We start from the raw sequence: 57387 nt of genomic DNA, 5'->3' as shown, positions 1-57387 counted from the left end.
TCCTGCTTCACTCCTCTCTCGTTATGATCGTTCCCAGGGTACCTGACCGAAATCACTTGATGGTCGGCAGGGGTCCGGTGAGGTTGAAAAATCCGGGTTTGTCCAGTTTGGACATGTCTGCTGCCGGTTTGCCCTTGTAGGGGTCAATGGATCCCTCTGCCGTGGTCCGGATGGGGAATTTGAATTTTTTGGTATTGCCGTTGCGGAACTGGATCGACCAGATGATGGAGTCGGAACCCCGCATCGGGATGACCGCGCCGCCCATGGGGACGATATCGGCGTAGGCGCGCACTTCGATGGCTTGTTGGGGGCAGATTTTCACGCAGGAGTAGCACTCCCAGCACTGCTCCGGTTCCTGGTTGAAGGCTTTCATCCGGGCCTTGTCCAGTTTCATCAGGTTGTTGGGGCAGATGTACATACAGGCCGTCTTGTCCTGGCCTTTGCAGCCGTCGCACTTCTCCATCTTTACAAAACTTGGCATTGCATCGCCTCCTCGGATTTAATGATTGTGATTGAATGAATGATCCTTTAGCCGGTTGCTGCACGGTGTAGTTTGACTTCCACTTTTTCGCCATCTTTCAGGCTGGCGTAGTACCGTTCCAACACTTTCAGCACCTCGGGGCGGCTGAATTCGGGGGGCACGGTTTCTCCCTCTGAAAGCATCTTGCGCAACTTGGTACCGGAGAGCAACTGCCGATCTTCCTTGCCGTGCGGGCAGGTCTTCATCGAGGCCATGCCGTGACATTTGTAGCAGTAGAAGGTCCAGTCGATCTTCAGGGGGCGGGTTTGCAGCTCCTCTTCCGAGACCTGGTCGAAGATGTACTGGGCGTCGAAGGGGCCGTAATAGTCGCCCACGCCGGCGTGGTCGCGGCCCACGATCAGGTGGGAGCAGCCGTAATTCTGCCGGAAGACGGCGTGCAGGAGGGCTTCCTTCGGGCCGGCGTAGCGCATTTCCATGGGATAGCCGGCCTGGATGGCGGTATCGGCCACGAAATATTTTTCCACGAGCAGGTCGATGGCTTCGGCGCGGACTTCAGCCGGGATATCACCGGCTTTCAGTTTGCCCAGGATCTGGTGGATCAGGACGCCATCCAGGGTTTCGATGGCAATCTTGGCCAGATATTCATGGGAGCGGTGCATGGGGTTGCGGGTTTGGAAGGCGGCCACGCGGCTCCATTTTTTCTGGTCGAACATGGCGCGGGTTTCAGCCGGTGTCTTGTAGATATTCGGGTATTTCTTGGGAAATTCCCCTTCCGACAGGACTTGCACCGGGCCGGCCAAGTTGATGGCACCCTGGTTCATCACTTTTTGCACACCCGGGTGTTCCATGTCATCGGTTTGGAACACGCTGCGGCATTCATGCTGCTTGTCGTAGGCGTATTTTTCCTGGATCTTCATCAGACCCATGATTTCGTTGGATTCGTCGTCCACCAGGGTGATTTCCTGGCCGACATTCAGCGCATCAGCCTGGGTTTCGTTGACGGACAGGGTGATCGGGATGGGCCAGAAGAGGCCGTTGGCCATGCGGGTGGTGTCGCAGACGCTTTGCCAGTCGGTTTTCCCCATGAAGCCATCCAGGGGGGTGAAGGCTCCGATTCCCAGCATGATCAGGTCGCAGGTTTCGCGGGATGTCATGCGGACTTGTTTCAGGGTTTCAGCTTTGCGTTTGCCCTCGGCCAGGGCGGCTCCGGTCAACAGCAACGGTTTCAGGGGACCTCCGCCATGGGGGGGTACCAGTCTGGACATGTAATATTCCTCCTCCGCTAAAAGAATCAGGCCAACACCGGCCTGTTATGATCATGCAGCGCCGCAATCAGGCTGGCGATGGCGCGTCCACGGTGGCTCATGGCGTCCTTGTCGGTGGCGGGCATTTGGGCGAAGGTTTGTTCCCTGCCCTCTGGGATGAACACCGGATCGTAGCCAAAACCGTTTTCTCCTTGTGGTGCCGGAGCGATACGCCCTTCCACCCGTCCTTCAAAGGTGCGGGTGCGCCCGGATGGGTCCGCCATGGCCAGAACGCAGACAAAACGCGCCGTGCGTGCCGATGCCGGACATTTTTCCAACTCCACCAACAATTTTTCCAGGTTTTGCCGGTCCGTGGCATCCGGTCCTGCGTAGCGGGCCGAGTGGACTCCGGGTCGTTTGCCCAGGGCATCCACTTCCAGTCCCGAGTCGTCCGCCAGTGCGGGCAGGCCGGTAAACCGTGCTGTCTGAAGCGCCTTCTTGACGGCGTTTTCCGTAAACGTCGTCCCATCCTCTACCACTTCCGGTGCATCGGGATATTCTCGCAGGTCGAGCAGCGTCAACGAAGTTTCTTTCAGCACCCGCTGAAACTCTTCGACCTTTTTCCGGTTGCGCGTGGCCAGGATGGCTTTCAAATCCTTATGATCCAAGGGCGTTGGCTGAATATTAGAAAATAGCCATCTTCTAAACTTGCGGGACATGGTGCCTTGTCGGCACCCTCCCTGTCAAGACACCATAATACCAAAAAATTTTTTGTTCAAATGAATTTTTAATAAATTTTTTTTATCCTTAAGAAATGTTGCTCCATGACGGTTCCCTGTTCGTTAAGTACGCTTTCCGGCCAGGGTCAGGCGGGGTTTGTGTTGCGCCGTTGCATGCAGACCTTGAACTGGTTGCCATCGCGGTCGTCCGTGAAAGTGATGGCCGGGTAGGCGCGCAAAGCCCGCGTGATGCCGGTGCCGATACCCTGGTAGGGCAACAGGTGGCTGGCGTGGGAGGCGAGGACCGGATTGCTCTGGTTGGTAATGCCGTGCTGAATGTGTTCGATCCGCAGATGGTTGGGCAGGTGACCCGGGCTGATGATTTCCACCCGGTCGGAGTAGATGAAAACCCGGATGGGGGCCGCGATGAAATAATCCCGGTGGACCAGGGCATTGACCAGCATTTCTTCGAGGACGAGGCGCGGAATTTCCGGGCGTCCCTTGGAGTTGATCCCCTGGCCATCCTGGATGTGGCGCAGATTGCGGAGGACAAAGGCCACGGCCTGGCGGAACAGATCCGGAAAGGCCCCAAAAATATCCTGGCAATCCATATAGGTATCCAGGTCGATTTCAGTGCCTGGGTAGGTCATGCCCTTGATCATGAACTGGGGTCTCCAGCGTTGTGGATCCTGGCCGAACAGGAGCAGACCGGCCAGATTGAGTGTGCCGTTTTGGGCGAGATTGAGATTGTTCAGGAGTTGGGACAGGGGCAGTTCTGACTGCATCAGCTCTTTTTCGTAGCGTTTCTGGAAATAGGCCTGGAATGATTTGGTATCAAAATCAGCCAGCGTGGTGCCGTCCACGGGAACGACATCGGCATGCACCATACCCTCATCCGCCATTTCGGCGGCCAGGGATGTGTCATTTTTGACATCGGCCTTGAACTGGTGCCGGCTGTCTTCACCCAGGGCCAGACGTTCAAACAATTCCGCAGGGGTCATGGGGGCATCCACCAGAAATACTCTGTTGAGGGATGGTGGATTTTACCACATGGCCCTTTTTTGCCAACCAGCCCCCAATGCCTCCTGGGTTTCATGATGCCGGGCATCAGAAATCAACCTCGCCGGAAGCTTTCATCTGATCCCAGACACTCGGAGGGATTTTCTCGTTGGGATGGTATATTTTTACCCCGGTCATGTCTTCTCTCCTTCATCTCTACCTCGATCAAGCCATCCTTTCCTTCTCGGACAGACACTATGATGAATTCCTTGCCGGGAGGATACAACACTTCCCGTTGGGATGGGTAACGTGAAAACGGTTCAATGTATTTTCCGGTCAAGGTCTGGTCCGCCAGTGCCTTCCTTTGGCACCTTCGCTTGCCGGCGGGGACATATTGCTGAAAGTTTTTTGCCGGAAATGGGGAAATGATTTAACGGAATATATATTTATTAATTGAAATCAAGAACGTTGCAAGCTGATGTTATTTCCTGCTTACAATATAAAACATTTTCTTATCAACAAAAAGCCGTTCATGTGCCGGAAAGGAGAGAAAAATATTGATAAAAAATTGAGGGTGGTATAGTGAATAAAAACAAAATATTCATGTGTCGCTGATATTCTCAAGAGACGAAACATGGTCCCCTGGCAGATCAGCGATAAACCTTTCCTCGATGGGCAATCTTGAATACAAGAATCAATAAAATCTCGTTTTTCATGGTATAAAGGATTCGATAATTTCCCACACGTAGCCGATATCCGCCTCCTGCCAAGGCCTTGACATTGGATGCCGAAAAAGGATTATTTTTCAGACGAAACAAGGCTGCGGCTACACGCTCCCTTGTCTTCTTGTCCAGGGCATCGAGTTCTTTTTGTGCAGAAGAATCAATAATGACACGCCAACTCATTCGTTACGACCCAGGGACCGGGTTCGAGCATACTCTTCAAGAGAAATCCCTGGACACCCTTGTTTTTCCCAAAGTTCCAGCCGTTCCTGGATCAAACGGGCATCCTCGGTGTCATCGGCCAAATCCTGCTGCGCTTCCATCTCCTCCAGGTAGTTGTTCAGGGCATCCGTGATCAACTCATCCAGGGATTTTCCGGTTTGTTCCGATATGATCAAAAACTCTTTTTCCAAATCCTGCGACAACTCGAATGTACTCACCTGCGCCTCCAGATATGCTCGTTACTGCGTTGCTTTGTGGTTCGACCGTCTGGACAGCCAGCCTTGATCCCATGGTGTGCAGCAGTGCGTCCAGGTTGCAAATGACTGGGTTGTTTTGTTCAGGCTCCATATCACATGAAAGGAACCAGGTTCTGGTCAGCCAATTTTTTCAGGTGGCCTGAATTGTTCTGAGCCTCGGCGACATTTTTCAAGGCATTCAGGAAAAGTTGCTGGTCACCCTCTGCCAATGCTGCGTTGAGATATTCCGCCGCTTCGGAAACCTCTTGCAGAGACTCCAATAATCCTTCCCGATACTCACGACTCCGGACCATTTTTTCGGCTCCCATAATCAGCCCAGTATTGTTTAGCCAACGCGATCTTTCTTCTGCCGCTTGCTCTCCTGCCAGAGGCTCTCCAGACGCTCCAAAGGGACATCGTGGACGGACAATCCTTCTTCACGCAGGCGTTGTTCAATATAACGAAAGCGATTTTGAAACTTCAAGGTGGAACGCCGCAAGGCTTTTTCCGGATTGATTTTCAGATGGCGGGCGTAATTGGCCAGGGTGAAGAGAACATCGCCGATTTCCTCTTCGATGGCAGAAGGGTCGGCATCCATGCGTGCCTGTTCCAGCTCGGCCAGTTCCTCATGCACCTTGGCCAGCACCGGGGCCGGCTCCGGCCAGTCAAAACCAATCCGGGCCATTTTTTGCTGGACCTTGTAGGCAAGATGCAATGCCGGCAAGGCGTTGGGAAGACCATCGAACACCGACGGGATGGTTGCGGAATCGACCTGTTTTTCCTGGCGCTTGATCGTCTCCCAGTTGTGGCGCAAACGCTCCACCCCCTCCAGGGCCACTTGTTCAGCCACCTCCTGACGTTGGGGACCAAACACATGCGGATGCCGCCGCCGCATTTTTTTGGTGACCTCTTGAATGACATCCGTCAAAGTGAAGTGACCCTCTTCCTGTGCAATCTGACTGTAGAGGATCACATGAAACAACAGATCTCCCAACTCTTGCCGCAATTGCTCGGGCTGGTTGGTCTCGATGGCTTCTACCACCTCGTAAGCCTCCTCGATGGTGTGCGGGGTGAGCGAGGCCAGAGTCTGCACCCGGTCCCAGGGGCACCCCTCCGGAGACCGCAATCGCGCCACAAGGGCAATCAAATCGAGCAGGGCAGCATCCGGGGTCGGGTCGGTCGGCATGGCGTGAATCCTTTGCAGGTCAGGAGTCAAATTTTCCCCCCCTGGCAAAAACTGCCACCATTTCGACGGCAACCAGAGAGGCAGGGGCCTCCAGAACAGGGAGGATGTCAGCAAAACCGGCAATATTCTCCTGGTGGCATGCGGGTTGCTTTGGTTTCCGGGCAGGATTCCAACAACAGGAGATGCCTCGATGGATAGTGGTCTCTACGCAGCGGTCAACGGGGCGCGTCGTATCGGTTTGCGGCTGGAAGTGTTGGCCAATAACCTCGCCAACGTCAATACCACCGGTTTCAAAGGCGACCGGGCCTCGTTCGAATCGTACATGACCAAACCAGGTCCGGAGCAGTTTCCCCTGCCCACGGACTCCTTCATGGGGTTGCGCGGTCCCGGAGATATTCCATTTCCGTTCAGCAACCCGGCAGCCAACGCCTATCGCATGACCTACCCCATGGCCATCAACACGACCACGGACATGACCCAGGGGAGCATGAAGGATACCGGCAATCCCCTTGATGTGGCCATCGAAGGCGATGGATTTTTTGTGCTGAATACCCCGAATGGGCGACGCTATACCCGGGATGGCTCCTTTGTGATCAACGCCAACCGGGAACTGGTGACCAAGGATGGCTTCCAGGTATTGGGAAGCGGCGGTGCCCCGATTGTCATCGAATCCGATGGCCAGATCAATATTGCCAAGGATGGATCCATGAGCGATGCCAACGGCCCCATCGCCCAGTTGGAGCGCGTCAAAATTCCCACCAACATGCTGACCAAGGCCGGCAAGAATATCTATTCGGCACCCCAGGATCAGGAAACGCCCATCGAAGAAGTGGGCGAGGGGGGATTCCACCAGGGCTTTCTGGAAGGCTCCAACACCGAATCAATCCGGGAAATGACCCAGATGATCGATTCGCACCGGGCCTTCGAAAGCTACATGAAAATGATTCAAACCATGGATTCCCTGGATGAACAAGCCAATGTCCAGATTGGCAGATTGCGGTAAGGTAACGTCAGGGTTTTCCCCAGGAGAAGCAGAACATGATACGCGCACTTTGGACATCAGCGACAGGCATGCAGGCGCAACAGCTCAACATTGACGTGATCGCCAACAATCTGGCCAACGTCAATACCACCGGCTTCAAACATTCCCGTACCGAGTTTCAGGACCTGCTCTACCAGAACATGCGCGCCGCCGGCAGCGAAACCTCCGGTGCCGGGACAAAATTGCCGGTCGGGATCCAACTGGGTCATGGCACACGCGCCTCGGCGGTCAGCAAGGATTTCAGCCAGGGCAACCCGGTCCAAACCAGCGATGATCCCATGAATGTGGAAATGATGGTCAACGGTCAGGGATTTTTCCAGGTGCAGATGCCCAATGGCGATATCGCCTACACCCGGGACGGATCGTTCCACATAGACACCAACGGCAACATCGTGACCACCGACGGCTATCAACTGGTCGGCGGGGCCATCGGCCTCAACCCGAACCAGCATACGGGGGTCGCCATCGAAAGTTCGGGCAGCATCGGCCTGGCCGACAACGGTACCCCCGGATTTACCGCCGGCGTCGGACAAATCCAGTTGGCCCGATTTGTGAATCCGGCAGGCTTGACCGCCGTCGGCAACAACCTCTTCAAGGCCAGTGAAGCCTCCGGAACCCCGGTGCTGGCCAATCCGGGCGAAGAGGGGATGGGTTCGGTCAAACAACACTACAAGGAAAACTCGAACGTCAGCATGGTGACGGAAATGGTGGACATGATCTCCACCCAACGTGCCTACGAAATCAACTCCAAGGGGATCCGGACCGCCGATGACATGCTGAGTCTGGTCTCCAACCTGAAACGGTAATGACACCCCATAAATCATGAAGATCGGCACAGGAAACGCAACATGTTCAAACCTGCCCACATAGGGGGGACTCTGCTGATGGCGCTGAGTCTGTTCTGGAACGGGGATCTCCTCGCCAGACAGGTGGAGCGTCAGGTGCTGACCAGCCTGGTGGAAAAAGAGCTGGCTGCGGAGTTGACCCAGCGCGGGGAAGGGTTTGTTGCGAGCCGGGTCTATTGTCGCACGGGTCTGGAAATTGATGAGGAAAAACCCACTCCAGCGGACTCCTCCCTCTCCGTGCAGGTGGATCTGCCCCAGTCGGGGCTGGAACCGGGTCGCCGGGAACTTGCCGTCACCGTCTTGGAAAATGGCGTCCCGAAAGGTCAGGTGCGTACCCAGGTCGTCATTCACCAGGAAAAACCGATCCTGGTCTTGCAACGCCCGTTGCAGCGCGGCGAAGTGGTGCGAAAAGAGGATCTGGAAACAAAAGAGTTGACCCTCACGCGGCCCGTGTTTGGCATCTTTGGTGCGGAACAGATGGACAAGGTGGCCGGAATGATGGCGAAACGTGCCCTGCCAGCCGGTGTCCCTTTGCAGATGAACTGGTTTGAATTTCCCATGGCCGTGGATCGAGGCGACCGGGTCCAGGTCCATCTGAACCAGGGTGGCCTGAATATTGAGACGTCCGGTGTGGCCATGGCCAAGGGTCGGATCGGTGAGGCCATCGAAATCCAGAATCCCAACAGTCGCCGGCGCTTTCTGGCCAGGGTGACGGGTCCGGGTCATGTGGAAGTCATGTCCCCATGAAGTTTCGCAGTGGGTGACGGTTGGTTGGTCGTCAAGCAGGGTTGATCTGAGAGATGTGAGGGTTGGTCGTCAAGCGGGGTTGACCCGAGACAGGTGACAGTTGGTCGTGGAACGGAGAAATGGTATGCGTATCAAGCGAATCATGCCGGTGTTTTTGATGGCGACAGCACTCCTCGGCAGTGGTTGCGGCGGCATGACCCGGGCAGCCCAACGTCCCCCCACGCCAACCGCCTACGTCAAGCCGATTCCCCCGGAAGTGATGGATCCCAAAAAAGGCTCCATCTGGCAAAGCTCCGACCGCAACACCCTGTTTTTGGACAACAAGGCGCGCAATGTCGGCGATCTGGTCACCGTGATGATCACCGAAAATGCCACCGCCAAGAAAAATGCCAAGACCGAACTGAAACGCAAAGGGGAAGACGAAGTTGATCTGGGCGGGCTTTTCGGCCTGACTGCGGCCATACAAAAAGGGGGCCTGAGCAAGTTTACCGATGCCGCCAAAATCAAGAGCAATCATGACCATACCGGCGAAGGCAGTACCACCCGCAGCGGCAACCTGAGCGCCACCATGTCCTGTGTGGTGACCGAGGTCCTGCCCAATGGCAACCTGCGCGTCGAAGGGCGGCGCGATATCACGGTCAATAACGAAAACCAGTTTATCATTCTCTCCGGCATCATTCGTCCGGAAGATATCAGTGGCAACAACTCCATCCGTTCCAACCAGATTGCCGATGCCCGGATTGAATTTTCCGGTGATGGCGACATCGATGACCAGCAGCAGCCGAGTTGGTTTCAGCGCTTTCTCACCAATGTGCGCATCTTTTGAAGCGGAGATGTTTGTTGCAGCAACCGCAAACCTTTTTCTGGCCTGATGTTTGCGTCGAACCTCTTGTCAACCTGATGCCGGTATCTTTCGATGTGAAGAGGTCTGACACGGAACTTTTGTACCTCTGGCAAGGAATGCAGTGATGATGGACATGGCAGGGAATGCAGTGATGCAGAGAGAGAAGAGAGCTTTGGCCATTTGGCTGGCGGGCATGGCCCTGGTGTTGCCACTCGCCGTTCAGGATGCCGATGCGGCCCGTCTCAAGGATGTGGTCAATATCGAAGGGGTGCGCGACAACCCGCTGACCGGTTTTGGCCTCGTGGTCGGTCTCAATGGCACCGGGGACTCCAGTACCTCGTTCACCACCCAGTCCATGCGCATGATGCTGGAGCGGATGGGCATCAATATCGAGCAGGGGGTCAAGGTCAAAAACGTCGCGGCGGTGATTGTCACGTCCACGTTGCCGCCCTTTGCTCGGCAGGGAAGCACGGTGGACGTAACGCTCTCCTCCCTCGGTGACGCCAAAAGCCTGCAAGGTGGTACCCTGGTGATGACCCCCCTCAAGGGAGCCGATGGCCGCATCTATGCCGTGGCGCAGGGAGCGGTATCGGTGGGCGGCTTTGCAGCCCAGGGTGGCGGACAGAATGTCCAAAAAAATCACCCGACCGTGGCCCGTATTGCGGGTGGGGCCATCATCGAACGCGAAGTCGATTTCAGGTTGAACGGCGAAAGTGCCCTGCAATTGGGCTTGCGCAATCCTGACTTTACGACCGCCAACCGGGTGGTGAGCGCCATCAATGCCCAGATGGGCGATCCCCTGGCCCAGGCCCGCGACTCCGGCACCGTGGATGTCAAGATTCCTCCCACCTATGCCAAACGGGTGGTGGAGTTTGTCTCCCGACTGGAAAACCTGCAAGTGGAACCGGATCAGGCCGCCCGCATCGTGGTCAATGAACGGACAGGAACCATTGTCATGGGCGACAATGTGCGGGTCTCCACCGTGGCTCTGTCGCATGGCAGCCTGAGCATCCGGGTCACGGAAAATCCCAAGGTCAGCCAGCCCGCTCCCATGAGCGACGGAAAAACCGTGGTCACGCCGCAAACCAATGTCAATGTCAAAGAGCAGGAAGCCCGCCTGGTGGAAATGGAACAGGGCGTGACCCTGGGAGATCTGGTCAAGGGCTTGAATGGGGTTGGGGTGACGCCCCGGGATCTTATCGCCATCTTGCAGGCCATCAAGGCCGCCGGTGCCCTGCAAGCGGATCTGGAGATTTTATGAGCAGCATACCCGTACAGCTTCCCGATAATGCCTATACCAGTTCGTTGCCCGCCGGGGAGAGAAAACGTCTCAAGGAGGCCGTCGCCGATTTCGAGGCCATCTTTGTCCGGCAAATGCTCGGTGCCATGCGGCAAACCATTCCCGACGAAGGCGAAAACGCCTTGATAAAAAAAGGGAACGGAGAGAAGATTTTCCGGGAAATGCTGGATTCTGAATATGCCGACCGGATCAGCCGTCGTGCCAATGGATTGGGATTGAAAGAGGTCCTTTATCAAAAACTCACGGAAGATAAAGGGAAAAAACCATCGATCTCCGGTCAGGTTGAACAGATGAAATCAGGTGCCAACGCTTACGATGCCGCCAAGACAAAATTGGCAAAATAACCGGTAGCCTGCTGCATCCGGAGTGGCAGGAAGAAGGGAGAGGGAGCTTCTCCAAATGAAGATCAAAGGGTTGAACACAGCCAAGCTGGAAAGGATTTCCGGCAGCCGTGTCGCAAAAGGAAAGGGACGGGGTCGAAGTTCCTCGGTGGGAACTTCCCGGCAGGATGGTGTGGAGTTTTCCGAGGATGCCCGCCTGAGCAGTCTGGCAGGTGAGGCCATCAATCAGGCCCCGGAAATTCGCGCCGAACTGGTGGAACCCATCAAGGAAGCCTTGAATGCCGGACGCTACAGTGTTTCCAGCCTGGAAGTGGCGGACCGGATCCTGAGACAGGTGTTGAAGGAACGTAACCGATCCTTTTGACACGGAGGTTGGTCATGAAAGCCGACGTGACGCCACTGCGTGACGTATTGGAGTCCCTCGTCCTGCAATTTGACAAGTTGCAGGAGATGCTGCACACCGAGCGGGATCTGATCCGCAAGCGTGAAGCAGATAAAATTTATGCACTTTCCGAAGAGATTGGCACGGTGTTGGCTTCAATTCGGGAGATGGACGAGCAGCGCCAGGAGATCATCAGGGTCCTGGCCCAATCCCTGGGAATCACTCCGGAAGGTCTCGATTTGACCACCCTGGATCGTGAACTGGGAAGCAGAACCGGTCTGTTGCCGTTGCGGGATCGTTTGCGGGCGGCCATTCTGCTGGCCGATCAAACCAACAAGGAAAACCAGGCCGCCTTCAAGGGGGTGTTGAATGCCATGGAAGCCATCTTGAAGGCCATGGGGGAGGGGAACCGGGCAATCTTCTACAATCGCATCGGTGGCCGGCAAACAACAGAAAGTTTTCACAGTCGATTTTCCAAGCAACTTTGATGAAAAAATACGGGAACCCGTGTCAAAACAGGGGCCCGCACATGGATTCATACCGGTTTCCTGGTCCACCTGATTGGCGTGGCCGGAACCTCCAGACACAGACACGTTGGGAGTATGGGAAATGCTTATCTTGACACGGAGAGTCGGAGAAAGTCTCAACATTGGCGACGAAATCAAAATCACCCTCCTGGGCATCAAGGGCAATCAGGTGCGGATCGGCATCGACGCCCCGCGCAGTGTCGAGGTGCATCGCGAAGAAATCTACGACAAGATCAAACGCGAAACCCGCAAAGCCAATCGTAAAATGTCCGATGAGGTCCTGGAACAGGCGTCACGCATTCTTTCCCAAAAATGATCCCGATAAAACTCAACGCAATCCAGGCGAACCGGTTTCGACCTGGATTGTGTTGTTTGCTTTGTGATACGAACCTTTATGATGCAAACTGAATTCAGCAGTATCGTGCTTATTTTTCCCATATTTTATTGAGAACATGCGCAAAACGTCCACTTGGAGAAAAATAGGCGGCGTTGGCCTCTTGCACAAGTGGATGCAAGGTATCCAGGGAAAAAATATCGCGGGTTTGTCCGCCAAGATGCATCAGGGGCATGGTCACGGCCTCGGGGTAATGCTGGCGCAGGAGATCCAGTTCTTCTTGCAGACCATCCATGCCACCCATGAATACCCCCAGCGCGATGGGGTTTTCCTGGAGCATGACCTGACGAAAGTGGGTCAGGTTGGCCTGAAGGTCTCCTGCAACCCGGTCCACAAGGTGCAGTCTGGGGAAAGTACGCACTTCCGGGGGGAACTCCTTTTCAAAGTAACGTGACTGGTACAGCTCGACGTGGTTGACCTGCCCCTTGCGTTCTGCCCAGCGGGCCAGCAAGGCGGTGATGGAGGGATGACCGCCAAAGACCAGGGGAATGTGACGACGGGCGGTTTCCGTAGCCAAGGCAATGATTGCATCGCGAAAGGCCATGGGATCGCAATCGGCGTATTCAGGTTTGCGCTGGGGGTCGGGAATACTGGCAGAGAGAAAAATCGCCTGTTTCATGGCACACATCCCAACCAGTCAGGCAGCGTATTTTCATCCAGGGAATAATCCGGTAATTCCTGATTGAGCCATTGCAAATGTGCTTTCCAATCAGAATCAATTCCGGATCCATTATAATACATGGCCGTCATTTTGACAGGCAATTTGGGCAGGGATTGGTGCAACGCATGAAAATCCCGACTGCCGGGAATGCCGACGATCACACGCAGCCATGCGCGGGGAGCGCCATTTTTTTGCAACATCAATCCATCGGGTTGAAACAGGGCGGTCAAACCGCTTGCGGCGGCTGCGTCACGACAATGGTTTTGCAAAGAGACCATGCGGCGACCTACGGTTCGGGCGCGCATTTTTTCTACCTGTGTGAGAATGCGAGCCAAGGTGCCGGGATGCAACTGAACATTTTTGGTTGTATCGCCGACAAAATCCTGTGTTCCAAGAGCAAGAGATTCCCTGATTTTCCTTTCTGGTGAAGCCGTTATTTTATTCGGCCATATCATGTACAGGATGTCAATGCTCTGGTCCTCGGCCTGGTCCAACTCTTTTTTGACCCAATCGCTCTGGGAGATGCCGGGAGAATCCAACAGGATCAACAGGTCGGAATCCACCAGTTGCTGCATGAGGAGTGGTTGGAAAGCCTTGCCAGGGGTGATCTCGGCGGTATCGAGAAAGGGTCGGTAGCCGACGCCGTTCAAGGCGTCGAAAAGTTGATGGGCTACGGCGGATGCCTCGTCCCGCTTGTAACTGATAAAGACCCGGCGCCGGTCACGCAGCAGGGAGAGGGATTCCAGGATACTGTTGGCCAGACGCGCCCGCCAATCCGGCTGATCCTGAAAGGTGCATTGAAAATCCTGGCACACGACAGGAAGTTCTTCTTTAATGGTATCTTTATCATTTTTGCTGACGATGGGAAAGAGTGGTATCCCCTGTCCGGCAATATGCTGGAGTGTATCCAGATCGGTTTGGGTTTGGTTTCCCCAATAGATGACTGCCAAAGGAAGGGGAATTTCTCCCTGGGCGCGGGCTTTCTTGTAATCTTCCGTATGCCAGCGTTGGAGCCATTCGTCTGGATTGATTCCCAACTCTTGAACCTGTTGGGCCAGGAGCTGCCAAAGCGCCTGGCTCTCCGGTTTGTTGGCACCGAGGAATAAAATGCGATATCCCTTGTTCATCATGGAGCCTCAATGGCAGAACGGGTTGTGTGGAGGGTGTCCCAGGCCGCCTGCATGCAGGCTTCCAATTGTGCCAGACGTTGCGCCCGAGCATTGACTTGTCCCCGATAAAAGTTGCATTCCATGCGCTGGTCCAAATCCTTGGCCAGCAGGCGTGAATAGTAAAAACGCTTGCTTGCGGTGTCATTCTTAAATTTGTTCTTTTCGGAAACACAGCTACCGGATAAGAAAATTTATGTTTGCAGATGCATCTTTTAAAATTATCGATTTCACTAAGTTTGTTGTTGTTAGTTAAGTGTTTCAAACAATCTATCGAATTGTCAACGCTTAAAATTTCAGAAATTGTATCATAAATTCCCTTCTTTTTCAAACTAAAATATAAATCTCAGACGCTTTTGCTTAACGCCATTTCACTTCTTACCAATACATCAACGCTATCTGGTGCGCATATTGACTTTCCGCACATCAGTGGCCAATGTGGAACAAAGCCCTTCGGTGTTGATGTGGAGTTGTTTGATGGAATATTTGCCTGCTTCCCGGTCGGTGAGTCTGGCCGAACTCAGACACAGTCCTGATGCCGTCCTTGTGCAGGCAGGCTTGGGGCCGGTCGCGATTCTTGAGCATGATCGACCAACAGCATATATACTTTCGCCCCATGTCTTCCAGGCGATGCTGGAGCGTCTTGGTTCTGACCTGCGGCTGGCAATACAGGAAGGGATTGCCAGCGGTCCATCGATTCCAGCCGAGTTGGTGTTTGCGCAACTGAATACTCGTTATGCGGATGACGATGTTGCATGATGGCAATAGAAGGTAAATATTTTATCTGAATTACATAACACCAATAATATCCCCTGTTTTTTGAATGAATTCGATCAAGCGTCGTTCGTCGCGTTGCAACGTGGACAGCATGGCCCGGGCTTCGTCGGTATAGCCGGCCCAGGTCAGGACGACAACGACGGTTGCCGTGATATGCGTTTGCAGGTGGACAGACTCCATCGCTTGCAAGGGACTTTCATAGGTTTTCAGACGCACCGGATCGGCCATGGCCTGATGAATTCTCTGGCCGGTAGGGCACTGGGTATGGAGCAATATTTGACTGATGCCGGCATCACGAGGATCCTCGACAAATTTTCGAATTCTGTTTCCCCAGTTCTGAATCCCGGCCACCATCTGTGAATAGGTTATCGATGGCAGAGTGGCCATGCGTGTGGGTATAGGTTGGTCGGTCGCCCGGTTCAGAATCAGATCGAATGCCGAAGGCATCAAGTCGATCAATTCCCGACTCATGCGGCGGATGCCATCCCGGCGGGCAAGAATCATTTTGCGCAGTTTGTCCAGTTCAACAGGTGTCAGACCCCGACTGCGCAAGGCATTGATCACTTCGACCTCTACAGCCAGTGAGGCGTGAAAATGCTTGTGGGCATCATTCAGCTTGTGGACAGGTTCAAGGTGCAGAATGGGCCAGAATATTCCGTCATGCCGGGAAAATGCCTGTCCAAGGGTACAGGTTATGAAATCACCTGCCTTCTTGGCATACTCCCAACGCAGGGCACCATGCTCCAACACCTTGAGCATGTGTTCCTGGTAGCGTTCCAGCCATTGACGATGCGCCTGGATATGACTGGCCAGCAGGCTGCCAATGTGTACCGGTGAATGTTCCGTGGGGGGGAGAGGGGCACGATTTTTCATCAAGTCGCGAATGGCTTGCATCTGATTCCGAATGGTCGTGCAGGCATGCCGCAAAAGTTGCCCGGTCTCCGGATTCTGTTTGCCCTGCTCCAGGGAGAGGGTTCCCATCCGCACCTGCGAACAAATGTCATGATGGCGTTGCGAAAGGGCCGCAATCCCGTCCACCGCAAAAAAACCGGAAAATGGCATATCGAGCGGAAACCGCACAATCTTGCGCTCATCAAAAAATGGGGTACCCGATTTTTGGAACTCCATCAAAGCGGTTTCGAGACATTGATACCAACGCAAAACAGCTTCCAGTCCATCCACGGGTTGCAAAAACATCTCCATGGGTGGAAAGGTCAGCACTGAGAAGCTTTGTGTGAAATCATTGCGAAAAGCCGCCATTCTGCCCATGGCTTGCCAAGGATCCCTCGATTTTTCAGATGTCACGTTCGCCATTGCCAGCATCCTTGTATGACAACATTTATTAAATAATTTAAACGCAAGATCAATCCTGAATAATAAAATTCATTCAAAAGATCGAAATACTGAGCCGATCCTACCCGTTTCAACAGGTGAAAGTCCAGAATTATTTCAAGGTTGCTTGATGCAATGGGCAGGGCAGGGCAACCGTGCCATGTTTTCAAGACTTGTTGTCCATCTCCCCTGCCACGATTTCATGCATTTTTTCCCGCAAAAGATCGATTATGTCGTTTTTGTTGATTTTTCCCAGTTTGATATCCTCAGCAATCTGCCCAAGAATCCAACTGAATTTGACATAGGCTGCGGCACTGGTCATGTTGCCGGTGGCGATTGCACCGGCTTGCCGGGCAACGAGACCGCTTTCATAGATCGTGGTATCCGTGCCATGTCCCGGAAATGGACTCGTGATGATCACCGGCTTGTGCAAGCCGACGGCCTTTTTGATGAGCGGAATGAATGAATAGCCGTGTTCTTCTTCATAGGGTACATTGCCGGCCCCGAAGGATTGCAGAACAACCCCCTCGCAGGCGGGATTTTCTATCGATTGCATGAATAATTCGGGGCGCAGGCCTGGGATGAGGGTCAACCATAATATCTTGTTGGAAAACAGGACTCGAATATCACCGGGACCATGCCGCCGGTCAGGTCTGCGGATTGCGGAGGGGGTCAGCTCAATTTTTTCCCCAATGTAGCCAATCGGATGAAAAGCCGGTGATTCAAAGGCATCGAATCGTTTTTCATCTTTTTTCTGGACCCGACAGCCACGAAAAATGGCGTCACCATAGCTGATGACGACCTCGGCCAGATCATCGATGGCCACCTGGCAGGCACGCAACAGATTGATGCGGGCATCCCCATGCAAGATATTGGGAATGGTCTGGGCACCGGTGAAGACAATCGGACGATCCAGGTGTTTGCCAAATACAAACGCCAGTGCCGATGACGAGTAGTGCATGGTGTCGGTACCATGCGCGATCACAAACCCGTCATAATCATCCGAAAGTCTTTGCTGGACGGCATGCGCCATTCTGCCCCAATCTTCCGGGTTCATGTTGGTGCTGTCCTTGTTCAACAAATGTACGAAATCATAATCCACCAGATCGGCAAGCTCGGGGGCGATGCGCAAAAAATCGTCCGCATGTTCAGGCAGGTGCAATCCCCTGCCCGGGGTATGGATCATGCCGATTGTGCCGCCCGTATAGATCAGGCAGATTTTTTTTCTGTCAGCCATGCAGGTTGGGCTTGAGGGTGTGAAAGTCCGTGTGGCTCTGAAAGGCTCCGGCAGCCTGGAACAGACGTTCTTCCTGGAGGGGAGGGGCCACGAGCTGGAAGCCGACCGGCAGGTTGTCCCGGGAGAGGCCGCAAGGCAGGCTCATGGCTGGCAGGCCGGCAAGGCTGACGCCCAGGGTGAAAATATCGAAAAGATACATTTGCACCGGGTCATCGATCAACTCGCCCAGGCGAAATGCCGTGGTCGGCGTGACCGGAGTCAGAAGCAGATCGACACTTTGGAATGCCTTGTGAAAATCATCAGCGATCAGGCGGCGGGCTTTCTGTGCCTTGCGATAGTAGGCATCGAAATAGCCTGCCGACAAGACGTAGGTGCCCAGCATGATGCGCCGTTTGACCTCGGCACCAAAACCTTCCGCCCGGGTGCGCATGTACAGGTCGCGCAAATTTTGTGGTTGTGCGCAACGGTAACCAAATTTGACCCCATCGTAGCGGGCCAGGTTGGAGGAGGCTTCGGCGGTGGCCAGTATGTAATAGGTCGGCACGGCCCATTGCGTATGCGGCAGGGATACCGGAACAATTTTGGCACCCAGATGTGAGAATACATCCTTCGCCTGATCGATGGCCCGGGAAATCCCTTCATCCAGTTCGGCGGGAAAAAATTCTGTCGGGATGCCGATCCGGATCTCTTTGACGCCCAGCGCCAGGGCCGCCGTATAATCGGGTACGGGAGCCGGGGTGCTGGTGGAGTCCAGGGGATCATGGCAGGCCAGAATATTCATCAACAGGGCGGCATCTTCAGCGGTTTGGGTCATCACCCCGGCCTGGTCGAGGGAGGAGGCATAGGCAATGATGCCGTAGCGGGAGATGCGGCCATAGGTGGGTTTGATACCGGTAATGCCGGTCAGGGCGGCGGGTTGTCGGATGGAGCCGCCCGTATCCGTGCCGGTGGCCGCGATGGCCATCCCGGCAGCCACGGCGGCAGCCGATCCACCCGACGAGCCGCCGGGCGAACGGGCCAGATCCCAGGGATTCCGGGTTGCTCCGAAATGGGAGGATTCGGTTGACGACCCCATGGCGAATTCGTCCATGTTCGCCTTGCCGATGATGACCGCCCCGGCCTCGCGCAGGAGCCGGGTCACTGTGGCATCGTAGGGGGGGACAAAATGGGCGAGCATTTTGGAGGAACAGGTGGTCGGCAAATCCCGGGTGCAAAAAATGTCCTTGTGAGCAATGGGAATGCCGGTCAAAGGGGTGAAGGAACCCTGTGCCCGCATTTGATCGGCCTGTTCTGCCTGCCGCAGTGAGCCGGCACGATCCACCGTCACGTAAGCCCGTATTTGCGGCTCCAACTGCTCGATTCTGGCCAAAACAGACTGCACGATTTCGACCGAAGTGACCGAACCCTCTTCCAGCAGAGTGGCGGCTTCGTACAGGGAGAGACTCCAGAGATTTTCCTTCCCTGGTGTGGAACGTCGAACAAGCGTGGACCTGAACATGGGACCCTTGACAATGTCGGAATATTGAACAATTTCCACAAAATACCCCAAGGTTATCCCATCCATACCCTGGCCGCAAGGATCTCTTTGGCAAGTGTGGTGCTTGCTGCCTTGGGTCATTTTGCGTTACCGTGATCGGGTATTCTCGGATCGACCGAAAAAAATCATGGACATGCAGGTTGGGTTGGATTCCGGTCTGGACACGTATTCTGCTTTGATGGTGAACCATGGACGTCTTATTGGATATTGCGGAACCGGGAGCAGCCCCGAAACCCCATGCTCCCCGCCCGGAAGAGCAGCGCCGGGTGGTGGGAATCGATCTGGGGACGACGTTTTCCCTGGTGGCGGCCATGGATCTCCAGGGGGTTCCGACCTGTATCCCGGATGCAGCCGGTGTGGCCTCCCTGCCATCTATCGTCCATGTTGGGAACGATGGGCGCTTTCTGGTCGGCAGCGAAGCACGCAAAATGGCGGTCGATTTTCCAGAGGATACCATCATCTCCGTCAAGCGCTTCATGGGTCGAGGTCTGGCCGATGTGCCGGGCGGGGGGTATCAATTGGCAGCCGGGGACGGCGGCATGGTCAAATTTTTTGCCGGTGGCCTCTGGCTGTCGCCGGTGGAAATTTCGGCCAAAATTCTCGACGCCCTGAAAAAACGGGCTGAATCAGCCCTGGGTGGCACCCTGTATGGTGCTGTTGTCACGGTGCCGGCCTATTTTGACGATGCCCAACGTCAGGCGACCAAGGATGCCTGTCGTCTGGCCGGTCTGGAGGTGTTGCGGCTCGTCAATGAACCGACCGCTGCCGCCCTGGCTTATGGCCTGGATCAAGGTCGGGAAGGGGTGTATGCCATCTATGATCTGGGAGGCGGCACTTTTGATATTTCAATCCTGAGGCTGACCCAGGGTGTGTTCCAGGTCCTGGCCACCGGCGGCAATTCGGCCCTGGGCGGGGATGATTTTGACCGGCGTCTGGGCGATTTGTTTTTGAAAGAGATGGGCGTGACCACGCCAACCCCGGGTCTGTTGCAGGGCGTGCATCAGGAAGCCCGTCGGGTCAAGGAGGCCTTGACCCTGGCCACCACAACCCGGGTCGCTTTGTCCCATGCCGGGGGTCCTCCCTATTCCCGGGAAATCAGCCGGGCAGAGTTTGACGCCCTGACCCTGGATCTGGTGCGGGCCACCGGGGTTCCCTGTCGGCGTGCCTTGAAGGATGCAGGTGTGACGCCGGATGAACTTCAGGGTGTGGTCCTCGTTGGAGGCTCGACCCGGATGCCGATGGTGCGAACCTTTGTGGCGGAGTTGTTCAAACGGGAACCTTTGGTGGATTTGGATCCGGATCAGATCGTGGCCCTGGGCGCGGCGATCCAGGCGGACCTGCTGGCCGGCAGGCAGAGGTCGGATGTGTTGCTGCTGGATGTCACGCCCTTGTCGCTGGGTCTGGAGACCATGGGTGGTCTCGTGGAAAAGGTGGTGCCTCGCAACAGCCCCATTCCGACCGCCCGGGCGCAGGAGTTTACCACCTTCAAGGATGGGCAGGGGGCCATGGCCATCCATGTGGTCCAGGGCGAGCGGGAGACGGTCGATCAATGCCGCTCCCTGGCCCGCTTTGAACTGCGCGGCATTCCGCCCATGGTGGCCGGCGCGGCCCGCATTCGGGTGACTTTTCAAGTGGATGCTGACGGCCTTCTGACCGTCTCTGCCAGGGAACAAACCACGGGTATCGAGCAATCCATCGCCGTCAAACCCTCCTATGGTCTGGGGGATGGGGAAATCGAGCGCATGCTGCGCGAAGCCCTGGAACATGGCGAGGCCGATCTCAACCAGCGCCATTTGCGCGAGGCCCGGGTCGAAGCGGAACGGGTCCTGAATGCCCTTCTGGCAGCCTTGGCCACGGATCGGCATCTGTTGAGCGAAACGGAATTTCAGGGTATCGAAACGGCCATGACCGCCTTGCGCGAGGCCATGGGTTCGGATCAACAGCGGACCATTCAGGAGCGCATCCAGGATTTGGACAAGGCCACCACCTTTTTTGCCCAACGGCGCATGGACCACAATATCAAGTCCGTCATGACCGGTCGGCAATTGACGGACTTTGAATAGGATATTCTGCAATGCCCAAAATAACCTTCATGCCCATGAATCAAACTGTGGAAGTGCCAGCCGGGACTTCCCTTCTGGAAGCTGCCCACGAACACGACATTCCTTTGGAAGGGGCCTGTGAAGGGTCACTGGCCTGTTCAACCTGTCATGTGATTGTGGATCCGGCCTGGTTCGACCGTCTGGATGCGGCATCTGAAGACGAAGAGGATGTCCTGGATGAGGCGTTTGGCCTGACGCCAACCAGCCGTCTGGCCTGTCAGGTCGTCGTGACCGATGCCTTGGACGGGTTGCAGGTGACGGTTCCGGCCTACACCGTCAACATCAGCGTCGATAAAAACAGGAAGGGATCGTGACATGGCGCACCCATTCAAGTGGACCGATGTCACCGACATTGCCATCGCCCTGACCGAGACCAGACCGGATGTGGATCCCCTCAGCGTGCGCTTTACGGATCTGCGCCAATGGATCCTGGATCTGCCCGGTTTTGCGGATCGTCCCGAACGGTGCAACGAAAAAATTCTGGAGGCGATTCAAATGGCTTGGCTGGACGAGAAGGATTGAACCCGGGTCAATTTTTCCGTATGGCCAAAGGCGATTTTGATTGATCCGACCGTTCAGGATACGGATGCGGGACCCTGGAGGTGCTTTCTTTGGTGAGACGGGTCTTCAAAGCTCCATAAATTGGCAAACAGTTTCTGCATACGGGTAATGCCGACAATTCGCCAGTCTCTTCCCATGGACCGGGCCGTATCATTCCAGCAAAGTTCGCTCAATGTGATCAACGGTGGAGGTTCGCCTTGTTCCAGCCGCAGTTTATCACTTTGCAGTTTTAAAAGTTCATCCATGGTTGGTGCATGAATCGCGGTCCATTGGCATTCCAGGTCAATGTACTGACGATACAAAATTTCATGGGTGCGTGCCATGCGAGCCGTTCCGACGACCAGGTCAAGAAGGGCAAAGATGGAGACGATTCCTCCGAAAACGATGATGGCCACTTTCTGACTGAACGATTCTGTCAATAAATTGATGACTGCACTGGATCCAGAAAAGAGAACAACGGCATTGGTGACAGAATTCCAGCGATCAAAAAACATCATGCGTCTTTGGTGATAGCGGACGGATGTACGAAGATCAAAGCCAAAACCATCCCATCTCTCTACCAAGAACGATTGCTCATGTGTGTTGATTTCGGTTGGCATGTTTTCTTACCCCTTCTTTTTTGGAGGAGAAGGTGGAGGAGGAGATGGTGGTGGAACAGGCAATCTAACGGGGGATTGTTTTTTTTCCCAGCCATTTTTGAAGGAATCATTACTGACGGAAGTTGGCACTGACCGGGTTGGTTTATCTCCTGGCTTTGTTGTCATTATAATTCCTTTTGGGGATTATTTATACAGGAAAGAGTCATGGTTAAAATGATAATCAAGGATTTGTTTTTAATGTCATTTCCAACACCCGGATCGCATCCCCGATTTGTTCCGGATCATGGGCATTGGCCCCCGGGGAGATGAGCGCCCCGTGGCGACGGCAGATATCCAGATAAGGTGCCATCGGCTCGTGGTAGGCCGGGTTGAGTTCCACGGCAATATTGCGTTCGGTGGCGCGGGCCACGATGGTTGCGAATAAATCCATCGGAAATTGCGTGATATAACGGTTGCAGACCCCGCCCGGATGGGCGATGGCATCCACCAGGGGATTGTCCAAAAGCCCCATGGTGGCGCGAAATTCGACATCGACGGCCTGGGTGGGATTGCGATAACCGGAGCGCCAATCTCCCTCCGGAAAAGCGTGAACCGCCCCCAAAATAAAGTCTGCTTCGCGCAGCATGGATTCCGTCAGATCCATGGAACCCGCAAAATCCATGACCGGCACCTCCAACCCGAGACGGATATCAATCTTGCCGGCCCAAAGTTCTTGCAGGTGGCGGATTTCATCGACATAACGGGAAAACCAATCCCCGCCTCCAACCAGTTCCTCCTCGGTATGTTCCGTAAAAATCAGCCGTTCGATGCCCAAGTTCACAGCATGCCGAACCACCTCCGCAGCCGGGGCCGAGCCATCTGAATGGGTGGAGTGGACATGGTATTCCCACAAAGGCAGGGGAGAGACCAGCCGGGTTGCGGAGAGAAAAAAATTTTCGTTCAAATGGGGACGCATGCCTTGGACCTGTTTGTTATTCTGTGTCGTGATCTGCTCTGGTATCAAATATTATTTTTCAAACAAATCAAGGATACGCCTACCTGCCTGCCTTCATTCGTGCCAGAGCCACCGGGTTTTGGACATAATCCTCGGGGATGAACGGCTCATATGCATCTTCTTGATTGTTTTGAATATTAAATCCCAATACTTCGTCTTCAATCTGGTCCCGCAGGGCCTTGAAGACCTCGATTGGCAAAAGGACATATTCATCCTTGCCATCCAATCCCTTAATGATTTGCAAGTTCATTTATAGACATCTCCCCGGGACCGAATCCGTTTCACCGCAACGATTTGGAGATCATCCTGCCGATCCTGGATAACGCGCCACTCTCCTGCACGCAAACGCCATAAATGGAACCAATCAAAGGCTTGACTCCAGCAACGAAGAATCCGGGTCTTGGCCAGGTTGCATGATTTTATCTGTGATACGCGACCTGTCCCTTGCAGAAAGACATTGCAATTTTCGTTTGGCTTCTCGACGGATGATGATTTCGTAAGGCATGATTATATATAGCAATTCAGGGTCGGATCCTGCAACCAAAAAAATCAGGCGAATCTCAAACAAGCTTGGCATGGATGACTGTCAACCTTCTCGGTTCGCTGCCAAATTCTCTCCTCAGCCGGGGTTGAGCCAACCGGGTGGGTGGCGTGAACGTGGTATACCCACGAAGGCAGGGGAGAGACCAGCCGGGTTGCGGAGAGAAAAAAGGGTTGTTTAAATGGGGATGCATGTCTTGGACCTGTTTATTGTAGTTTAAAATTTAAAATTCTTTGTATTGTTTCGATTTTAAAGCATATAACTTAATATATGTAATAAAAAATTGTATTGACAAAATGTTTAGATTAAGTTTACCTTATTAGTCTCAAATGCTTGGATTCATAAATTGAATCGTGAATGGTTTGATGTGTAATATACCCCAATCTTCCAACATGCCAATAGTAACCAAACAAGGGGAGGTTTGATTATTGAGTTAATAAATATGATCTTTATTTTATGTTGTTTTAGGTTAAGTATGAATTATACAGCGGGAGGAAATATATGGAAGCTTTTGAGAAAATCGTGGGATTGGTTGGTCATTATAATCCGTTGATAAGAGTTATATTAATAGTCACGATAGTTATGATTTGCGTATCTATTCTTAGTTTGATATTTTTTTATGATGAAGCGTCCATAGATAGCAATTTGCTTATTACAGAATCTCAGAAAAAATTTATTAAAGAGTGGAAAATTATTAATAAAAATTCGGATTATATTATGGATAGCGTGATAATGCAGGTACAGTTAACGAAGGGTGACAATATTATTTATGCTAACTTTAATATATTTTATAGTATTATTGCTATGAAAGATTTTGGGGAGGATGATGGGATGTTTACAGAGGAGTTTCATTCTGAAGAATCAAAAGCGGTAATTTCATATCTTGCCGGTTCCGAAAAAGAAGATTTTCAGTCTCCAGTAAGTCATAAGAGCCAACATCAGATAAAATATTCAGTTAAATTTGGAATCAAAAAAGGAGAAAAACGTTCTTTCGTTACTAGGGCAAGATATAGGTATGATTATCCTTTTGTTGATCATAGAAGTGGACATGGCTTGTTCCAAGATGTTCGTTCAAATCAGATTGATTTTTTCTATCCAACTGGACAGGATGTTATCAGATCATTAACCATTATGGTAATGTCAGAGGATTTTAGATTTCTTCAACCAGAGTCTACGGATGGAGCTTTAAGTAATGAAAGTGGGAGAAAGAATATTATTCCTATTTTACGTTCCGGAAATAGTGATGGAGCTATCAATAATACATTGATTTCTCAATGGAGCGATGTTTTGCCAGGGTATAATGCGGGATTGCTTGTACGTATTGGTGATTAAATAACAGCCTTGATCATCCTTTCGGTCACTCTATGTCTGCGCCTGAATAAAAATGTTTTCATTAAATTGAAAGAGTATATTAATATAATCTCAACTTTCGCAGTTCATTTCGGCCAGATTTTGACGTTGTGAACCAACGGGATCCAGAACAGGACTTGGCTGAGCAGCCTTGATCATCCATTCGACCAGCATGGTCGGGTGGATTGGGCGAATCACAAGATTCATGTTTATTTTCAATATTGTGTGTTCGTTATTATTCGGATCCGGGCATAGGGTGGCCGAAGAGATGATCAAGGCCGGAGGGGATATGCGACATGGATGATTCAGTGTGGGAAGAAGGATTTGAGGATGATCGTGACGATTCCGCCGACTGTGATTGCCATGCCCCACTTGAGGGGGGCCAACTCGATCTGCAAATCGCGCTTGGTGATGAGTTCATCCTGTGCTTTGGCAATAACGCGAATCACCTCCTTCGCCTGTGCAGGCTGGAAGCCGGCAGCTTTGAGACGATCAACCAGTCCCAAAGTGTCAAAGGTGACTGTGGCCATGTCCGTTTCTCCAAGTGCAATTGATGACTGGACCAGTATACCACAACCAAATCCTGATTTGGGGGAAATTTCGTTTGATACTCAATGCATCGCCATAACCGGAGCTTGATCACTTCCACGGCACAGCAAGGGGGAAGGGGCGGTTGGCACTACGCGATGATGAATTGGGCATTGTGCGATGGGATGCCATGGATCGGTTTGAGCGGAAATTTTTTCTCAGCAGGCCAGTCGGCACCCATGCAATTGATGATGTTTCAGAATGCGGGTGACCAGGTTGATGCGTTGGTGGAAGCTTGCTTGCAGGGCGCGTTCGCGGGGGGTGTGATCCCATTCGCCAAAGGGACCGAAGCCGTCCAGGCTGATCAAGCCGGCGGCGTGGGTCAGGTTGGCATCGCTGACGCCGCCCCGGAATTCGGTGGGCAGGGGATCGCCGGTGATGGTGCGCAAGGTGGCCAATAGGGCGTTTTGGCGGGCATCGGGTTCGAACAATTCGCGTTGAATACCGCCTGTCAGGGTGAGTTTGCCGCCCGGGAGGGGTGGGTTGGCAACGAGGTGATCCACGGCTTGCAGGACGCGCTGTTTTTCGGCTTGGCTGGCATAGCGGAGTTCAAACATAAGGGTGGCAAAGGGGCTGATGGTATTGACGCCGATGCCGCCTGTCATGTGGCCGATATTGAGGGTGGTTTGTTGCTGTGGGTTGGCCAGGTTGGCGAGGGCGAGCAAAGTATAGGCGGCAATTGTGTTAGCGCAAACGCCCGAAGCATAATCGTTGCCGGCATGGGCCGCCACGCCTGCAATGTGCAGGGTGAAGGTGCCGACTCCCTTGCGTCCGGTCACAATTTCACCGTGTTTGCCGGCGGCTTCAAAGACGAGGCAGAGGGCGTATTCCGGAGCGATTTGTTGGGTCAGGAAACGGGAGTCGTCGCTGCCGGTTTCTTCGTCGGCGACGAGCAGAATATCAATGTTGTGGATGGTGCCTTGCAAGTGATGGAGATTGCGCAAGGCTTGCAGGGCCACGAGCAAACCGCCTTTCATGTCGCAGACACCGGGACCGTGGACCCACTCGTCATCCATGCGAAAGCTGGTTGGGAAGTCGGGGGGGGAGACGGTATCCAGATGCCCCAGGAGGAGGATTTTTTGGCCGGAGGTGGTGGGGGCGCGGTAGTGCCAGTGGTGGCCGATCAGGGTTCGGTGGTGGATGTGGGTGGTAAAACCCAGGGATTCCAGGTGGGGTTGGAAGAAGGCTCCGACGGCGTCCACGCCGGCTTTGTTGGTTGTGTGGGAATTGATGCTGACGATGTGGCGCAGTTCGGAAAAGAAGTCCAAGGAAAACCTCCACAGAAGAAAATCAATATCAAATTAATTAAAAAAAACAAATGAAAGACTGGGAAGGGGGTCCAGGGGGAAGGGCTGCGCCCTTCCCCCTGGCGGGGTTTGGGGCGGAGCCCCAATAAAAAATTTTTATCCAATTTTTCAACTCATGAGTTTCATTATTCCCACTTGAAACCCATCTCTTCCAGACGTTTGATCCGTTCTGGCTCCAGGTCTCCTTTGGCACGTCGTTGGCGTTGGCTGGTCACCCAAAGTCCCAGTTGGGGATTTTCCGGCCATTCCACTGGCACGTCGCAATTGCCAAAACGTTGTTTATAGGCTTGCAGGGCCAGGAACAACTCTTCCTGGACCACTTGCTGGGGATCCCAGATGAACCCCAAGGGGTCGAGAAGGGCAATATGTTCTTGTGGCAGGAGGTTGCCTTTGTAGGCCTGACGCTGGGCGGTGACCCAACTGGCGAGTTTGGGATTTTCCGCCCAACTGCGTGGGACGAGGCAATGGCCGAATCGCCGGTGAAATGTTGTTAGCGCTACATACATTTCCCGCCACAAGGCCTCTTGCATGTCCCAGATGAAGCCCACGGCATTGAGACGCGCAATCCATTTGGGATTGAGATTGCCATTTTGATACGCCTTGCGCTGCGCCCCGACCCACCAGGCCAGATCGGGATTTTCCGTCCAGGGATCCGGAACGTTGCAATCGTTGTGCTTTTCACGATAGAGCATCAACAAGGCAAACATTTCTTCCCATAATATTTCCCGCGAATCCCAGGTGAATCCCAGATCATCCAGACGTTGTATCCGCTCGGGGGCCAGTTGCTCGCGGCGGTTGCTCAGGCGCTGCTGCGCCACCCAACGCGCCAGGGCGGGATTGTCCGGCCAATCCTTGGGAACCACACAATGGTTGCGCATCTTCTGGAATTGTTGCAGGGTGGCAAACATGCCTTCCCATTCGCCTTCCTCTTGATTCCAGAGAATGCCCAGGGCCGTCAGACGCTCCGCCCGTTCTGCCTCCAGGCGTCCAAGGGCCTGCTTTTTGCGTTGCTCCACAAGCCAGGGGCCAAGATCCGGGGCCTCGGGAGACTCCCTGGGCACATGAACATGTCCAAATTGATTGCGAAAACGCTCCAGTTCGACAAACTGGTTCTCCCACTCCCGCCGCTCGGGATCCCAGATGATGCCCAGGGAGTCCAACCGGGCTTGCCGGGTGGGATCCAGACGCCCGCTTTTCCACATGCGGCATTGCCGGGCAATCCAGTCGGCCAGTTCCGGCTGACCCGGCCAGGTGGACGGAAAAGGACCCTCGGTCGGCAACGACCGTTGCAGGGTGCGAAACAGGGTTTCCCAGGCATCGGCTTCCAGATCCCAGACAAACTCAAGTTTATCGAGACGCTGGCGGCGGGAATCGGTCAGACGCCCCTTGCGCAGGGCACGCCGCTGCTCTTCGGCCCAGCGACCAAGAGGCAGATCCGCCGGAAAAGGATCGGTGATGCGGGCATGCCCGGCAGTGGCCCGCCAGGCGGCCAAATGGGCGAGCATCCCTTCCCAGGCCACCTCCTCGGGATCCCAGATGAAGCCGAGAGCGGTCAAATCCGCCAAAGCCTCGGCAGTCAATTCATGTTTGCGCCACTTGCGACGGACCTCTGTCACCCAGACCGCCAGGGCAGGGTCTTCGGGGCAGGGAATCGGGACATCGGCATGACCGGTTTGTTCCCGGAAACGCATCAAATGTTCCCGCATCTCAGCCCAATGCGCCGCCTCTGGATCCCAGACAAAACCAAGCAGATCCAGGCTGGCGATCCGATCCGGTTCCAGGGTTTGGCTCTTCCAGTTTTTGCGTTGCTCAAGTGCCCAGCGGGCCAGTTCCGGGTCTTCGGCCAACACCTGGGGCACGTTGGCATCGCCCCGACGCTCCTTGTAAGCCAGCAAACGTTGACGCATCTGCTCCCAGCGTGCCCGCTCCGGATCCCAGATGAAACCTAGCCCGTCGAGGAGTTGCATGCGTTCCGGAGACAAGGCGTTTTTTTTGCGGAGCAGGCGTTGATTTTTGATCCACTGCTGCAAATCGGCGTCAAAACGATACTCTCCGGTAAGGTCGCCATGCTGTTCCCTGAGACCGAGCAGGGCACCATAATGTTGATCCCAGAGCGTCGTGAGACGGCGCATCAGAATGTCGGCCAGTTCCGGTGTCAGATCGCCGGGAACGCCGCCGGGATCGATGCGACCGATGCGTTCCATGAGAGTGGTCTGATCCCAGGTCCCGGTGCGGCCCAATTGGATTCTGGCCTGCCGCAACCGCCGCCGCAAATGGACATCCACATCGCGGATGGTTTCCAGAATTCGCCAGAAACCGGGCATGGTATCGGCAGTGATGCCCTCGGCCAGCGAGGGACCCGATACCACCGGCAACAACAGCCAACCGGGCGTACTCCTGCCGGGATCCGGGGTCCGGAAAGCCCCCCAGACCGCACTCCAGGTTTCCCAGGCATCCTTGCGCACCGATGGAAAAAAGACCGCCGCGTCTGCCGCTGGAATTCCCAAACCGGCAATCATGGCGCGATGACTGGCCAGGAGAGTCGAGCCGCCGGCTTCCCGAAAACTGGTCAGAATGCGTTGTTGCAAGGCTTCGGACATGGTGGCGTCGATGTAGAGACTCTGCCAGCCGGAGTCCCCGCCGATCAAGCGTGCAAATCCGCGGGCATCTTCCAGGGAATCATGAAACGTCAACACCTTGCGCACGCCACAGACCGCCAAGGCCCGTTGCAGATCGCCCCAGGGCGAAAATGGATCGGCCAGACCGACCAGCACGACCTTGATGGCCCGCCATCCCTCTTCCCGGGGGGGGGGATTGGCGGCGAGCGGCTCCAGAAGGCGACCGAAACGACTGGCATCCTCCAGGGTAAAGAGACGGCGTGACTCGCCGTCCCGATCCATACGGTCCGGATCGTGTCGGCTGGGAAGCGGGGCCAGGAACAGGCGCTTGGTGGCAGGCAGATCCCAGGCGGTTGTTTCCGGCTGCGAGGCCACGTTCCAGGCATCCTCGACAATGGCCAGTTCCGCCGGGGGCAGGCCCGCCAGGGCCTCGCGAACCAGGGGCAGAGAACCATGCGTCGTCAGCAGCACCCGGGTGCCATGGAAACGCCACCCCAGAAAGCGGCGCAAGGTTTCCGGCTTGTCCAACAAGGGAAAATCCAGATCCGTATGGCGCAACAGGGGATGGTCGGGCAACCGGGTGGTCAGGGGCTCCTGGCAGGCCACCAGAACCGAGAGTGTGGACCACTCGCCCTGCTCCTGCCAGGTGCGGATGATCGCCCGCAGGCGGGCCAGGGTTCGCACGAGTACCAGGACCAGTTCGGTCCCGCTGTTTTGCAGACAGAGACGCCGGAGCAGGGAACCTTCTTCCGCAATGCCCGGCAGGATGAGGGTATTTTTTTCCTGGGTGGCTTTGGCTTCGGCAACCTGGACCAGAATGCGTTCCTGGTGGAGCGGGATGATTTCCCGGTCGGTCGGCAGCCCGCCCCCCATGAACCAGCGGCGCAGGGTCTGGAAATCCTCGCCAGCCAGGCGTTCCAGATCCGGGCGGGCAATGCGCCAGAAATCGGGCCGGTTGTTCAGGGCAGTGGGCAGCTCCGCCGGTCCATTGCAGATCAGGAGCCGTTGCCACCAGGCCTCGGGGGTCTCTTCCAGAAAAAAGGCCAGATCCTTGCGTTGGGGAGGCTTGCGGTCGGCACGAAAGATGACCCGATACCCCACCCGGTCGCCCCAGGGTGTATCGATGCAGCCGTCCGGTCCGGGCGGTCCCGGTTCCACCGGCAGGCGCGGCTGGATTTCCTTGACCAGGACCAGGCGGCGGGTGGCCAGATAGGCCTCGGCAAACACCTCGAAAGCCGCCTGCTGTGCCCAGGGATCCACCAGAACGCTGATGCGGTCCTCCAACTGGGAAAAGGCGGTCAGGTCGTTGAACAGGCCCTTCTGGATAAACTCCCGCGCACGGGGGTGTTTTGGCTGCATGGGTGGCAATCAGCGTGGGGTGGCGTCAGGCAACCCCCCGTCCACGGGTATGGTCGCACCGGTGGTGGGGGTCTGACGGGTAGCCAGAAACAGGACGGCCCGCCCGACATGAGTCGCGGTAATGCGGGCCTTCAACAGATTGCGGCTGCGGTAATACTCTTCGAGACCCTGCTCGTCAAGTCCCCGGGCACGCATGCGATCCGGGCCGACGGTGGCCCACAGGCCGGAACGTCGCTCGCCGTCCGCAAAAACCGCATCGGGCGAGACCATGTTGACTCGAATGCCCAGTTCTGCCAGTTCCAGAGTGGCCACCCGGGCCAGTTGATGGGATGCGGCCTTGGTGGCGCTGTAGGCCCCGAACTGCGCCCCGGGGGCAAACACATTCTTGGTGGAGATCAGGATGATATCGCCGCCCGTCCCTTGCTGCTTCATGTGCTGAGACGTGGCGGTCAGCAGGTTGAGGGTCCCCTCGATATTGACCCGGGCCACCCGGCGAAAATCTTCTGGATCCATTTTGGCGAGCGGTGCCACATGGGCCAGACCGGCGTTGATCACGACGAGATCGACCCCGCCCCAGGTTTCACTGATCGTGGCAAAGGCGGCCCGGACTCCCGCCGGATCCGTGACATCCATGGGCACGCCCACGATGCGCCCGGCAAACTCCGGAGCCAACAGTCGCACCAGTGAGTCCAGATGGTCGCCAGGCAGATCGGTGGCGGCCACATGGGCACCCTGTTCCAGAAGAACCCGACAGATTCCCGAGCCGATGGCCCCGGCAGCCCCGGTCACCAGGGCCACGGTACGGGTCAGGGGGAGGGGTTGATGTTGTTGCAACTTGGCGAGTTGCCGGGGTTCGTACTCCATGTCGAAGAGGGCATCTTCCGGCAATCCGGCATAGGTTCCACCGGCGGCCACCAGATGTTTCACGGCCAGGGTGTGAAGGGTAATTTCCCGGGCGATATCGGCTTCCCGGGCATCGCCCCCCACGCAGACGACGCCCACCTGGGGCATGAGAATCACCCGGGGCAATGGATCAAATGGCTCGGTCCCGGGTGCGGCGCGTGCGGCATGGCGTTGCCAATAGGCTGTATAGGCCTCGGTGTAGGCCGCAATCCCGGCTACCAGATCGGCAGGATCCGGGCACCACAGGGGGAGGGATTTGGTGCGGATCAGGTGATCGGTGGTCAGGGGCGGGGTCAGGGCGATTTCCCGGGCATGCGGCACCTGCAATAATTCCAGGGTTGACTGGTCGTTCTGGACCCGCAGAATGACCCGCCGATGGGGTTGATCGGGATTGCCGGACGGGCGGGCCAGCAAACCCCGCAATCGTGGGGCGATTTCCCGATAGCGCTCACGGGAATCCAGGGGGTTTGCAGGGATTGGGCAGAGTGGTTTTTGGCGTTGTTTTTCCAGCCAGATTTCGGCCCGGGTGACGAGATCGATGGTGGCCTGGTAGGACTCTGCGGCGGTTGCACCCCAGGTGAGCAGGCCATGGTGCATCAGGATCATGCCCCGTTTGCCGGGGTGGGCGGCAAAGGCGGCATCTGCGGCCTTGGCCAGCGCAAAACCCGGATGCACATAGGGGAGGATGATGACGGCATCTCCCAGGGCGGCCTGAATGGCCTGGAGCGCATCGGTTCGATTGGTCAGGGCCAGGATGGCATCGGCGTGGGTGTGGTCGATATATCTGGGGGGCAAAAAGGCGTGCAACAAGGCCTCGATGGAAGGAGCCGGCGCATCGGCATCCAGGGCATGGGTGCGCAGGACATTGAGCATGGCACCATCTGCCAGGGCCGGCAACTGGCGCAATTGCTGGAGAAATGCCAGTTTCAGCCCGACATGACCTGCCGGGGAGATGGTGGCCAGATCCAGGCCGGATCCCTTGACGAACAGGACCGGCCTTTCCTGCCCCAACAGATCCGGCAGGGTGGTTTTGACCGAGGTGTTGCCGCCTCCGTGGAGAACGAGCTGCTCATTTTGTCCCAGCAGACGACTGGCATAGGTACGCAAGGCGAGGGGTTCACCCCAGCGTGAACCCCATGTGTGCCGGCACTCTGCCGCTTCCTGTTCCGACCAGCGATTGTCCATGTTTCTTCCTTGATGGGACGGCAGGCCAGGCTGGATCAGCCTTTGGCCTTCAGCGAGTTATAATAATTGAAGGCTTCTTCCGGTCTGATTCCTTCATGGACCACTTTGCGCACGGCCAGGATCATGGCGGTGGGGGCGTCGGCCTGGAAAATATTGCGTCCCATGTCCACGCCGGCGGCACCTTGCTGGATGGCATTGTAGGCCATGCGCAGGGCATCGAGTTCCGGTTGTTTTTTGCCACCGGCGATGACGATGGGCACCGGGCAGGAGGCGGTGACGGTTTCGAACCCTTCGGCCACATAGTAGGTTTTGACGTAGCTCGCTCCCAGTTCGGCGCAAATCCGGCTGGCCAGGCGCATGTATTTGGCATCCCGGACCATCTCCTTGCCCACGGCGGTGACGCCCAGGACGGGCATGCCATAGCGATTGCCCACATCGACGAGGCGGGTCATGTTGTGGACGGAGCGGGTTTCAAATTCGCCGCCGATGAACACCTGGACGGCCACTGCCGAGGCATTCAGGCGCAGGGCATCCTCGATATTCATGGCAATCTCTTCGTTGGAGAGTTCCTTGAGGATGCTCGGGCCGCCGCTGGCGCGCAACACGACGCCCCGGCTGAAGGTCGAGGGCATGGTACTGCGCAGGATGCCACGGGTACACATGAGGGTGTCGGCATGGGCCAGCAACGGGACAATATTGACATCCATCCGCTCCAGACCGGTGGTGGGTCCCATGAAATAGCCATGGTCCACGGCCAGCATGACGGTTTTTCCGGAGACCGCATCAAAAATATTGGCCAGCCGGTTTTGCATGCCCCAATCCAGGGCGTGGCATCCTTTGAGATGAAAGGGGCGGTTTTTGACCGGAATATCGAGATGGTAGTCGTGGATATCCTGGGTCCCTTCGGTGTCTGCCATGGGATGACTCCTCGTGCTGAAGGTCTGGAGCGAGTGTCGGGCCAGCCGTCAACTCGCGTGAACCCGTCACGTTACCAGAGCCGGCGCGACTTCTCAAACCCCTTTGCCTGACATCTGGGCAATCGCATTTGAATTCCAAATTTCTTTCAGGTAGCGATTGTGACTCCTTGTGTTGGTTGACCTCTGAATTTGCCTGGAAGCGCGGGCATCCGGTCCGCAAATGGCAGGGAGGATGCCCGCGATTCCAGGACAGTTTGAGACTGTACAATATTCCACGGCGTGTAAAACCTGTCTGATCAATGGCCGGATTTCAAATGCGATTGCACTGGCCAAACATTGTTTCAGGAGCGGGGATTCATGGGTGACACAGGATTGGCAGAATCAAGACGTCATTGCGGACCCTGACATGCAGTGGATTGCTGTTCGTATCGTCTGAAATTATTGGCACGTATTGTGCGGAATGATCTTTCGATTTGTTGCCGAATCTCCAGAGCTTCATGCTGTTATTCTGCCCACAACTGCCATGCCACCTTCTGGAATGGCATAATGTTGCTCCGTAAAATGTGACTGTGGAGAATACGTATCTGGCCCGGTCGGCGATGCAGGGGAATGGTGTGCCGTGTTCCCGGCAGGGATGGAAAGCCTTGTTGGATCGATTGATGGATCCCATTGTTGAATTCATGTGCAGCCGTTGCATGAACGGCCATGGTCGAAGGAGTGGTTCAAGATGGCATCCGAACCCACGGTAAGCGAATATTTTTTTCGGGAACGTCCAGAAGTGGTTCAGTGTGTTCCGGCATCGGCGCAGAACGTCCTGGATGTCGGCTGTGGGGCTGGTCTGCTTGGCAAGGAGTTGAAGGATCGAGGCATCAGCCGCGTGGTGGGTGTCGAGATCAATCCCGAGGCGGCGCAATTTGCCAGAAAATATCTGGATGTTGTGCATGCGGGTGACGTGACGAGCATGCCCCTGGATTTTTCACTGGGGGAGTTTGATGCCATTGTGTGTGCGGATGTTCTGGAGCATCTTGTTGATCCATGGGCGCTTGTGTTGCGTCTGAAGCCTTTTCTGGCACCCCGGGGTGTTCTCATCACCAGCATTCCCAATGTGCGCTATTTCGGCATGCTCCATGGTCTCGTGGAAGGACATTGGACCTACGCCGAGAGTGGCATTCTTGACCGAACTCATCTGCGATTTTTCACCATTCGCGAAATGCTCAACATGCTTGTCGCCGCAGGTTATCGGCCTGTCAGTGTTTTCGAAAATATCAACGAACAATATTCCGGACGGATCCCTGCCAGCTATCCGGCTGAATTTTCGAATGGACGCTTGTGCATCACCGGCTTGAATGAGTTTGAATTTCGAGACCTTTTTGTTTACCAATACATATTGGTGGCCGCCGGGACGTAACGGAGTCTATCTGGATATTTCTCCGGACGTCTCCTCATCAAAAACATCCTGCCATGTGCGGGCATCAATGGCCCGATCAATCCACTTGTCCAGGGTCTCCAGGTTGGCAGCATGAACTTTTGGTTCGACCCAGGCAGGCAGATTGGCGAGACGACGGCGCAGGATTCGCAGCAGCGTTGCAGCATTACCTTCCTGTCGTCCTTCCTGTCGTCCTTGCTGCAACCATTCTCTTGTCCATCCTTCAGCGGTTTCTGCCAACATGGTATGAACCTCCTTCAGGTCGTTCATTTCCGGGATGGTTTCCGGAATGGCGGGATTTGTTTTTGACAGTCTTGGCAGCAGGATTTGCCCCAGCCAACTGGCAAATGCCCGGCGCAGTTCTTTTTGTTCTGGACTTTTCAGCCAGGTATCCAATTCATGAACCACCTGCCGGACATCTTCCAAAGTGCGGCTTTTTTCCAATCTGAACAGTGCTGCCACCACATTGTGCATCGAACTCAATACATCATTCTGGTAGTGGTGCGCATCGATCAGCAGGTAGCGCATCCGGGGGCGGCAGATTTCCAGACCTGGGGGATACTCCTCAATCAGGTCGGCGACATCCATGGCGGCTGTCCACCGACTTTTGCCATTGTACAACACGATGGGGGCGACCGGGGGAAATTTTTGGCCGTGCGGAATTTTTCCGGATTGGCGCAGATCCTGATAGAGGAGTTTTGTATAGAGATCGGTGCGCAGGGCCATGAGGTCATCGACGGTGGATTGGGGTTCCAGGATCAGATAGATGTACAGCCATCTGTCTGTACCCTGCCAGCGGATTTTCCAGACCAGGTCATCGATGCGTTTGCGAAAATCATCGCTCACGTAGACCGGATTGACTTTTTCCAGGGTGGAAAAGTCCAGCCCTTTGATCCATTCATCATGGATAAAGCCGTTGATCAGGTCCTGGACCATTTGGGCTTGTGAAAACAGTTTGGTATAGCCGAGATCATGGGGATTCATGGGATATTATTACACTCACACCAGTGTTTTATTGGCAGGTTACACGTGAAACAGGTCCCTTCAATCAATTCAATTAAGCAAGAGTCTTTTGACCATTATTAATATTGGCATAATATATTCTTTATGATTAGCATCCAACTCCTTTAACACCTTTTCATAATTACCCACATACATCCCCATCTTTTCCCCAAAAGCCTCCGGCAGATCCAAAAAATTCGGTACCAAGGTTATCACAGCCTCCTCTGCAGTTTCTAGCGCATCCTCGCGCCGGCCAAGGTCAATCAATGTAAGGGATAGATTGTTGAGCGACTGGGCCAAATAAGGCAAAAATGCGTCAGGAAAACGCGCAGACAATTCACGATAGAACTGAACCGCTTCCTCAATAGCTTCCAGCGCAGCCTCGTGCCGACCAAGGGTACTCAGAAAGATGGACAGGTTGTTGAGCGACATGGCCAAATCGGGCAAGAATGCGTCAGGAAGACGTACCGACAATGCACGACGTATCTGGATCGCTTCCTCAATAGCATCTAGCGCTCTTTCGCGCCGGCCAAGGGCGTGCAATCTGTCGGACAGGTTATTGAGCGACTTAGCCAAATAAGGCAAAAATGCGTCTGGACGATGCTCAGACAATTCGTGACAGATCCGAACCGATTCCTCAATAGCCTCCAGCGCATCTTCGTGCCGGCCAAGATCACTCAAACTGTTAGACAGGTTGTTGAGAGAAGAAGCCAAAACAGGCAAAAATGTGTCAGGATGATACTCAGATAGTTCGCGGCGTATCCGAACCGATTCCTTAGCTGCCTCCAGTGCATCCTCGCGCCGGCCAAGGGCACTCAGAGAGACGGACAGGTTGTTGAGTGACGATGCCAAATCAGGTAAAAATGTGTCAGGGTGACTCTCAGACAATTCACGGCGTATCCGAACCGCTTCCTCAATGGCTGCCAGTGCATCCTTGCGCCGACCAAAGTCACTCAATCTTCCAGAAAGGTTGTTGAGAGACGATGCCAAATCAGGCAAAAATGCATCAGGATGATGCTCAGACAATTCACGATCAATCCGAACTACTTCCTCAACAGCCTCCAGCGCACTCTCCCGCTGGCCAAGGTTACCCAAAGAATTTGACAGGTTATTGGCTGCCCGTGCTTGCATGACAAGAAGGGATTCGTTGGTTTTGTCATCTGTGATCAACGATTTGACGCGACCCAATATTATCTTCTGAATCTTGGCGGCAAAAGTATCCAGGCCAAGGCTGTTGGGAGGCAGTTCCCGTTCAATACTCCACAGCATATCCAGGGAAATATTGGGATCCTCAATCAATCCACCAAGCCAATCGAAGGGTTTTTGGTACCCGGCATGAATAAAATCCTGGCCACAGCGAATCAGGGATGAGATACATTTTTTATCGGCCAAGGTATAGGCGCGTTGCACGGCTGCCGCAGCATCCACGGGGTTGTCACCACCCAGGGCAACCAGGATCAAGGCTTCCCCCATGATGTCCGGGCGTAGTGCATCGACGCCATTGTGCGGACCCGGCAAGGCCTGGTGCAATAGGTCGGCCAGGGTTCCTGGATCTCCCACCGAAGGGAGACCCAAGGCCTCCTTTTCTGTTAGCGCTACCGAACGTAGTTGTGCCTGATCCAAACCACCACACAAGGTGGCAAAGGCAGCCAAATGCTTTAAAAGCCTTCCCTGTTTTGGGTTTTCCGCAAACTTGGCAATACGGCCACTCTCCCACCCGGCCAAAGTGATGGCCATGGCGGCACGGGTTTTGGGCAAGGGGATTTTTTCTGCCAGCAAATATCCGGCCATCATGGCAAAAAGCGGTTCTCGCTGCCATTCCACAGCCTCGGGAAAAGGCAGCTCATTTTCCTTCTTCTCTGCCCCTGATAGTTGCACCATCCGGGTCATTATTTCTTCCCCTTTCTCAGGGGAGAGCATTTCCAAAGGTACTGGCCAGGGTGGATCAAACAGGTTTTTCACATCGGCATCTTCCCAGTGGCCAGAACCCACCAACAACGTTTTCCACCAACCGGCTACCTCTTCAGCTACCCGCTCCAGCAGCAAAATCCGTAATGGAATGGTTTTCTTGCTTTCTGAAATCTGCATCTGGTAAGAGGCCAATTGCTTCAGCCATTTTTGGATGAATTGCATGGGAGGCAGCATCGTCAATCACCGCCAGGGTTGGCCGGGACCAGCCACTCTCTCCCTGTGTTACCAATTTTTCCAACATCTCACTTGACAAAAACCCGGCATGCCAACCCTGTTTTTGTACGATCTGGACCAACTCCATGGCCAGACGAGTCTTGCCGCGCCCGGCATCGCCAATCATTCCCCGTACCGAGATGGGTTTTTTTCCCTCCAACCAGCCGTCCAGTTCTTGCAACTCACTTTCCCGTCCAATGAGCGGCAAAAATCGCGCCCGGGGATCCAGACGTTGCACACCCTGGGCATTTTTGAGGGTCACGAAGGGGGCAAGAGGCAGCTTTTTCCCCTCAAAATCCATTGACTTCAATGGCGTTAATATCTTGATTATCCTGGCAACAGGTTTGTCCAACTGGCCAAAAAAGACCGAATCATTGCCAGACTTGCGAACACTCCCCAACAGTCGCACGACGGAAAGGGCATAAAAAATCACCCGGTGGCCCAATAATCGACCCAGATTTTTCAGCCAATCAGGGGCAACGACAACACCCTGAAGATCGGATAATTGCCAAAGCCGGCTCCGTTCGCCAAAAAATTGTTCAACGGATTTGACCGGAGGAATCAGGGCCGGAACGATTATTAATTTATTAACCCATTGTTTTCTGGCCATCAAAAGGACTGCTTCATCGACAACCCAGTTTGAATTCATTGCCGCCCTGGAGAGAAGCAGAATGCCTCCATGACAGTCAAAAGAAATGGCCTCACGGATTCGATTGACAAAATTATCCCCGCCCTCAAGAGAGGAGCGATCCAGAAAAGTTTCAAACCCGTTTTCCTCCAGACGTTTTTTCAACAGGTCGCCGAATTGCACGGAGAGTGGGCAGCGGGTGCAGTAGCTGATGAATATTTTAGGCGTGAATGAATAGACCATAGGGGCATCGTGTGCGGGCTGGATCTTCTTGGCAGTTGACAAAAATAAGCCCCATTCTATCCTGTTTTTTCTCCTGCTTTCAATATATTTTATCGTTGGCCAGAAACAGAATCATGAAGTTTATGCGGATATGGATACAAGAAAAAGTTTTATTGAGCTGAAGCGAATACTTATTCCGGGAACGTCAATGAGTTTGAATTTCGAGACCTTTTGGTTTACCAATACATTCTGGTGGCCGCCCGGACGTAACGGGGTCTATTCGGATATTTCGCTGGCCGCATCGTCATCGAAAACATCCTGCCATGTGCGGGCATCGATGGCCCGGTCTATCCACTTATCGAGGGTGTCCAGATTGGCAGCATGAACTTTTGGTTCAACCCATGTGGGCAGATTGGAGAGACGACGGCGCAGGATTCGTAGCAGAGCTGTGGCATTACCTTTCTGGAGTCCTTCGTCGAGTCCTTCCTGTTTCCACTCTCTGGTCCATCTTTCCGCAGTTTCTGCCAACATGGTATGAACCTCCTTCAGGTCGTTCATTTCCGGGATGGTTTCCGGAATGGCGGGATTTGTTTTTGACAGTCTTGGCAGCAGGATTTGCCCCAGCCAACTGGCAAATGCCCGGCGCAGTTCTTTTTGTTCTGGACTTTTCAGCCAGGTATCCAATTCATGAACCACCTGCCGGACATCTTCCAAAGTGCGGCTTTTTTCCAATCTGAACAGTGCTGCCACCACATTGTGCATCGAACTCAATACATCATTCTGGTAGTGGTGCGCATCGATCAGCAGGTAGCGCATCCGGGGGCGGCAGATTTCCAGACCTGGGGGATACTCCTCAATCAGGTCGGCGACATCCATGGCGGCTGTCCACCGACTTTTGCCATTGTACAACACGATGGGGGCGACCGGGGGAAATTTTTGGCCGTGCGGAATTTTTCCGGATTGGCGCAGATCCTGATAGAGGAGTTTTGTATAGAGATCGGTGCGCAGTGCCATGAGGTCATCGACGGTGGACTGGGGTTCCAGGATCAGATAGATGTACAGCCACCTGTCTGTACCCTGCCAGCGGATTTTCCAGACGAGGTCGTCAATTCTTTTGCGAAAATCATCGCTGACGTAGACCGGATTGACTTTTTCCAGGGTAAAAAAGTCCAAGCCTTTGGTCCAATCTTCCCTGATGAAGCCATTAATCAGGTCCTGGACCATTTGGGCTTGTGAAAACAGTTTGTTATAGCCGAGATCATGGGGATTCATAGTTCACGTCAAGTCCAGGTGAATTGTTGGTTCATTTGCAAGGTTACACGTGAAACAGGTTCTTGACTCGTTGGTGGGGGTGTGGATGGGGTGGATTGGGCATTTTGATTTCAATATATTTTGTCATTGATCGGCAACAGAATTATGAAGTTCAGGCAGACATGGATACAAGAATAAACAGGGTGGATCTGAAAGAAAAATTACGCCGCCAGGCCCTGCTGGTCGGGTTTGATGTGGCCGGTTTTGCCCCGCCAAATCCCCCGCCCAATGGTCACTATCTGGCCGAGTGGTTGGCTGCGGGGAGACAGGGTGAGATGACCTGGATGGCACGGCATGTGGAACAACGCCAGAATCCAGCCCTCATGCTGGATGGGGTTGGTTCCATCCTGGTGGTGGGTACCAATTATCGTCCGCCAGACAATCCCCTGGACAGTTTGCAGGACCCGGAAGCCATGAGTGTGGCGGCCTGCGCCCGCAATCGGGATTATCATCTGGTCCTGAAAAAACAATTACATCAAGTGCATCAGTGGCTGGAAGGAGAGGTGGGACATCCGGTGCCGGCCAGAATGTTTGTGGACACGGCTCCGGTCATGGAAAAACCATTGGCGGTCCTGGCGGGTTTGGGGTGGCAGGGAAAAAATACCCTTTTGGTATCCCGTCGGTTTGGGTGCTGGCTGCTGTTGGCGGAGTTGTTTTTGACGCTGCCTTTGCCGCCGGATGAACCGGAGCGGGATCATTGTGGCGATTGCCGGCGTTGCCAGGATGCCTGCCCGACCCAGTCGTTAGCGCTACCGTACAGGCTCGATGCCAGACAGTGCTTGGCCTATATGACCATCGAAGCTCGGGGAGCCTTTCCTGAGAGGGGACGACAGGTGTTGGGCAATCGCGTGTATGGCTGTGACAATTGTGTGGCGGTGTGTCCTTTCAATCGTTTTGCTCCGGTGACTCAAAAAACCGACTTTTTGCCGCGTTCGGAGTTGCAGGAACCGAAATTGGCGGATTTTGTGGCGCTGGAGGAGGGGAGATTCAGGGAAATATTCCGGCAATCGCCGATCAAAAGGCTGGGCAGGGAGCGGTTTTTGAGGAATCTGGATATGGCATTGAAGAACAAATAAAGAAAAAATAAAAAAAGAGGAAAAATTCAGCCATCCCATGGAAAAAAAACGTTTGAAAAACTGGGATGGAGGTCCAAGAGGAAGGGCTGTGCCCTTCCTCTTGGTGGGGTTTGGGGCGAAGCCCCAACAAAGTCTTTTTTTCTGATGGGGTTTGGGGCGAAGCCCCAACAAAGTCTTTTTTTTGATGGGGTTTGTGGCGAAGCCAAAATTAAATCTTTCATCCGGATTTGTTATATTTGAGAGTTTATGGATATTTTTTCATGCAATATTTTCTTCAGAATAAAATAAATGATAGTATCTGTCGCGATTTTTAATAATGAACGGCGGATAATGGGGATCGGACTCGACCGCATAGCGCACAAATTGCTCCTGGTCCGAGTGCAAAGCCTTGCCAGCCAGGATTCTTTGCCGGATGCGAGTCTTGTCTTTGAAATAATCGGTATCGTATTCACTGTGCGAAAATGATTCGAGCTTCTGAACAATCTTGTTCAAACCGCCCAGATACGAAAAATGCTGACCACCATCCTTGAGGAAAGGGAGTTTATACCGTTGCGCACGTTCCTCTTCCGGGGTCAGAAGATATTGGCGCTGGGTGACGACGGTGGAATTGATACATTCCTGATTGTTGGCGTCCGCAACCATCTTGTAGTCGAGAAAATAGCGGTGGAGCTGCTGCTGGAAGGCAAGCCTGGGAAACTCTCCGAGCAGTCGGTGGATAAGCCTCATGACAAAATGGGATGGAATTTCATCGACATCACTGATGAGGATGATATCTTCGGGAGCGGCACTGCCCAGGCCATCCAGAATGGCGTTGCGCTGGTTGTGTTCCATGCGCCAGTTGTCGTCATTTTGCGTGAATCTGGTTGCGCGGGCAAAATTCAGGCCGCGAATATCGAACTGTTTGCGGACATGGATGATTTTGGCCTCTGCCCAGGCGAAGCGTGACCTGTTTTCTGCATAGACAAAGGGCTTTGGTTGGCCCCGGAAGGTATGATCCCCTTCGACCAGCACAAAAAAATCAACATACTCCCAGAGATGATGCAGACGGATTTCCAGGAGATCCAATTCATCAAAAAAAGTGAAGCAATCGTATGTTTTGGCAGCCATTTAATATTGTTCTCCCGGGGGCGTGCATGCTCCCTGTTTATCCTGGACGACAGCGGGGGAAGGTAGCACTTGTTTGCGCGGCACACAATGTGCATGGTATCGGAATAATTTTTTCGGTAACTCGTGTAACTGTTTGTTCTTTGTTGAATTCCGGTGTCGGGATGTTGCCACTGTGTTGAATCCATTTAAAAAATTTTCAAGAAAGAAGCCGGATCGCCGTCAGGTCACCAACCGGAGAAAACCTGTCTGGCTGGAGTGGCTGCTGCGCCACCGTTACAAGGGGGAGGAGCGGCGTGCCAATCGGCGGCGTGTCAATTTGATTGATCGACGTCTCAAACGAAAAATTCTGGGATTGTTTAAAAAGCAGGTCCTGGAAGGCTTGATCGGTTTGACGGTCTCCCCGGATGGCTATGGGGTGGCCAGAATTGTGTGGCGGGGCGAGGGGGAGGCCCCTGTTCTTAAAAATTGTTTTTTTGTATCATCGGCATCCGGAAGCGACAGCACAGAAAGGTTGGCCCTCGGTCAAACCTTGAAAACCTATGAAATGTCCCATGGTCGCTTTGCCGGCATGCTCTTTCCCGGCCAATATACCATGTTTCCGGCTGAGGCACCGCAAGTGGCCAGGGCAGAGTTGGCCACGGCCATGCGTTGGCGGATCAAGGATCGCCTGGATTATTCGGCCCAGGAAGCCGTGGTCGATGTGTTTGACCTGCCGCAAAAACGGAGTCCCGGCCAACCGGAAATGATCTACGTGGTGGCCGCCCGGGAAAATGTGGTCAAGGATTGTTTCGGCCTGTTTCACATGAATCATTTGACCCTTGTTGCCATCGACATTCTGGAATTGGCCCTGCGCAACCTGACTGCCATGGTGCCGGACGATGCCGAAGGTATTGGTCTGCTTTACATGGGGCGCAGTGACGGGTTGGTGCAGGTGACGCGGGGAGGGGTCATGTATCTCTCCCGGCACATGGATTATGGTGTGGACCAGTTGCTGGAATCCCTGGCCGGTCGGGCAGATGCCGGGGAAACAGAGCTGGCCGCCTCGCCCGTGGTGGATGCCATTGTCCTGGAAATTCAACGAACCTTGGATTATTACGAAAGCCATTTCAGCCAATCCCCCGTCAGCAGTGTCCATATTGCCCCGCTCCCGGTCCTGTTTCATGGACTCAATACGGTCCTGGCCGACAAACTGGGCATGCGCCTGAAAGACCTCCCTTTGCATAAAATTCTGGAAATCGAGGCCAAGGTGGATGACATCGATCTGGCACGCTGTCTTCCGGCCATCGGCGTGGCCCTGCGCCGGGAGGGAACAGGATGAGTCACCAACAGATCAACCTCTACCAATCCCGGTTCCATATCAAAAAAGAGTTTTTGGATGCCCGGGGAATGTTGCTGGTGGGGTTGCTTTTCATTCTGCTTCTGGTCGTGGTGTCGGGGATCATGAACTGGGTGGCAGCACGCGAGGAAGGATTGTTGCATGTCCTGGCCGGACAACAACAAACCAAGTCCAATTTAATGCTGGATCTGGCCAAAAAATTCCCCCCCCGCAAAGAGAGTGAATCCCTGCTCAACGAAGTCAAAAATTTGCGCCGGGAACGCAACCGTCTGCGGACCGTTGAGGATTTGTTGCAACAAAACCGGCGCGGCAATACCCGTGGTTTCAGCGGCATTCTGGAAGCTTTGGGGCGGGAAAAAGTGGAGGGTCTCTGGTTGGATGGCATCGGCATTTATGCCGGAGGAGAGGGCATGGTCCTGGAAGGAAAAGCCCGCAATGCCGATCTGGTGCCCGTCTACATTTCCCGTCTGGGCAGACAAAAAAACCTTGCCGGACGGCGCTTCGGTTTTTTCCAAATGTATGAGGAGGTCGAGAAAAATTTGGCCACCGATGCCGGTGCGGTACCGGTGCCTCTGCCCTCTCCGGGTGCGGGGGGACCTTTGCTGCGGTTTCGGATCAAAAGCGTCGAGCAGGATATTCGCCGCGACCATTTTTCAACCAGGGAGGGGGAAAAAGTTGATCCATCCAGAGAAGCGGCACGTGCTGGCAAAGAAATGCGGGGTCCGTTCAACAAAATGCAGGAAAATCTGCGCGGCAATTCGAGATAGGCAGGAATTGTTCGTATTGAAATGATATTTTCATATCCATGAAGTCGTCGAACGGGATATCATTTTTTCATCTCTGGAAACAGCATCATCAATCGGTTGAGTGCAAGTGGAGAATCAGGTCATGTTGGCGTTCACCATGGATTGTCAAGTCAATGGGGACCATACAGTCACACTGAGACTGCCCCGAAGTGTGACCCCGGGACAGCATCGGATTGAACTGATCGTAGACCCTGAACGGGGTCAAGCTTCGGATATGGTACTTATGGATCAGAATACTGTTGAAAAACAGAAACATGCTGATGTGTGGGATCAAATGGATGCACTGCGTGAACAAGCCATCAAGGAAGGGATGGTATTGATGGACTGGGATGAAATCAACGCGGAAGTGCAGAATCGTCGTGGCGGGGTGATTGATGATGAAAATTCTGACCTACGTTGATGCCAATGTGCTGATAGCAGCTTTTGCAGCTAAATACCAGATTCGTGAAATTTCCATGGCTGTATTGCGTGATCCAGATCGAAATCTGTTGGTGAGTGATGCGCTTTGGTTGGAAATCATGCCCAAGGCAATGTTTTACAAACGTTCCCGTGAAATCGAATTTTACGAACAATATATTTCCTTGGCTGTCAGGTGGATACCCTGGAATACCACTGTTGTTGCGATGGCCAAAAATCTGGCATCGCGTTATGGTTTGTCTGCCATGGATGCAATACATGTTGCATCGGCTATCGTTGGGGGGGCTGATGAGTTGGTGACTGGAGAAAAATTTACTAAACCTATGCTGAAAATAAAAGAATTGCGAGTTATATCTTTGAATTTCCGTGACCAGGCAAGCTGATTAAATGTTGAGTTTTCTTATAATGATTGATCATTCTGGAGATGTTTCGAGTAAAATCAAATGAGCGCCATGCAGGATGAGATTGAAAAAATTATCAACAAAATAAACGCCCTGACCAAACGGGAGCGCGTGATCCTGATTGGAATCTTTGTGGCGGTTATCGGTGCTTTGTGGGATACGTTGTATCTGGAACCATGGATCAAAAATCGCGCCGAAATCCAAAAAAAAATTGTTGCCACGCGCAGCCAGATTGACACTCTTAACAAGACAGAGGCCATGGTTCTGGGACGCAGCAAAGAGGATCCGGACCGGGAAAGCCGGGAACGCAAGAAAAAATATCTGGATGAAATCACCAAAATCAAGGCCGAGCTGGCCTCAGCCATGAGGGATATGGTTGATCCACGGGATATGCCGGATATTCTCGGACATTTTTTCAAGTCGGAGAGCGGCTTGCAGTTGATCACGATGGCCGCAGAACCGGCTGTCCCTGTCGTGACCAAAGCCGGGACAGACAAAAATTCAGCCAACAAATCATCCAATAAATCATCAGGCAATACATCTGACAATAAGAATTCAGCAAATAAATCATCCAATAAATCATCAACCAACACATCTGACAAGACAGACAAAGCATCTGACGACAAGAGCAACGATAAATCCGATAAAAAATCCGAAGATGCCAATTCCGAGGCCAGTGACGATTTTGCCGATGAATCCATATTCAAACACGGCATGCAGATTCGCCTGCGGGGAAATTATCTGGATGTCGTGCGTTATTTGAAGTCCCTGGAAGGGATGAAATGGGTCATCTTCTGGGACAGTCTGGAGTATGCGGTAGGGCAATATCCTGACATGACGGTCACCCTTTCTGTCTACTCCCTGAGCCTGAGCCGGGAATGGATCGGCTTGTGACAGGTTGAGTCTGGACCGGGATGAGATCGGCTTGTGACAGGTTCGGATTATTAAATTATTTGGAATGTTGCTTGCATAAACCCGGATGATCCCGGCATGGGTTTGGGTTCCTGTTGGCGGTTTTGATGTGGGACCGGTGCCATGGGGCGGGATTGGCAAAGGGTTGCAATCAGAAAGACCTATAAGTTGGGCCAGGGTGAGTCGGATGAAGGTTTACCGCCATCGATTGGTGGGTTTCATTGCCAAAAGGCCGGTCCTGGTTTGGATGGTGGGTGTTTCTCTTCTGGTTTCGTGCGTCGGAATGCAGCAGGGGGAAAAATCCCAATTCAAGGATGCTGTCGATACCATCATGCCGGAGAGCGTCAAAGCCGAGCGCCACAAGAGGGATGCCGTTGCCCGGGGGGACCTGCCCGAGATGGTTCTGGAGGCTTTGCTGCCATCCTTGAAAGGACCCGCCATTGCGGATAAAGCCAAGAAAGTGGCGACTCGCCCCGATGAACATCGGATCGACCTGATCATGTCCGAGGGAGGCAAGATACCGGCGCGTGATCTTTTTTTGAGCCTGGTGGAAGGAACCCGGTACACGATGATCGTGCATCCGAAGATTGATATGGACGTGTCACTGCCCTTGACGCTGGTGGATGTGACCGTGCGGGATGCCGTGGATACCATCTGCGAAATCTACGGCTTCGATTGCAGTTTCCGGGAACCGGAACATCGGGATTCCTGGGGCAGTTTCCGGATTTTTCCCAGGCGATTGGCGACCCGGACTTTCAGAGTTGACATTTTGGCAGTGGCGCGCAAAGGCTCTTCCAATACCTCTGTCAGTTCCGGAAGTGTCTCCAGCACCACGAAAACATCGAATCAATCAGGAGGAGGCACATCGACGACATCGGATATTTCCGGGAGCAACATCAAGACAACCAACGATTCCGATTTTTGGGAGGAGCTGGAAAAGACCCTGAAGACTTTCCTGAAAATGTCTCCATCTACCGGTGGACAATCTGCCAAACCATCTGAAGGGGGTGATGAGACCGGAAGCACCACGGGGGATGTTGCGGGGAGTTCCCCGGGAGCCACAGGGAGTGGTGGTGCGGCGGGGGCCGGTGCTGCGACGGAGAAAAAAGTCCAGGTAGCCACATCCCCGGACGGCAAGAGCTACATGATCAACCGCCAGGCCGGATTGTTGATGGTACGGGCCTATCCGGAAGATTTGCGCGAAATTGAAAGCTACTTGAACAAATTGGCCCAGAGAAGTCGCCGTCAGGTCATTCTGGAGGCCAAAATATTGGAGGTGGAACTCAGTGACGGGTTTGAGTTCGGCGTGGACTGGATGGCCATCAACCGTGGACTTGGCACAAAAACGCCTCTGGCCAGCGAACCCAGGACGGGGGTGACGAGTGCCACGGGCAGTTCGGCATCACCGTTCCAGTTGTTTACGACCCAACCGACCTCGACGACCACGGGGACAAATCCGGATGGTTCGACATTTACGACGACGACGACGCCCAGCATCTCCATGGTGGACGGCAAGACGGGAATCCTCTCCCGGGCTGCCAGTGACGGCCCTTTTGCCCTGGCTTTGCGGGCGCACGATTTTGTCGGATTTCTCAATATGTTGCAAACCCAGGGCAAGGTGCAGGTTCTCTCGAATCCCCGGGTTTCCACGGTGAATAATCAAAAGGCGGTGATCAAGGTCGGTGAGGATGAATATTTCATGACCAGTATGGAGGCATCCACAAGCACAAGCCAGAGCGGTTCCACCGGGACCACCGTGACCCCCAAGTTCCAAAACTTTTTTTCGGGGGTGGCATTGGATGTGGTACCGCAGATCGGGGATGACGGCATGATCACGTTGCACATCCATCCTTTGATCACCACCGTGACGGAAAAAAACCGGATTCTGGAGTATGGGGGAACCCGGAACGTCTATCCCCTGGCCTTCAGCAGCTCCCGGGAAGTGGACACCATGGTGCGGGTCCGGAGCGGCGAAATGGTGGTGATTGGTGGCCTGATGAAAAAACAGCAACGTCTGACAGATGGCAAGGTTCCCATTCTTGGGGATTTGCCCCTGATCGGATCTCTTTTCAACAACAGCAAGAAAAGTACAGTCAAGAGTGAACTGGTCATCCTGATGCGGCCGCAAGTGATCGAAGGGTCACAGGATTGGGCAGGTGTGCTGGATGAAACAGCCGACCGTATCGACAAGATGGAAACCAACAGCCCGCTTTGGTGGGCCAAATAAAAGGAGGAGGTTCGGCGATGAACTACCTCAATCATTTTGGAATGCGTACCACACCCTTTTCCCTGACGCCGGATACCGAGTTCCTGTTCGAGGATGTGGAGTTTTTGATGACGGCCAAGACGGTTCTGGCTGCCTTGGAGGAGGGAGAGGGGATCGTCAAAGTGACCGGTGATATCGGTACCGGCAAGACCATGCTGGGGCGCTATCTCCTGGGAACTTTGGAAAAACGTTATGCAGTGGCCTATTTATTGAATCCGTTACTTTCGGTACGAGATTTGAATCAGGTACTGGCAGCCGAGTTTGGGGTCGAGGCCGAACCGGGCATGGGCTTCCAGGTGTTGCTGAACCGGATGCTCGAAAAACTGATGCAGATGGGGTCACGCGGCATGAAAGCCCTGATCCTTGTCGATGAGGCCCAGTCGGTGCCCGATTCCACCCTGGAAGCTCTGCGCCTGATGACCAATCTGGAAACAGAGAAGGAAAAAGTCGTCCAGGTGGTCCTGCTCGGACAGCTCGAACTGGATCAAAGGTTGGAACAGCCGGAAGTGCGTGCCTTGAAACAGCGCATCGCCACTTCCTGCCACCTGCGGGCCATGGATGCGGAACGGTTGCGGAGCTACGTCAGGCATCGTTTGCTGGCCGCAGGGTGTACCAGACAGGATTTGTTTGCGGATGGGGCACTGGAGGCCTTGTTCCGTGGCAGTCGGGGTTCACCGCGTCTGGTCCATATTCTGGCCAACAAGGCCCTGGCCATGGCCGCCGAAGGTCGAGAGATGCAGGTGAATGCCCGGCATATGCGCATGGCCATCCAGAGTACGGAAGGTGTATCGACTGTGATGCCAAAAAAATATATTTCTTTCAAATGGTTGTACGACCTGATAGCGCTTTTTGTCACCTGGATCCAACGGCGCCGGAAGGTCCTGAACATGGGATGACTCGAATCTGTACCGGAAATTTTGAACATCGGACGACCCCTTGATCCGGACCCGGTGGCACCGGATGGTCCTGAAGATGGAATGATCCTCAAGATGGCATGGAGAGCTGAACGTGAGCCTGATTCATCAAATGTTGCGTGATTTCGAGAAGATTCGGCATGCCCCGGGTCACTCTCTGGGCGAGGTCGGGGCCGATGGGATGGTCAAGGTTCCAGTCGGGATGGGATCAGGATCGGGTCGCCAGAAAATGTTGTGGTTGGCAGCAGGAATGGCCCTGGCCACGGCTTTTGCCGTGACACCCTGGATCTGGCAAGGCCATTCCGGGAATACCTCCCGGTCGGCGGAACCAAAAATCCGGCAGGAATCCTCGGCAGGCCAACGGGAACCACAACGTTTCCCGGGTGACGGATCCCTGACAGGTGACAGTCAATCCCGCAGCCCCAACTTTGATGTGGATGCCTCCGAAGATGCGGATGTATCCCTGGAATCGGATACCGATTTTGTCTCCGGAGATCATGATCAGGAATCCGAATCTGCCAAGGCGGGCAAGCGGTTGGCTTCCGGCAATGCCACCGCGCCAGTCAACCCGGTATCCGGCGTGGCACGGGATCCCGGAAAAGTGTTTCCGGCACCGTTCATGGTGCAACTGGGGGTATTTTTTACCACGGAAGAGGCGATCCGTTTTCAGGCGGGGTTGCCGGCCAAAGTACGCGAGTCCAGCCGGATTTCTCCGGTACGGGATTTTTTGAATCGTCCCATGTTTGCCGTGCGTTCCGGGCCTTTTGGCAGTCGGGAGGAAGCGGCAGCAGTCTCGGGAATGTATGATGCCCAGGGGGTGGAGGGGGCGTTTGTGGCCCAGGCCGTGGAAGAGGTTCCCCTGGTGCAGATGGATGGCAAGGTCAGCAATCCATCGGTGGATGTCCTGCCGCCGGTTCTCTCGGCCACGCCTCAATCCCATGCCACCGAAGTGGACCCTCCCGCCACGACCGGGGGCGAGAACGGCAAACCGTTTTTCCTTTATGCGATTCAGGCCGGGTCATTTCGTGAGGGGAGTGCTGCGGAATCCCTGGCCGCCAAATTGCGGGACAAGGGGCAGTTTCCCTATATCCTGAGATTACGGGGTGTGGATAATGCGCTGTGGCACAGTGTCTGTTTCGGTTTGTTCACCGATATGGAAGTGGCCAAGAAAGCCTTGAAACAGTTCAAAGGTGGCGAACTGGGCAAGGCCTATGTCCTGCCGGTGGAGTCCCGTTCGTTCATCAAGTTCATTGCCCGGCGCAATGATGGGACGGTTGCGCCTGGCGTCCTGGATAACGAGACAACTCCCGACAATGAGAAGAAGCGTACCAACAAGACCCGGTCCGACAAGAGCCGGGAGGCCAAGGTAATGGAAGCCAAAGTAGCAGAGGCCAAAGTGGCAGAGGCCAAAGTGGCAGAGGCCAAAGTAGCAGAGGCCAGGGTAGCAGAGGCCAAGGTAACGGAAGCCAAAGTAGAAGAGGCCAAGGTAGCAGAAGCCAAGGTAACGGAAGCCAAAGCAGCAGAAGCCAAGGTAACGGAAGCCAAGGTGCAGGAAACCAGAAATGTTGCATCCAGGGCCAGGGAAAGCATGCCCCGGCAGTCTGTGGCTGAAACAACTGTGGCCGAACCTGAGGTTGCGGAAGTTTCTGGCGTTTCCGGGAGTGGCGGTGACCTATCCGGAAAATCCCGGGCCGCCGAAACCAACAAATCTTCAGGCAACCTACCAGCGGCTGGAGTCGGCAGCCGGGTTGTGTCCCAAAAAAATTATATCGATGAAAAGGATCGTTACGCCATTCAGGTAGGGGCTTTCATGGAGGATGAAACAGCCCGGGACTTGGTGCGTGAGCTGCGCAAGCGCGGGTACGATCCCTATATTCTGGAATTGCCCAATGGCAATACTGCGGGGAAAATGCGCAAGACAGTGCGTATTGGCAGCTTCCATGAGTTGCGGGATGCCGAAAAAGCCAATATTGAGTTCCGCAAGCGTGAGAAACGGGACGGCTATGTGGTGACAATCGACTCTTCTCACAGCCCGGGTGATATGTCGGGCAAGGGAGAAAAGCTGGTTTTGGCCAGCAAAGGGGGAGAGGAGGTTCTGGTCAAAAAAGGGGATGGACCGGTCCAAGTCAATAAAAGCGATGCGGCGGTTGATGTGCTGGAGGATTACAGCAACAAGACGGGCGAAGCGGCCATGGTCGCTGCCGAGGCCGATCCATTGTTGACGGACCATGCCGCGCCGGCGGGCAAACCGGCCAAGGTTTCGGAAAAGCAGACGGAAACCGGTGCAGGCGCAGAAAAGCCCTATCCCTTCCTGCATAAACCCAAACCCCTGAAAGATGTGATACAAAAAGCCGGGGATGGTGTGTCCGGGAAAAGCATGCAATCGGACAAATTTTATCAAGAGGCGCAACGGTTGGAACAGGGAGGCGATCTCAAGGGGGCCGAGGAGTTTGCCCGGCGTGCCCTGGATTTGAATCCGGTCAACCAGCGTGCCCGGGAATTTCTGGCCCGGATCCTGTTCACCTCCGGGCGGTCCAATGAGGCCTATCCCCTGCTATCCGAAGGCTTGGCCAAGGGTTTCGATGCGGGCCTCGTCAAGCTGTTTGCCCGGATTCTTGTCCAGGACGGCAAGACGGAATCGGCGCTGGGGGTGCTGGAAAATGCCCAGGCCCAGGGTGGGGCGGAAGATGAGGAACTCATGGCCCTGCTCGCCGCCATGTACCAGCGCAATAAAAACCATTGGAAAGCCATCGAACTGTACGAAAAATTGTTGGCAAAACATACGGATAATTCCATCTGGTGGATGGGTTTGGCCATCTCCCTGGAGGGGGTGGAAGAAAAAACCTCGGCCTTGCAGGCCTACCAGAATGCCATGGACAATGGTCAACTCAAGTTGAACCTGAAAAATTTTGTCGGCAAGAGGATCCAGGCGCTGTCAAACTGACAGGGTCATGATCGAAGCCAATCTTTCTTCCCGATTTGTTTTGTACGAGAGTTTATGGACAGCTTCTGATGTGGGTTGCGGTGTGCGCACCGCAGGGGGTGACAAGCCATGGAACAAGCAGGTCAACAGGGACAGACCGCTGGTCAACCCCAGGCCAAGAAAAAACTGCGTCTCGGCGATCTTCTGGTGCAAAACCAGATCATCTCCGAGGCGCAGTTGATGCAGGCCTTGTCCTATCAAAAGGAGAAGGATTGCAAGATTGGTCAGGCGCTCCTCGAACTGAAATTTGTCACCGAAGAGAAACTGCAACGGTTTCTGGCCCAGCAGCGGCGCAAGGTGCGGATCGGTGATGCCCTGGTTGCCCAGGGCATGATCACCGAAGAGCAACTGATGAAGGCGCTGGGGGAACAGAAAAAGAGCGGCAAAAAGCTCGGACAGACCCTGGCCTACCTGGGAATCCTCAGCGAAACCAAATTTTTGGAATTTCTTTCCAAGCAGTTGGACCTGCCATTCGTCGATCTGCGCAATTTTCAATTCCAGCAGGAAATCATCCAGAAAATTCCCGAAAGCCATGCGCGGCGTTTCCGGGCCATTGCCCTGGCCGAAAACAAGGAAGGCCTTCTGGTGGGGATGGCCGATCCCACGGATATTTTTATTTTTGATGAATTGACCCGGCTGTTGAAGCGTCCCCCCCGGCTGGCCATGGTGAGCGAAACCGATCTGTTGCGTACCATGGATCGGGTCTTCCGGCGCACGGAAGAGATCCAGGAACATGCCGAGGCCCTGGGCGAGGAGATTCAAAAATCCGCAGCTTTCAGCCTGGATCAGATCGTCCAGTCGGAGATGGCCGTCGATGCTCCGGTGGTGAAAATTCTCCAATCGCTCTTCGAGGATGCCTTGCAGGTCAATGCCTCGGATATTCACATCGAGCCGGATGAGGATGTGTTGCGCATTCGTCAACGGATTGACGGAATTTTGCATGAGCAGATCGTCAAGGAGAAACAGATTGCCCCGGCGCTGGTGTCGAAGCTCAAACTGATGGCAGGCTTGGAGATTGCCGAAAAGCGTCTGCCGCAGGATGGACGGTTCAACATGACCGTCAAGGATCGCAGTGTCGATGTACGTTTGTCCACGTTGCCGATCCAGGATGGCGAATCGGTGGTGATGCGGTTGCTGGACCAAACCGGGGACAGCCTGAATCTGCAAATGGTGGGCATGGAGGAGGAACTACTCAAACGGTTCACCTATTTCATCCATCGGCCCCACGGTTTGATTCTGGTGACGGGTCCCACCGGCAGCGGCAAGACCACGACGCTGTATGGGGCGCTCAATGCGCTGAATGAGCCAGGGCGCAAAATCATTACGGTCGAGGATCCGGTCGAATACCGTTTGCCCCGTATCAACCAGGTGCAGATTCATGCCAAGATTGGTTTGACCTTTGCCAGTGTGTTGCGAACCGTGTTGCGGCAGGATCCGGATGTGGTGCTGGTCGGGGAAATGCGGGACAAGGAGACCTCGGAGATTGCCATCCGTGCGGCCTTGACCGGCCATCTGGTCCTCTCCACCCTCCACACCAACGATGCCATCAGCACGGCCATCCGCCTGGTGGATATGGGAGTACAGAGTTTTGCGGTGGCGTCGGCGTTGCGCTGTATCCTGGCCCAGCGTCTGGTGCGGCGCGTGTGCCGGGATTGTGCGGCACCCTACGAACTTGAAGAACATGAACGGGTCTTGTTGCAGGGGTTGCTGGGGGTCCAGGGTGGCCCCCTGCCGACGCTGGTCAAGGGACAGGGGTGTACCCAATGCAACAATACCGGATACCGCGGGCGTATAGCCGTGATTGAAATGTTGGAGGTCAAGGGATCCCTGGTTTCGGCCCTGAGTCGGGATGATACGGCCGGCTTCATCGAGGCGGCCAAAAAACAGAAAGGGTACGTCCCCTTGCACATGGCGGCCCTGAATTATGCCATCAAGGGAGTCACCACCATGGAAGAGGTGATGCGGCTGACCACGGAAATCGGTGACCCGGATGACGATGAAGAGGAAGAGGGGAGGGTTGTCAAAAAAGCCCCATACCCGGTTGCAGAAGCGGCTGTCGAAAACGCGGTTTGATGTTCTTTTGATCTGATGATCTGGATTGCCATAAGGCGGATCGATGCCCAATTTTCGTTACAGTGGTCGCAGCGGCAACGGTGCCGTTGTCAAGGGAACGCTCCAGGCTCCGTCAGCCGATGCCGTGGTGGATCAACTGCTCAATCGAGGCATCGAACCCATTGAGATTGCAGAGGACGCAGGGGGAGCAGGCGGGGAGATTCAACTCTCTTTTCTGGAAGAGTGGCCCAGTGACAATGACTTGATCCTGTTTTCCCGGCAAATGTATACCCTGACCAAATCCGGGGTTTCCCTGGTACGCTCCTTTCAGGGCCTGGCGGATGGCACCCATAACAAAAGGCTTGCCCGGGCCATGCGGCAGATCATCGAGGATTTGCAGGCGGGTCGGGACCTCTCGGCGGCCATGGCAGAACATCCGAAAATATTCAATCAACTCTATCTGCGCATTGTCCGCATGGGGGAGGAGACCGGACGCATGCAGGAGTCGTTCCTGCAATTGTATCAATACATGGAGATTGAAAAAGAGACGCGCAAAAGAATCAAGGGAGCCTTGCGCTATCCCATGTTTGTCATGATCGCCATTGTCGGGGCCATGTTTGTGGTCACCTACAAGGTGATTCCGGCCTTCAAGGGGGTGTTTGCCCAGTTCAAGGCCGACCTGCCGGTATTCACCAAAATATTATTATCTGCTTCGGCGTTTACCGAACAATATGCCGCTTTTATTCTTCTTGGCATGGGAATATTGATCTTTTCCATTCGTTACTATGTCAACTCGAAAGAGGGACGCAAGCATTGGGACCGGTACAAGTTGCGCATGCCCATTGTCGGGACCATCATCAACCGGGCTACCCTCTCTCGTTTTGCGCGGGCTTTTGCCATGGGTTCCCGTTCCGGTTTGCCGATCATCCAGACCCTCTTTGCCGTGGGGGAGGCGGTGGACAATGAGTATGTTGCCATGAAAATCCTTGAAATGCGCAATGGTATCGAACGGGGGGAGAGCATGATCCAGGCCGCCTTTTCCAGTGAATTGTTCACGCCGCTCGTCCTGCAAATGATGGCGGTGGGTGAAGAGACCGGCTCCATGGACGAAATGATGCAGGAAGTGGCAGAATTCTATGAGCGGGAGGTGGAGTATGATGTTCAGAATTTGACCTCGGCCATCGAACCGATTCTTCTGCTCGTGATCGGTGCCCTGGTTCTGGTTCTGGCCCTGGGCATCTTCATGCCCATGTGGGACCTGGGTTCGGCGGCTATGCATAAAGGCTGAACGTGAACAAAGCGTTGCAGAGAGGGGAGGGAGGTTGAACCTCCTGTCGGGCATCTCTTGCAGTCGTGTTGGTCAGGTGCGTATTTTTCGGGATGGGCGAAGATGAACAATCTGGGGGTAATGGGGATCCGCCTGTTGGGCATCCTGATGATCGGGGGATGCGTGCTGGGGATGCTGGTGGGATTCTGGTTGCTGGTGCGGCCTGCCTTCAGTCGCTCCCTGCAACGCCCGGCAAAGGATTTGCTGCGCCCCCTGGCGCACCCGATCCGCATCGAACGCATTTTTTATCGCCATCACCGTCTTTTTGGCGGATTTGTTTTTTTGACCTCGGGTTTTATTCTATTGCGACTGAAGGGATTTCTTGGTCAAGAGTTGATTCTGTCTCCCCAGGCCGGTCGGGGAGGAGCGGTGCAAGTCTGGTTCTGGGAAAGTGTGGTCATCTTTTTTTGTTTGGTAGGTTTGTTCACCCTGGGCGTGGGTGCCCTGCTATTGGTGCGCCCCAGTTTGCTCCGTTCATTCGAACGTTGGGCCAATCAGCATTTTTCCATGGCCTGGCTGCGGACTTTGGCAAAACAGGTACGGAATGCCTTATTATGCTGGATCCTGAATCACCCGCGTCTCGTCGCTCTGCTGTTGATCGTGGGAAGTCTTTTCACTTTGCATCATTTTCTCCAGTATCGCTTGACTTTTTTGTTGGGATTTTGATGTGGCGGAAGGTATACTGGCCCCGCGAGGAGGAGTATTGCAGGCCGAAGTATTGCAGGCCGTTTTCAGGCATAAGTTGGTGCCGTTACCAAAGCGGCAGGCCATGGCCATGATTCCGCATGTCGTTCCTGAAGGAACCAAACATGAAACAACGTAAATTTATCAGCTTTGACTGGGCCTTGAAGCGTCTTTTGCGCCACAAGGCCAATTTTGAAATTCTGGAAGGATTTCTGAGCGAACTGCTCATGGAAGATGTGCATATTCTGGAAATATTGGAAAGTGAAAGCAACAAGGAGAATCGAGACGACAAGTATAACAGAGTGGATATGAAGGTGAATACCGGCAGGTCGGCCTTGAACTGGGCAAACACCCCCTTGAAGGCCGGA

56 protein-coding genes (1 of these 56 only partly in view) are annotated in these 57387 nt (G+C 54.3%); 30 read left to right on the top strand and 26 right to left on the bottom strand.

The genetic code is table 11. The features are described 5' to 3' along the window. The 9 genes from HQL65_05055 to mazG all read right to left on the bottom strand — a co-directional run. Position 1 carries a 1-nt sliver of an adenylyl-sulfate reductase subunit alpha gene (locus HQL65_05055; GenBank protein ID MBF0135588.1) on the bottom strand. 1916 nt of this gene lie to the left of the window's left edge, so only 1 of the gene's 1917 nt is visible here; only part of the start codon is in view: it crosses the left edge, with 1 base visible at position 1; the stop codon falls past the left edge of the window. A 51-nt stretch (positions 2-52) separates the two neighbouring features. Further along, a complete protein-coding gene (gene aprB / locus HQL65_05050) occupies positions 53-481 on the bottom strand; it encodes an adenylyl-sulfate reductase subunit beta (GenBank protein MBF0135587.1) in 429 nt (142 codons plus the stop codon). Positions 482-528: 47 nt separating this feature from the next. Beyond that, positions 529-1746, bottom strand: coding sequence for a sulfate adenylyltransferase (gene sat / locus HQL65_05045; protein MBF0135586.1), 1218 nt, complete (start codon positions 1744-1746; stop codon positions 529-531). 26 nt (positions 1747-1772) lie between these two features. Next, positions 1773-2444, bottom strand: coding sequence for an XTP/dITP diphosphatase (locus HQL65_05040; protein MBF0135585.1), 672 nt, complete (start codon positions 2442-2444; stop codon positions 1773-1775). Positions 2445-2590: 146 nt separating this feature from the next. Then, on the bottom strand, positions 2591-3445 hold the full coding sequence (locus HQL65_05035; protein MBF0135584.1) for an ATP-dependent DNA helicase RecG: 855 nt from the start codon (positions 3443-3445) through the stop codon (positions 2591-2593). 648 nt (positions 3446-4093) lie between these two features. Then, entirely contained in the window at positions 4094-4348 is a 255-nt protein-coding gene (locus HQL65_05030) for a type II toxin-antitoxin system RelE/ParE family toxin (GenBank protein MBF0135583.1), read from the bottom strand. Next, positions 4345-4605, bottom strand: a complete 261-nt coding sequence (locus HQL65_05025; GenBank protein MBF0135582.1) for a hypothetical protein — start codon at positions 4603-4605, stop codon at positions 4345-4347. The genes HQL65_05030 and HQL65_05025 overlap by 4 nt, the downstream gene beginning before the upstream one ends. 131 nt (positions 4606-4736) lie before the next feature. After that, a complete protein-coding gene (locus HQL65_05020; GenBank protein ID MBF0135581.1) occupies positions 4737-4937 on the bottom strand; it encodes a hypothetical protein in 201 nt (66 codons plus the stop codon). Positions 4938-4969: 32 nt separating this feature from the next. Further along, the gene (mazG, locus tag HQL65_05015; protein MBF0135580.1) at positions 4970-5809 is read right to left on the bottom strand and encodes a nucleoside triphosphate pyrophosphohydrolase; all 840 of its coding nucleotides are present in this window, start codon (positions 5807-5809) and stop codon (positions 4970-4972) included. Between the two features lie 190 nt (positions 5810-5999). Here mazG and flgF point away from each other — a divergent pair, with 190 nt between their 5' ends. The 9 genes from flgF (at position 6000) to csrA (ending at position 12153) form a co-directional block, all read left to right on the top strand. Continuing rightward, entirely contained in the window at positions 6000-6812 is an 813-nt protein-coding gene (flgF, locus tag HQL65_05010; GenBank protein ID MBF0135579.1) for a flagellar basal-body rod protein FlgF, read from the top strand. A gap of 35 nt (positions 6813-6847) precedes the next feature. After that, positions 6848-7657, top strand: coding sequence for a flagellar basal-body rod protein FlgG (gene flgG / locus HQL65_05005; protein ID MBF0135578.1), 810 nt, complete (start codon positions 6848-6850; stop codon positions 7655-7657). Between the two features lie 42 nt (positions 7658-7699). Continuing rightward, the gene (flgA, locus tag HQL65_05000; GenBank protein MBF0135577.1) at positions 7700-8443 is read left to right on the top strand and encodes a flagellar basal body P-ring formation protein FlgA; all 744 of its coding nucleotides are present in this window, start codon (positions 7700-7702) and stop codon (positions 8441-8443) included. Between the two features lie 124 nt (positions 8444-8567). Next, on the top strand, positions 8568-9269 hold the full coding sequence (locus HQL65_04995; GenBank protein MBF0135576.1) for a flagellar basal body L-ring protein FlgH: 702 nt from the start codon (positions 8568-8570) through the stop codon (positions 9267-9269). A 169-nt stretch (positions 9270-9438) separates the two neighbouring features. After that, a complete protein-coding gene (locus tag HQL65_04990) occupies positions 9439-10548 on the top strand; it encodes a flagellar basal body P-ring protein FlgI (protein ID MBF0135575.1) in 1110 nt (369 codons plus the stop codon). Beyond that, positions 10545-10931 (top strand): rod-binding protein, encoded by a 387-nt coding sequence (locus HQL65_04985; protein MBF0135574.1) that lies wholly within the window; start codon positions 10545-10547, stop codon positions 10929-10931. Before HQL65_04990 ends, HQL65_04985 begins: the two co-directional genes overlap by 4 nt. Positions 10932-10986: 55 nt before the next feature. Further along, on the top strand, positions 10987-11292 hold the full coding sequence (gene flgM / locus HQL65_04980) for a flagellar biosynthesis anti-sigma factor FlgM (protein ID MBF0135573.1): 306 nt from the start codon (positions 10987-10989) through the stop codon (positions 11290-11292). Between the two features lie 14 nt (positions 11293-11306). Further along, the gene (gene flgN, locus HQL65_04975; protein MBF0135572.1) at positions 11307-11798 is read left to right on the top strand and encodes a flagellar export chaperone FlgN; all 492 of its coding nucleotides are present in this window, start codon (positions 11307-11309) and stop codon (positions 11796-11798) included. Positions 11799-11919: 121 nt separating this feature from the next. Further along, the gene (csrA, locus tag HQL65_04970) at positions 11920-12153 is read left to right on the top strand and encodes a carbon storage regulator CsrA (protein MBF0135571.1); all 234 of its coding nucleotides are present in this window, start codon (positions 11920-11922) and stop codon (positions 12151-12153) included. A gap of 109 nt (positions 12154-12262) precedes the next feature. Here csrA and HQL65_04965 read toward each other — a convergent pair whose 3' ends face one another. Together HQL65_04965 and HQL65_04960 are read right to left on the bottom strand one after the other, a co-directional pair. After that, complete coding sequence (locus HQL65_04965; GenBank protein MBF0135570.1) at positions 12263-12850, bottom strand: hypothetical protein; 588 nt, start codon at positions 12848-12850, stop codon at positions 12263-12265. Then, a complete protein-coding gene (locus HQL65_04960; GenBank protein MBF0135569.1) occupies positions 12847-14022 on the bottom strand; it encodes a toll/interleukin-1 receptor domain-containing protein in 1176 nt (391 codons plus the stop codon). Before HQL65_04960 ends, HQL65_04965 begins: the two co-directional genes overlap by 4 nt. Before the next feature lie 513 nt (positions 14023-14535). On the opposite strand from HQL65_04960, the gene HQL65_04955 reads away from it, so the two are divergent. After that, the gene (locus HQL65_04955) at positions 14536-14817 is read left to right on the top strand and encodes a prevent-host-death protein (protein MBF0135568.1); all 282 of its coding nucleotides are present in this window, start codon (positions 14536-14538) and stop codon (positions 14815-14817) included. A 30-nt stretch (positions 14818-14847) separates the two neighbouring features. Here HQL65_04955 and HQL65_04950 read toward each other — a convergent pair whose 3' ends face one another. The 3 genes from HQL65_04950 to gatA form a co-directional block, all read right to left on the bottom strand. Continuing rightward, positions 14848-16149 (bottom strand): hypothetical protein, encoded by a 1302-nt coding sequence (locus HQL65_04950; protein ID MBF0135567.1) that lies wholly within the window; start codon positions 16147-16149, stop codon positions 14848-14850. A 184-nt stretch (positions 16150-16333) separates the two neighbouring features. Continuing rightward, entirely contained in the window at positions 16334-17404 is a 1071-nt protein-coding gene (locus HQL65_04945) for an asparaginase (GenBank protein MBF0135566.1), read from the bottom strand. Then, on the bottom strand, positions 17397-18902 hold the full coding sequence (gene gatA / locus HQL65_04940) for an Asp-tRNA(Asn)/Glu-tRNA(Gln) amidotransferase subunit GatA (GenBank protein MBF0135565.1): 1506 nt from the start codon (positions 18900-18902) through the stop codon (positions 17397-17399). Before gatA ends, HQL65_04945 begins: the two co-directional genes overlap by 8 nt. 227 nt (positions 18903-19129) lie before the next feature. Here gatA and hscA point away from each other — a divergent pair, with 227 nt between their 5' ends. From hscA to iscX, 3 genes are read left to right on the top strand one after another with little or no spacing between them, the layout of a single operon-like run. Beyond that, positions 19130-21004, top strand: a complete 1875-nt coding sequence (gene hscA, locus HQL65_04935) for a Fe-S protein assembly chaperone HscA (GenBank protein ID MBF0135564.1) — start codon at positions 19130-19132, stop codon at positions 21002-21004. A gap of 11 nt (positions 21005-21015) precedes the next feature. Then, the gene (locus tag HQL65_04930; GenBank protein MBF0135563.1) at positions 21016-21357 is read left to right on the top strand and encodes a 2Fe-2S iron-sulfur cluster binding domain-containing protein; all 342 of its coding nucleotides are present in this window, start codon (positions 21016-21018) and stop codon (positions 21355-21357) included. A gap of 1 nt (position 21358) precedes the next feature. Then, on the top strand, positions 21359-21565 hold the full coding sequence (iscX, locus tag HQL65_04925; GenBank protein MBF0135562.1) for a Fe-S cluster assembly protein IscX: 207 nt from the start codon (positions 21359-21361) through the stop codon (positions 21563-21565). A gap of 53 nt (positions 21566-21618) precedes the next feature. Here iscX and HQL65_04920 read toward each other — a convergent pair whose 3' ends face one another. Continuing rightward, positions 21619-22203: a hypothetical protein gene (locus HQL65_04920; GenBank protein ID MBF0135561.1), complete on the bottom strand. Its 585-nt coding sequence runs from the start codon at positions 22201-22203 to the stop codon at positions 21619-21621. On the opposite strand from HQL65_04920, the gene HQL65_04915 reads away from it, so the two are divergent. Beyond that, on the top strand, positions 22202-22420 hold the full coding sequence (locus HQL65_04915) for a hypothetical protein (GenBank protein MBF0135560.1): 219 nt from the start codon (positions 22202-22204) through the stop codon (positions 22418-22420). The two genes, HQL65_04920 and HQL65_04915, sit on opposite strands and share 2 nt — an antisense overlap. Before the next feature lie 3 nt (positions 22421-22423). Here HQL65_04915 and HQL65_04910 read toward each other — a convergent pair whose 3' ends face one another. Together HQL65_04910 and HQL65_04905 are read right to left on the bottom strand one after the other, a co-directional pair. Beyond that, positions 22424-23158: a PHP domain-containing protein gene (locus HQL65_04910; GenBank protein MBF0135559.1), complete on the bottom strand. Its 735-nt coding sequence runs from the start codon at positions 23156-23158 to the stop codon at positions 22424-22426. A 79-nt stretch (positions 23159-23237) separates the two neighbouring features. Then, positions 23238-23447: a hypothetical protein gene (locus HQL65_04905; protein ID MBF0135558.1), complete on the bottom strand. Its 210-nt coding sequence runs from the start codon at positions 23445-23447 to the stop codon at positions 23238-23240. Between the two features lie 792 nt (positions 23448-24239). Between HQL65_04905 and HQL65_04900 the strand changes: the two genes are divergently transcribed. Further along, a complete protein-coding gene (locus HQL65_04900; GenBank protein ID MBF0135557.1) occupies positions 24240-25070 on the top strand; it encodes a hypothetical protein in 831 nt (276 codons plus the stop codon). Between the two features lie 323 nt (positions 25071-25393). On the opposite strand, the gene HQL65_04895 is transcribed toward HQL65_04900, so the two are convergent. From HQL65_04895 to lsrF, 5 genes are all read right to left on the bottom strand, one after another. Further along, complete coding sequence (locus HQL65_04895; protein ID MBF0135556.1) at positions 25394-25618, bottom strand: DUF1640 domain-containing protein; 225 nt, start codon at positions 25616-25618, stop codon at positions 25394-25396. Between the two features lie 216 nt (positions 25619-25834). After that, positions 25835-26944 carry a M20 family metallopeptidase gene (locus tag HQL65_04890; protein ID MBF0135555.1) on the bottom strand — a complete coding sequence of 370 codons (1110 nt, stop codon included), beginning with the start codon at positions 26942-26944 and terminating at the stop codon, positions 25835-25837. A gap of 164 nt (positions 26945-27108) precedes the next feature. Further along, the gene (locus HQL65_04885; protein MBF0135554.1) at positions 27109-30960 is read right to left on the bottom strand and encodes a helicase associated domain-containing protein; all 3852 of its coding nucleotides are present in this window, start codon (positions 30958-30960) and stop codon (positions 27109-27111) included. Between the two features lie 9 nt (positions 30961-30969). Further along, positions 30970-33048: a bifunctional aldolase/short-chain dehydrogenase gene (locus HQL65_04880; GenBank protein MBF0135553.1), complete on the bottom strand. Its 2079-nt coding sequence runs from the start codon at positions 33046-33048 to the stop codon at positions 30970-30972. Positions 33049-33083: 35 nt separating this feature from the next. Continuing rightward, positions 33084-33965: a 3-hydroxy-5-phosphonooxypentane-2,4-dione thiolase gene (lsrF, locus tag HQL65_04875; protein ID MBF0135552.1), complete on the bottom strand. Its 882-nt coding sequence runs from the start codon at positions 33963-33965 to the stop codon at positions 33084-33086. 727 nt (positions 33966-34692) lie between these two features. On the opposite strand from lsrF, the gene HQL65_04870 reads away from it, so the two are divergent. Next, complete coding sequence (locus tag HQL65_04870; GenBank protein MBF0135551.1) at positions 34693-35373, top strand: class I SAM-dependent methyltransferase; 681 nt, start codon at positions 34693-34695, stop codon at positions 35371-35373. Between the two features lie 6 nt (positions 35374-35379). Here the strand turns inward: HQL65_04870 and HQL65_04865 are convergent, their stop codons facing one another. The 3 genes from HQL65_04865 to HQL65_04855 form a co-directional block, all read right to left on the bottom strand. Further along, the gene (locus tag HQL65_04865) at positions 35380-36375 is read right to left on the bottom strand and encodes an Rpn family recombination-promoting nuclease/putative transposase (GenBank protein MBF0135550.1); all 996 of its coding nucleotides are present in this window, start codon (positions 36373-36375) and stop codon (positions 35380-35382) included. A gap of 69 nt (positions 36376-36444) precedes the next feature. Next, on the bottom strand, positions 36445-38538 hold the full coding sequence (locus HQL65_04860; GenBank protein ID MBF0135549.1) for a tetratricopeptide repeat protein: 2094 nt from the start codon (positions 38536-38538) through the stop codon (positions 36445-36447). A gap of 1165 nt (positions 38539-39703) precedes the next feature. After that, on the bottom strand, positions 39704-40699 hold the full coding sequence (locus HQL65_04855; protein ID MBF0135548.1) for an Rpn family recombination-promoting nuclease/putative transposase: 996 nt from the start codon (positions 40697-40699) through the stop codon (positions 39704-39706). Between the two features lie 161 nt (positions 40700-40860). Here HQL65_04855 and queG point away from each other — a divergent pair, with 161 nt between their 5' ends. Then, a complete protein-coding gene (gene queG / locus HQL65_04850; GenBank protein MBF0135547.1) occupies positions 40861-41814 on the top strand; it encodes a tRNA epoxyqueuosine(34) reductase QueG in 954 nt (317 codons plus the stop codon). A gap of 258 nt (positions 41815-42072) precedes the next feature. Here queG and HQL65_04845 read toward each other — a convergent pair whose 3' ends face one another. Then, entirely contained in the window at positions 42073-42921 is an 849-nt protein-coding gene (locus HQL65_04845; protein ID MBF0135546.1) for a hypothetical protein, read from the bottom strand. A 172-nt stretch (positions 42922-43093) separates the two neighbouring features. Here HQL65_04845 and HQL65_04840 point away from each other — a divergent pair, with 172 nt between their 5' ends. The 13 genes from HQL65_04840 to HQL65_04780 form a co-directional block, all read left to right on the top strand. Next, positions 43094-44239, top strand: coding sequence for a hypothetical protein (locus tag HQL65_04840; protein MBF0135545.1), 1146 nt, complete (start codon positions 43094-43096; stop codon positions 44237-44239). Continuing rightward, positions 44236-45024: a hypothetical protein gene (locus tag HQL65_04835; GenBank protein MBF0135544.1), complete on the top strand. Its 789-nt coding sequence runs from the start codon at positions 44236-44238 to the stop codon at positions 45022-45024. The genes HQL65_04840 and HQL65_04835 overlap by 4 nt, the downstream gene beginning before the upstream one ends. Positions 45025-45145: 121 nt before the next feature. Continuing rightward, positions 45146-45463 carry a hypothetical protein gene (locus tag HQL65_04830; GenBank protein MBF0135543.1) on the top strand — a complete coding sequence of 106 codons (318 nt, stop codon included), beginning with the start codon at positions 45146-45148 and terminating at the stop codon, positions 45461-45463. After that, entirely contained in the window at positions 45441-45863 is a 423-nt protein-coding gene (locus HQL65_04825; GenBank protein ID MBF0135542.1) for a PIN domain-containing protein, read from the top strand. The genes HQL65_04830 and HQL65_04825 overlap by 23 nt, the downstream gene beginning before the upstream one ends. A gap of 60 nt (positions 45864-45923) precedes the next feature. After that, a complete protein-coding gene (locus tag HQL65_04820) occupies positions 45924-46775 on the top strand; it encodes a hypothetical protein (protein MBF0135541.1) in 852 nt (283 codons plus the stop codon). Between the two features lie 205 nt (positions 46776-46980). Continuing rightward, positions 46981-49020 (top strand): pilus (MSHA type) biogenesis protein MshL, encoded by a 2040-nt coding sequence (gene mshL / locus HQL65_04815; protein ID MBF0135540.1) that lies wholly within the window; start codon positions 46981-46983, stop codon positions 49018-49020. Positions 49021-49037: 17 nt separating this feature from the next. Continuing rightward, positions 49038-49955 carry an AAA family ATPase gene (locus HQL65_04810; protein MBF0135539.1) on the top strand — a complete coding sequence of 306 codons (918 nt, stop codon included), beginning with the start codon at positions 49038-49040 and terminating at the stop codon, positions 49953-49955. Between the two features lie 112 nt (positions 49956-50067). Beyond that, the gene (locus HQL65_04805) at positions 50068-52917 is read left to right on the top strand and encodes an SPOR domain-containing protein (GenBank protein ID MBF0135538.1); all 2850 of its coding nucleotides are present in this window, start codon (positions 50068-50070) and stop codon (positions 52915-52917) included. 315 nt (positions 52918-53232) lie between these two features. Continuing rightward, complete coding sequence (locus HQL65_04800; protein ID MBF0135537.1) at positions 53233-55029, top strand: type II/IV secretion system protein; 1797 nt, start codon at positions 53233-53235, stop codon at positions 55027-55029. A gap of 43 nt (positions 55030-55072) precedes the next feature. Further along, positions 55073-56296 (top strand): type II secretion system F family protein, encoded by a 1224-nt coding sequence (locus HQL65_04795; GenBank protein ID MBF0135536.1) that lies wholly within the window; start codon positions 55073-55075, stop codon positions 56294-56296. 102 nt (positions 56297-56398) lie between these two features. Next, the gene (locus HQL65_04790; GenBank protein ID MBF0135535.1) at positions 56399-57001 is read left to right on the top strand and encodes a hypothetical protein; all 603 of its coding nucleotides are present in this window, start codon (positions 56399-56401) and stop codon (positions 56999-57001) included. A gap of 1 nt (position 57002) precedes the next feature. Continuing rightward, complete coding sequence (locus tag HQL65_04785; protein MBF0135534.1) at positions 57003-57158, top strand: hypothetical protein; 156 nt, start codon at positions 57003-57005, stop codon at positions 57156-57158. Continuing rightward, a partial coding sequence (locus tag HQL65_04780) for a PD-(D/E)XK nuclease family transposase (GenBank protein ID MBF0135533.1) occupies positions 57145-57387 on the top strand: 243 nt, incomplete at its 3' end. The genes HQL65_04785 and HQL65_04780, both read left to right, overlap by 14 nt.

This window comes from Magnetococcales bacterium (genome assembly GCA_015228935.1).
Lineage (GTDB): Bacteria > Pseudomonadota > Magnetococcia > Magnetococcales > DC0425bin3 > HA3dbin3.
This window is presented reverse-complemented; position numbering and strand designations above follow the sequence as displayed.

What these genes read in the sequence shown, in the direction of transcription:
- aprB (MBF0135587.1), bottom strand. Translation starts at nt 481, where the DNA reads ATGCCAAGTTTTGTAAAGATGGAGAAGTGCGACGGCTGCAAAGGCCAG.
- sat (MBF0135586.1), bottom strand. Translation starts at nt 1,746, where the DNA reads ATGTCCAGACTGGTACCCCCCCATGGCGGAGGTCCCCTGAAACCGTTG.
- HQL65_05040 (MBF0135585.1), bottom strand. Translation starts at nt 2,444, where the DNA reads ATGTCCCGCAAGTTTAGAAGATGGCTATTTTCTAATATTCAGCCAACG.
- HQL65_05035 (MBF0135584.1), bottom strand. Translation starts at nt 3,445, where the DNA reads ATGACCCCTGCGGAATTGTTTGAACGTCTGGCCCTGGGTGAAGACAGC.
- HQL65_05030 (MBF0135583.1), bottom strand. Translation starts at nt 4,348, where the DNA reads ATGAGTTGGCGTGTCATTATTGATTCTTCTGCACAAAAAGAACTCGAT.
- HQL65_05020 (MBF0135581.1), bottom strand. Translation starts at nt 4,937, where the DNA reads ATGGTCCGGAGTCGTGAGTATCGGGAAGGATTATTGGAGTCTCTGCAA.
- mazG (MBF0135580.1), bottom strand. Translation starts at nt 5,809, where the DNA reads ATGCCGACCGACCCGACCCCGGATGCTGCCCTGCTCGATTTGATTGCC.
- flgF (MBF0135579.1), top strand. Translation starts at nt 6,000, where the DNA reads ATGGATAGTGGTCTCTACGCAGCGGTCAACGGGGCGCGTCGTATCGGT.
- flgG (MBF0135578.1), top strand. Translation starts at nt 6,848, where the DNA reads ATGATACGCGCACTTTGGACATCAGCGACAGGCATGCAGGCGCAACAG.
- flgA (MBF0135577.1), top strand. Translation starts at nt 7,700, where the DNA reads ATGTTCAAACCTGCCCACATAGGGGGGACTCTGCTGATGGCGCTGAGT.
- HQL65_04995 (MBF0135576.1), top strand. Translation starts at nt 8,568, where the DNA reads ATGCGTATCAAGCGAATCATGCCGGTGTTTTTGATGGCGACAGCACTC.
- HQL65_04990 (MBF0135575.1), top strand. Translation starts at nt 9,439, where the DNA reads ATGCAGAGAGAGAAGAGAGCTTTGGCCATTTGGCTGGCGGGCATGGCC.
- HQL65_04985 (MBF0135574.1), top strand. Translation starts at nt 10,545, where the DNA reads ATGAGCAGCATACCCGTACAGCTTCCCGATAATGCCTATACCAGTTCG.
- flgM (MBF0135573.1), top strand. Translation starts at nt 10,987, where the DNA reads ATGAAGATCAAAGGGTTGAACACAGCCAAGCTGGAAAGGATTTCCGGC.
- flgN (MBF0135572.1), top strand. Translation starts at nt 11,307, where the DNA reads ATGAAAGCCGACGTGACGCCACTGCGTGACGTATTGGAGTCCCTCGTC.
- csrA (MBF0135571.1), top strand. Translation starts at nt 11,920, where the DNA reads ATGCTTATCTTGACACGGAGAGTCGGAGAAAGTCTCAACATTGGCGAC.
- HQL65_04965 (MBF0135570.1), bottom strand. Translation starts at nt 12,850, where the DNA reads ATGAAACAGGCGATTTTTCTCTCTGCCAGTATTCCCGACCCCCAGCGC.
- HQL65_04960 (MBF0135569.1), bottom strand. Translation starts at nt 14,022, where the DNA reads ATGATGAACAAGGGATATCGCATTTTATTCCTCGGTGCCAACAAACCG.
- HQL65_04955 (MBF0135568.1), top strand. Translation starts at nt 14,536, where the DNA reads ATGGAATATTTGCCTGCTTCCCGGTCGGTGAGTCTGGCCGAACTCAGA.
- HQL65_04950 (MBF0135567.1), bottom strand. Translation starts at nt 16,149, where the DNA reads ATGGCGAACGTGACATCTGAAAAATCGAGGGATCCTTGGCAAGCCATG.
- HQL65_04945 (MBF0135566.1), bottom strand. Translation starts at nt 17,404, where the DNA reads ATGGCTGACAGAAAAAAAATCTGCCTGATCTATACGGGCGGCACAATC.
- gatA (MBF0135565.1), bottom strand. Translation starts at nt 18,902, where the DNA reads ATGTTCAGGTCCACGCTTGTTCGACGTTCCACACCAGGGAAGGAAAAT.
- hscA (MBF0135564.1), top strand. Translation starts at nt 19,130, where the DNA reads ATGGACGTCTTATTGGATATTGCGGAACCGGGAGCAGCCCCGAAACCC.
- HQL65_04930 (MBF0135563.1), top strand. Translation starts at nt 21,016, where the DNA reads ATGCCCAAAATAACCTTCATGCCCATGAATCAAACTGTGGAAGTGCCA.
- iscX (MBF0135562.1), top strand. Translation starts at nt 21,359, where the DNA reads ATGGCGCACCCATTCAAGTGGACCGATGTCACCGACATTGCCATCGCC.
- HQL65_04915 (MBF0135560.1), top strand. Translation starts at nt 22,202, where the DNA reads ATGTTTTCTTACCCCTTCTTTTTTGGAGGAGAAGGTGGAGGAGGAGAT.
- HQL65_04920 (MBF0135561.1), bottom strand. Translation starts at nt 22,203, where the DNA reads ATGCCAACCGAAATCAACACACATGAGCAATCGTTCTTGGTAGAGAGA.
- HQL65_04910 (MBF0135559.1), bottom strand. Translation starts at nt 23,158, where the DNA reads ATGCGTCCCCATTTGAACGAAAATTTTTTTCTCTCCGCAACCCGGCTG.
- HQL65_04905 (MBF0135558.1), bottom strand. Translation starts at nt 23,447, where the DNA reads ATGAACTTGCAAATCATTAAGGGATTGGATGGCAAGGATGAATATGTC.
- HQL65_04900 (MBF0135557.1), top strand. Translation starts at nt 24,240, where the DNA reads ATGGAAGCTTTTGAGAAAATCGTGGGATTGGTTGGTCATTATAATCCG.
- HQL65_04895 (MBF0135556.1), bottom strand. Translation starts at nt 25,618, where the DNA reads ATGGCCACAGTCACCTTTGACACTTTGGGACTGGTTGATCGTCTCAAA.
- HQL65_04885 (MBF0135554.1), bottom strand. Translation starts at nt 30,960, where the DNA reads ATGCAGCCAAAACACCCCCGTGCGCGGGAGTTTATCCAGAAGGGCCTG.
- HQL65_04880 (MBF0135553.1), bottom strand. Translation starts at nt 33,048, where the DNA reads ATGGACAATCGCTGGTCGGAACAGGAAGCGGCAGAGTGCCGGCACACA.
- lsrF (MBF0135552.1), bottom strand. Translation starts at nt 33,965, where the DNA reads ATGGCAGACACCGAAGGGACCCAGGATATCCACGACTACCATCTCGAT.
- HQL65_04870 (MBF0135551.1), top strand. Translation starts at nt 34,693, where the DNA reads ATGGCATCCGAACCCACGGTAAGCGAATATTTTTTTCGGGAACGTCCA.
- HQL65_04865 (MBF0135550.1), bottom strand. Translation starts at nt 36,375, where the DNA reads ATGAATCCCCATGATCTCGGCTATACCAAACTGTTTTCACAAGCCCAA.
- HQL65_04860 (MBF0135549.1), bottom strand. Translation starts at nt 38,538, where the DNA reads ATGCTGCCTCCCATGCAATTCATCCAAAAATGGCTGAAGCAATTGGCC.
- HQL65_04855 (MBF0135548.1), bottom strand. Translation starts at nt 40,699, where the DNA reads ATGAATCCCCATGATCTCGGCTATAACAAACTGTTTTCACAAGCCCAA.
- queG (MBF0135547.1), top strand. Translation starts at nt 40,861, where the DNA reads ATGGATACAAGAATAAACAGGGTGGATCTGAAAGAAAAATTACGCCGC.
- HQL65_04845 (MBF0135546.1), bottom strand. Translation starts at nt 42,921, where the DNA reads ATGGCTGCCAAAACATACGATTGCTTCACTTTTTTTGATGAATTGGAT.
- HQL65_04835 (MBF0135544.1), top strand. Translation starts at nt 44,236, where the DNA reads ATGAGTCACCAACAGATCAACCTCTACCAATCCCGGTTCCATATCAAA.
- HQL65_04830 (MBF0135543.1), top strand. Translation starts at nt 45,146, where the DNA reads ATGTTGGCGTTCACCATGGATTGTCAAGTCAATGGGGACCATACAGTC.
- HQL65_04825 (MBF0135542.1), top strand. Translation starts at nt 45,441, where the DNA reads ATGAAAATTCTGACCTACGTTGATGCCAATGTGCTGATAGCAGCTTTT.
- HQL65_04820 (MBF0135541.1), top strand. Translation starts at nt 45,924, where the DNA reads ATGAGCGCCATGCAGGATGAGATTGAAAAAATTATCAACAAAATAAAC.
- mshL (MBF0135540.1), top strand. Translation starts at nt 46,981, where the DNA reads ATGAAGGTTTACCGCCATCGATTGGTGGGTTTCATTGCCAAAAGGCCG.
- HQL65_04810 (MBF0135539.1), top strand. Translation starts at nt 49,038, where the DNA reads ATGAACTACCTCAATCATTTTGGAATGCGTACCACACCCTTTTCCCTG.
- HQL65_04795 (MBF0135536.1), top strand. Translation starts at nt 55,073, where the DNA reads ATGCCCAATTTTCGTTACAGTGGTCGCAGCGGCAACGGTGCCGTTGTC.
- HQL65_04790 (MBF0135535.1), top strand. Translation starts at nt 56,399, where the DNA reads ATGAACAATCTGGGGGTAATGGGGATCCGCCTGTTGGGCATCCTGATG.